This is a genomic window from Candidatus Thioglobus sp., assembly GCA_028228555.1.
Classification (GTDB): domain Bacteria; phylum Pseudomonadota; class Gammaproteobacteria; order PS1; family Pseudothioglobaceae; genus Thioglobus_A.
Map to the genome: position 1 here is coordinate 114364 of JAOJBP010000002.1, position 57671 is coordinate 172034.

Consider the following 57671-nt stretch of genomic DNA (forward strand, 5'->3'; position numbering starts at 1 on the left):
GTTGCTCACATGTATGGCAAGACAGCTACTTTTATGCCTAAACCAATTGCGGTTGATAATGGTAATGGTATGCACGTTCACCAGTCAATTGCAAAAGATGGTGTTAACTTATTTGATGGTGATGAGTATGGTAACTTAAGTCAGATGGCACTATATTACATCGGTGGTATTATTAAGCATGCTCAAGCATTAAATGCCTTTACTAATGCATCAACTAACTCTTACAAGCGCTTAGTACCAGGATATGAAGCACCAGAAATGCTAGCTTATTCTGCTAAGAACCGTTCTGCTGCGATCCGTATTCCATATGTGGGCAACCCATTAGGTCGCCGCATTGAGGTTCGTTTTCCAGATAACACGGCCAATCCATATTTAGCATTCTCAGCAATGCTGATGGCTGGCCTTGATGGTATTAAGAACAAGATTGATCCTGGTCAGCCTCAAGATGGAGACTTATATGAATTATCTAGAGCAGAAAAAGCAAAAATTCCTAAGGTTTGTAATTCTTTAGAGCAAGCGCTTGATGCACTTGACTCTGATCGTGACTTCTTGAAAGCTGGTGGTGTGTTTACCGATAACGTAATTGATTCTTTCATTGATCTTAAAATGCAAGAAGTGAATGCTATGCGTTCAGCACCTCATCCAGTTGAATTTGATATGTACTACAGTCTGTAGCACTTAATTTCAACTCTAAAAAAAGCCTGCATTTGCAGGCTTTTTTAATGTCCCAAACAAATTGATTACGTTAAAATAACCCTACTTATTTTTAAATAAATTCTCATGACACAATTAAGAAACGATTGGCAAATGGATGAAATCCAAAATCTATTTGATATGCCATTTAACGATTTACTATTTAAAGCGCACACAATTCACAGAGATAACTTCGATCCTAATTATGTGCAAGTGAGTTCTTTGCTTAATATTAAAACAGGCGCTTGTCCAGAGGATTGCTCTTATTGCTCTCAAAGTTCTAAATATGACACTGGTCTTGAACGTGAAAAGCTGATGGAAATTGAATTGGTTTTAGAGCAAGCACAAACTGCAAAAGACCAGGGCGCTACTCGTTTTTGTATGGGCGCTGCTTGGAGAAATCCAACAGATAAAAGCCTCGATAAAGTTATTCCAATGATTCAAGGCGTCAAAGCCATGGGCATGGAGACTTGTGTGACGCTAGGTATGTTGACCCAAGATCAAGCGTTTACATTAAAAGAAGCTGGGCTTGATTATTACAATCACAATCTAGATACATCAAAAGAAAACTACCCCAATGTTATTACTACACGTAGCTTCCAAGATCGCCTTAATACACTTGAGTCAGTTAAAAATGCTGATATTAATGTTTGTAGTGGTGGTATTTTAGGCTTGGGAGAGGGTCAAACAGACAGAGCCTCTATGTTGAGGTCTTTAGCTAATCTTGAGTCTCATCCTGAGAGTGTTCCTATCAATCTATTAGTGCCTATTCCTGGTACGCCTTTTGAGAAAATCGAGCCACCTACTGAAAGCGAATTTATTAGGGCAATTGCAGTAGCTCGTATTATGATGCCTAAGTCCGTAGTACGATTGTCAGCAGGGCGAACAGAAATGGGTGAGGCGATGCAAGCATTGTGTTTCTTTGCAGGCGCTAATTCTATTTTTTACGGGGAACAACTGCTTACAACAGATAATCCAGATACCGGTAGTGATAAGGCTTTATTTAAAAAGCTAGGCATAAATATGAGCCATTTAACAAACTAATAACCCATAAAATAAAAATGAAAAAACAACTTTTAATCATACTGACACTTGTCACTTTAACTTTTAATACATCGGCTGAATCTAAAAACTGTACAGTTGGATATGATAACCTTGAGCATTTAGGTAATTGTTTGGGAGGTGTGGTGGATTCTAGTATTGGTGCTTTATCAAATTTACCTAGCGATGCAAAAAAATGGTCGAATGATCAGCATTTAAAAGCCAAGCAAAAACTAGAATCAATCAAGCAAGACATTTGCAATGATAGTAACCCTATCAAAGAGGTTGTGGTTGAGAAGATAGTTTATGTTGATCGGCTTGTAAAGGTACCGGCTAAGGCTCTTGAAAGGCGCTGTGTTACTAATAAAAAATCAGATCGATTTGGCAATACTAGTGAGGTGATCACTTGTACTGAATGGAAGTAACATATTAAGCCAAGGAAAAGTAAAGCCGCTTTACTGCGGCTTTTTTATGCACTCAATAATCGCTTAGCTATATCTGCAGCTGCATTGGGCTTAGCAAGCTTGAGCGCATTGTCAGACATAAGGCTTAATTTTGAGGCATCTAAGTTGAGTAAAGCTTTTTCAAGTATCGAAAGATTTAGATCTTTTTGTTCAATTAGTATTCCAGCATTATTGTCGGCAAGAATTTTTGCGTTATAAAATTGATGATTATCAATTGCATGCGGAAGTGGAATCAAGATACTAGGCTTGGCATTCATCATTAGTTCTGAAACTGTCATTGCACCTGCTCGACATAATACAACATCAGCCCAAGCATAAGCTTTTGCCATATTATCAATAAAGGCTGTCACTTTGGCTGATTTTTTCTGATACTGAGATTGAACTTTATCGAAGTGTAATTTTCCTGTTTGATGCCAGATGTTAATAGGAATATTTAATTGTGTCACTACGTTATTAATTGGCTTTGAGCCAAGGCTACCACCAATAATTAGAAGGTTTAGTTTTTTATTTTTGACGTTAGATTTGTTAGCTTTAAAAGCAATCGGATTACCAACAGTAGTAGCTTGAATAGAAGCCCCAAAGGCACCATCAAAGGCTTGAAATGTTTGGGTGGAAAATTTAGAGAGTATTTTGTTTGTGGTACCAGGAATGGAGTTTTGCTCATGAATAAATAAAGGCACTCTAAAAATCCAAGCAATCATGCCACCAATGCCAGAAGCAAATCCGCCCATACCTAGAGCAGCATCAGGTTTCGTTTTAATAAATACTTTGATAACTTGAAAAGTAGCCAAGGCTAGCAAAAAAGGTGCTTTGATTAAGCTCGCAAGACTTTTACCTCTTAAGCCAACTGCATTTACCGTGTGTAATTGAAAATTATTTTTAGGAACGATGTCATTTTCCATACCTTTTTTAGAGCCAAGCCACTCAATTTGACAGTGGTGATTTCTGAGTTCACTGGCAATGGCTAAAGCTGGAAAAATATGCCCACCAGTTCCTCCTGCCATAATGAGAATTTTTTTATCAGACATATTTTTTTTGTTTGGAGTATTCACAGCGATTTTCCATATCTATTCTAAGTAAGATACCAAGAGCAATCAATACAAAAATCATACTAGATCCCCCATAACTAATCAAGGGTAATGGAAAGCCTTTGGGAGGGATTAAGCCTAGATTCATCGCGATATTAACACTAAACTGCAATGATAGCCAAGTGCAAATACCAAAGCCAACATAAGAGCTGTATTTACGTTTTTGTTTTAGTGCACCTTTAGCAATCTTAAAACCTTTAAGCATAATAAAACCAAAGGTAAAAATGACAAATAGCATACCGATAATGCCTGTTTCTTCACCAATAATAGAAAAAATCATATCGGTATGTGGTTCGGGTAATTTGGTATATTTTTGAATGCCATTACCCAGCCCAACACCAGTCCAATCGCCTCTGGCAATGCCGATTAAAGCTTGTTTGGTTTGATAAACTTTTTCACTATTATTAACCCATAAGTCTGTTTGCCAAAACTGTGTAAGTCGCTGCCAGCGAACACCACCATTTAAGCCGTCAACATACAGCCAAACGCCAACTATACTAAGCAAGCCACTACCAACAAAGGTTAGTTGTGCAAGATAAACACCTGCTGCAAAAAGCATGATAAATGCTGTTAAGGAAATAATGATAGCAGCGCCTAGATCCATTTCTAATAAAATTAATACATCAGCTGAAAAGATAATAATAAGAGTTTTAATTAAACCCATCCAAGGTTTTTTAACATCCTTTTCTTGCCTAACCAGAAAATCAGCCATGTATAAAATCATGGCAACTTTCATCATTTCAGAGGGTTGAAATTTAAAAAATACAAAATTAATCCAGCGAGTTGAGCCGTTAACGGTTCTGCCGATAGGTTCAGGCAAAAATACTAATGCCAAGCAAACTAAGGTAAAAACAAAAAACCATTTGGCATATTTTTTATAGAAATATAAAGGAATTTTCAAGCAAACAAAAGCCAGAATTAAGCCGAATAAAATATAGATACTTTGCTTGAAAAAGTAGCTATAGCTATCAAAATGTCCTAATGAGGCAGAAAACGACATAATCCAACCAAACGTCAATAGTACGAGAATAGCAATAGCTAAATGTTTATCGGGTAATTGTCCAGTTTTTTCAAACATTTAGTGAGTATAGGTGTTAAATTCATAGTTATTTTAACCCTCGAAAGGTGTCTTAATAACTCTAATCAATCCTATATTTATCTTAGTTTTTTATTTTGATTATGGGATAATAGTTTCTTTTCAAAAAATAGCCCTATACCTATGATTTCTACTGCCAACATCACCATGCAATTTGGTGAAAAACCACTTTTTGAAAATATTTCTGTCAAATTTCAAGGCGGAAATCGATACGGCTTGATTGGTGCAAATGGTTGTGGAAAATCAACTTTTATGAAAATTTTAACGGGTGAATTAAAGCCTAGCAACGGTACAGTGAGTATCAGCGAAGGCGAAAGACTTGGTATTTTGCGTCAGGATCAATTTGCTTATGAAGATTTTCGTGTAGTTGATACAGTCATCATGGGTCATGAAAAGCTTTGGGAAGTTAAAAAAGAAAGAGAGCGTATTTATGCCTTGCCTGAAATGAGTGAAGCTGACGGTACTAAGGTTGCACACCTTGAAATGGAATTTGCAGAAATGGACGGCTATATGGCTGAATCATCAGCCAGTGAATTATTATTAGGTCTAGATATTCCTGAAGAGCAGCATTATGGCCTAATGAGTGAAATCGCACCTGGTTGGAAAATGCGTATCTTGCTGGCTCAGGCGTTATTCTCTGATCCTGAAATTTTGTTACTAGATGAGCCAACCAACAACTTAGATATTAATTCAATTAGCTGGTTGGTCAATGTACTCAATGAGCGTAAAGCTACCATGGTTATTATCTCGCATGATAGGCACTTCTTAAATGGAGTGTGTACTCATATGTCTGATTTGGACTATGGCGCACTCAATACTTTCCCTGGAAATTACGATCAGTTTATGATGGCTTCAACTGCTATTCAGGAAAAAATGCAGTCAGATAATGCTAAAAAAGAGGCGAAAATTAAAGAGCTTAAGCATTTTGTATCACGCTTTTCTTCAAACGCTTCTAAAGCAAAGCAAGCAACATCTCGCCAAAAACAGCTTGAAAAGATTGAACTTGACGACATTAAACCATCTTCAAGAGTTAGCCCTTATATTTACTTTAATCAAGAAAATAAGCTTCATAGAAATGTTTTGGAAGTTGAGGGATTAGAAAAAAGCTTTGATGATCTTCACGTATTAAAAGATATTAGCTTTTTATTTGAAGTGGGTGAGCGTGTAGCTGTTATTGGCCAAAATGGTATCGGTAAAACTACACTATTACGGACCCTAGTTGGTGAAATCAAAGCTGAAAAGGGCAAACTTAAGTGGAGTGAAAATATCAATATTGGCTATTATGCTCAAGATAATAGTGCTGATTTTAAAGAAGATATGACTGTGCTTGATTGGATGGCCCAATTTAAACAACCAAAGCAGAATATGCAGGATATGCGTGGCGTACTTGGCAAAATGTTGTTTGGTAAAAACGATATTATTAAAAGTGTTAAATCGCTCTCGGGTGGCGAAAAAGGCAGAATGTTATTTGGCAAGCTAATGCTACAACAACCAAATGTATTGGTGATGGATGAGCCAACTAACCACTTAGATATGGAGTCCATTGAGGCACTTAACCTTGCTTTGGAGAATTATGAGGGTACACTGATCTTTGTCAGTCACGATAGGGAATTTGTATCTTCATTATCGACCAAAGTTGTAGAATTAAAAGAAGACGGTATGCATTATTATTCTGGTAATTATGAGGATTACCTAAAGTCACAAAAATAAGCCTATGATTAAAGCAGTATTAAGAAGATTTGTAAAGCGTCAAAGCTTTGATTCGGCTTCCATACTGTCATTTAGTAGCTTATTCGCCCTAGTTCCTGGATTGGCACTAGGATTAAGTGTTTTTTCATTTTCTCCGTATTTTTACGATCTACAGCAGTATCTAGAGCAATTTTTGTTTACCCAGCTTCTCCCACAAAATCATGGGGTGGCTAAAGAATATATTCAGCTATTTATCAATCAAGCGCAATCTTTAAAAGGCATTAGCTCTGGATTTCTAATTTTTGCAGTAATGCTTTTATTATTTGAGGTGGATAAACGTATTAATCTTATTTGGCATGATGTGCATCATCGTCATTGGATGAAGGGGCTTATTTCTTATTTATTTGTATTGTTCTTGGGGCCAATATTTTTAGCCGCATCATTATTTTTAAGTTCTTATGTGGTTGCATCAGATATTTTCAATCAACTACCCATGATTATTTATGCGCCCGTATTTACCCCTCTAATCTTGTCCAGTGTGGGTTTTTCAATTCTGTATTATGCTGTTCCTTTAGAAAAAGTTAGATACATTAATGCGCTTAAAGCCGGGGTTATTGCAGCTTTACTTCTGGAGTTTATTAAATATGCTATGTTTGTCTACATACAATATTTTCCAATTTATGAGCTCATTTATGGCGCTCTCTCTGCATTAGTGTTACTAATGGTTTGGGTTTATTTGGCATGGCTTATTGTTTTATTGGGTGCTAGTTTTTGCTATTGCTTTGAAAACAAGGTTTAAAGAGTCATAAACTCTTGATAAAATTTTTTATCAAGAGTTCCATATCTAACAACTAGCGTAAAATTAGTAGCCTTTAATATCGTTCACTTTACTTATGTTTACCGGCATCATTCAAGCACTTGGCAGTATTAAAACTAAAGTCGTCCATGATAAGGGCGCTGTGTTTAGTTTTACCGCAACAAATTTTGATTTTTCCAGTATTGCCATTGGTGACAGCATTGCAGTTAATGGTGTATGTTTAACAGCTGTTGAAGTGGGACCTGATTTTTTTAAAGCAGATGTGTCTCAAGAGACGCTAAATTGCTCCATTTTTTCTGAGCTGGAACTGGGTGATCATGTTAACCTTGAAAAAGCGCTTAGACTCAATCAAGGTATTGACGGGCATTTAGTCAGCGGACATGTTGATGGAACTGCACAGGTTAGTGAGCAATTTAATGAAGGCGAGTCAACACGTTTTAAGATTAGTGCGCCAGATAATTTGGTAAAATACATCGCTAGAAAAAGCTCTGTATGTATTAATGGTGTCAGTTTGACTGTCAATAGTATTGTTGGCAATATCTTTGATTTAAATATTGTTCCACATACGCTAAAAGTAACGACTTTGGGTGAATTAAAAACAGGTGATCAAGTCAACCTAGAGGTTGATATTATTGCGCGCCATTTAGAGCAATTATTAAACAATAAATAATTATGATAAAAGCAACGATTGAAGAAATTTTAGAAGATTACAAACAAGGCAAAATGATCATCCTTATGGATGACGAAGATCGTGAAAATGAAGGTGATTTGATTATCCCAGCAGCGACCTGTACCAAAGAAGACATTAACTTTATGGCTACTCATGGCCGTGGCTTGATTTGCTTAACACTAACTCAAGAGCGCTGTAAACAGCTCAATTTACCACTAATGGTAGCGCAGAACAATGATGCTAATGGTACAAACTTTACCGTTTCAATAGAAGCGGTAGAGGGTGTAACAACAGGCATTTCCGCTGCAGATAGAGCTAAAACTATCTTAGACGCTGTTGCGCCAAATGCGACTGCAGATGATATTGTTCAACCAGGCCATATCTTTCCTTTAATGGCTCAACCAGGTGGTGTATTAATTCGTGCTGGACATACTGAAGCAGGCTGTGATTTGGCTCGATTGTCTGGGTTTGAGCCCGCTTCTGTGATTGTTGAAATTCTTAACGAAGATGGTTCTATGGCGCGACGTGATGATTTGGAAATTTTTGCTGAAAAACATGATATTAAATGGGGTACGATCGAAGATTTGATTTCTTATCGCATTGAAAACGAAAAAACCATTGAGCGCATTAATGAGCGTGAATTTGAAACTGAGTATGGTACATTTAGACTCGTTTCATTCTTAGATAGTATTTATAATGAAACTCATTTAGCTTTGGTTAAGGGTGAAATTATTGATGGTAAAGAAACTTGTGTCCGTGTTCATATGGAGGATACCTTTAGAGATGTTTTACAAGAAAGTGTGAGCGGCTTTAGTGTGGACAATGCACTTAAGCATATTTCTAAATCACCAAGTGGTGTTTTTTTACTACTTAGAAAGCAAAATGATCAGTCTATTTTGCAAAGTATGGATCATAGCTCACGCGTGTGGAATGACGTTAAAACATATGGTGTTGGTGCGCAAATATTATCTGATTTAGGTGTTAAAAAAATGAGAATCCTGGGTTCACCTGTAAAACTTAATGGCCTGAAAGGATTTGGCTTGGAAGTTACTGAATACGTAGATATTAAAAAATAAGGGGTTAGATGGAATTTAAATTTGACAAAAATGCAAATAGCAATTTCTTAAAAGACAGTAAGGTTGCTATTATTGTTGGTTATTTTTACCAAGATATTGGTGATAAGCTCTTATCAGCAGCTCAAGAAACACTCGATAAATATGGTATTGATAATAGTAATGTTAATATTTTTTACGCTCCTGGTGCATTTGAAATTCCACTTTTGGCTAAACGTCTAGCCTCACAACAAGCTAATGGTGCAAATTTATATGATGGCATTGTGACACTTGGTGCTGTTATTAATGGTGAAACTCCTCACTTTGATTTTGTTTGCAATGAATGTGCACGTGGAGTAGCAGATGTTTCTTATCAATACGAAGTGCCAACTGCATTTGGTGTACTTACTACCTCTAATATGGAGCAAACCATAGGTAGAGCGGGAGGCTACAAAGGTAACAAAGGCGAGGAAGCTACTATGGCCATGATTGAAATGCTTTATTTAATGCAACAAGCAAACGCCCAACACTTTTAATTATGGCTTTTAAAACTTCAAAACAGCGCTCACGTGAGCGAGTTGTTCAAGCTTTATATCAATATCTGGTATCAGGTGGTGAAGTGTTGCAAATTGAGCAGCATTTCTTAAATCAAAAAGAGGGAAAAATTTCTAAAGCTTTTTTCTCAAATCTATTTATTAATATTCTTAAAAATAGAACTGAGTTAGACTCGCTAATTGCACCAACTATCTCCAGAGAAACTGACGAGCTTGGCTCTGTGGAGCATGCCATACTCTACTTAGGTGCATATGAGTTACAAAACTCAATTGAAGTGCCCTACAAAGTAGTAATTAATGAAGCTCTTGAAATTGCTAAACTTTATGGCGCAGAAGGTGCCTTTAAGCTGATTAATTCCTCATTAGATCAATTGGCTAAAGAACTTCGTAGTATCGAAGTTAACGCTTAACCTCTTAAAACTATTATTTTTTGACAAAAATAAACGTATAGTATGAGTGCTAAAATTGTAAAAAATCCTCTAGATAAGCTTCCAGAGATTCTTAAGAAAAGATTAAATAAAAATCTATGTGTTTGCAACGAAGTCAAAAAAATTGATATTATCAAAGCAATCGCTAAAGGTGCAAATACAATAATGAAAGTTAGAGATCAAACCTATGCAACAGGTGGTAATGGTTGCTGTACTCGTCAGGTGGAGCGATTAATTGAATGTATTCACTCAACAGAATAATTAACTTAATAAACACTTATATGGGGCAATAAAAATGAAATTAAGCGTATACCTTTCCGGTGAAATACATACTGATTGGAGGCAAAATATTATTGAAAGTTGCGCACAGAAAAATCTCAATATCTCTTTTTCATCTGCTGTGACTAATCATGAGGCGAGCGATAGTGCGGGTGATTTGTTAGGCGAGGAAGACAATCAATTTTGGAGAGACCATAAATCTGCAAAAATCAATGCAATAAGGACTAAAACTTTGATTGGAAATTGTGATGTAGCTATTATTCGTTTTGGAGAAAAATTTAAGCAATGGAATGCAGCTTTTGATGCCGGCTATTGTGCTGCTTTAGGTACGCCATACATCACACTTCATGATGAAGATATTAATCACCCTCTTAAGGAGGTAGATGCGGCAGCTTTTGGCTGCGCATCAACACCAGAGCAAATAGCCGACATTCTAAAATATGTCAGCACTAAGTAATCAGTTTCAGTGAGAGATAGACGATAAGATATTAGTCTAAATTAGGTGATAACAATCTTTCTGCATCTTCAAGTGAAACGCCTTTACGAGTGGCATAATCTTGAACTTGTTGTTGATTGATTTTTGCCACACCAAAATATCTAGCATCTTCGTTAGCAAAGTACCAGCCACTAACACTAGCTGTTGGTAGCATGGCGTAAGAGCTGGTGAGAGCCATACCGGTATTTTTTTCAACATCTAGCAAATCCCATAGCTTGACTTTTTCGCTATGCTCAGGGCATGATGGGTAGCCTGGAGCAGGGCGGATGCCGCGGTATTTCTCTTCAATTAGCTTGTCATTATTAAAGTCTTCTGCACTATAGCCCCATATTTCTGTGCGTAATTTATAGTGCATCATTTCAGTAAAAGCTTCAGCAAAACGGTCAGCCACAGCCTTGATCATAATTGAATTGTAATCGTCATGATCAGCCTCAAAAGCTGTTACTAATGGTTCAATATTGATACCAGCTGTAACTGCGAAGGCACCCATGTAATCTTGCACACCACTTTCTTTAGGAGCGATGAAATCACTCAAACAAAAGTTAGGGGTGTTGCCTTTTTTATCAAGCTGTTGACGCAGATGGTTAAGTGTCATGAAGACCTCGCCATTTTCATCGCTTAGCTCAATATCCTCATTAACACTATTTGCCGGGAAAATACCGACGACAGCATTAGCCTGTAATAATCTCTCATCGATAACTTTTTTGAACATGGCTTTAGCATCTTTAAATAAGGCGGATGCTGATTCACCCACTACTTCATCAGTGAGAATATCGGGAAATTTGCCTGCAAGCTCCCAAGTGCGGAAGAATGGCACCCAATCAATAAATTTAAAAATTTCGTTTAGATCATAATCTTTAAACACTTGAATACCGAGTTTTTTAGGCTTGGTAATGTTGTTAAATTTAATACTTGGTTTGTTTTTTCTAGCTGCTTCTAGGCTAATGAGTTTATTTTTGCCTTTATTTGCACGTCTAACTCTGACTTTTTCATATTCTTCTTTAGTGTTACTAACCAAAGCGGGCTTTAATTTTTCAGATAATAATGATGTTGCAACACCAACTGCTTTGGAGGCATCCTTAACATAAAACACACCCTTGTCATATTGTGGCTCAATCTTAACAGCTGTGTGCGCAATTGAAGTCGTAGCGCCACCAATCATTAAGGGTAACTCAAAGCCTTGACGTGTCATTTCTTTGGCAACAGAGACCATTTCGTCAAGTGAAGGGGTTATCAAGCCAGAAAGACCAATAATATCAACATTTTCTTTAATAGCAGTTGCCAGAATAGTTTCAGCTGGGACCATTACGCCTAAGTCAATAATCTCATAGTTATTACATGAGAGTACTACTCCAACAATGTTTTTACCAATGTCGTGTACATCACCCTTAACAGTTGCCATTAAAATTTTGCCACGAGCTTGAGAGCCACAATCTTGTTTTTCTGCTTCTAGGAAAGGATCTAGGTAAGCAACTGATTTTTTCATTACTCGAGCAGATTTCACCACTTGAGGTAAAAACATCTTGCCATCGCCAAACAAATCACCTACGACATTCATACCGTCCATGAGTGGACCTTCAATCACCAGAATAGGGCGGCCTAATTTGTCTAAAGCTTCTTGAGTATCTTCATCAATAAACTCAGTAATCCCTTTAACTAATGAATGTTCTAGACGCTTTTCAACTGACCAAGTACGCCATTCTAAATCTCTTTTGTTTTCTTGAACTTCACCAGTGCCTGAAAATTTTGATGCAAGCTCAACTAGTCGTTCACCTGCTGCCTCGTCGCTATTAAGTACTACATCTTCCACGGCTTTTTTTAGCTCAGGGTCAATGTCATCGTAAACCACCAATTGGCCAGCATTAACAATACCCATAGTCATGCCAGCTTTTACTGCATGGTATAAAAACACCGAGTGAATCGCCTCACGAACTGGATTGTTACCCCTGAAAGAGAAGGAAACATTAGATACACCACCCGATATTTTTGCAAATGGTAGGCTTTTGGTAATTTCACGGGTAGCTTCAACAAAATCTACACCATAGTTGTTATGCTCTTCAATACCAGTTGCTACTGCAAATATATTCGGATCAAAGATAATATCTTCAGGTGGGAAGTTTACTTCATCTACTAATATGTTGTAAGCTTCGGTACAAATTTCAATTTTTCGCTCTTGGGTGTCTGCTTGACCTTCTTCATCAAAGGCCATCACAATAATTGCTGCACCATAGCGCTTACACAAGTTGGCATATTTAACAAAATTGTCCTTGCCTTCCTTAAGAGAGATAGAGTTAACAATTGCCTTGCCTTGCGTACATTTAAGTCCGGCTTCAATAATATCCCATTTACTAGAGTCTACCATTAGTGGCACTTTAGAAATGTCAGGCTCAGAAGCAATCAAATTCATAAAACGAACCATAGCTGCCTTACCATCTAGCATGCCTTCGTCCATATTGATATCAACAACCTGTGCACCATCTTCTACTTGTGCTCGGCAAATATCAAGAGCCTCTTCGTACTCTTCGTTAAGAATGAGGCGTTTGAATTTAGCAGAGCCGGTAACATTTGCCCGTTCACCAACATTTATAAATAAAGAATCCTCACCTATATTAAAAGCCTCCAATCCTGACAGGCGACACTCTGGCTTGATATCAGGGATTTTACGTGGACTAACATCTGCAATTGAATCGGCTATGCATTTAATATGTTCAGGGGTTGAGCCACAACAACCACCTAAGATATTAACCAAACCAGAGGTTGCCCATTCGCTAACTTGCTCACTCATGGTTATGGCGCCAAGATCATACTCGCCAAATTCATTGGGTAAACCAGCATTTGGGTGTGCTGAAACATAGACATTAGCCACACGAGACATTTCAGCCACATATTGGCGCAATAAGTCAGGGCCTAGTGCACAGTTAAGGCCAATAGAAATAGGATTGGCATGACGCAATGAATTATAAAAGGCTTCAGTCATCTGCCCAGATAATGTACGACCTGAGGCATCAGTGATAGTGCCAGAAATCATAATTGGCAATTCAATATTATCCTCTTCAAATACCTGCTGTACGGCAAAAATAGCCGCTTTAGCGTTAAGCGTGTCAAAGATAGTTTCAATCAAAATAATATCTGAGCCGCCTTTGATAAGGCCGCGTGTAGATTCCATATACACTTCAACCAATTCATCAAATGTAACGTTTCTAAAGCCAGGATCGTTTACATCAGGCGAGAGTGAACATGTGCGTGAAGTGGGACCAATAACACCAGCAACGAAACGAGGTTTCTCAGCTGTTGAAAACTCGTTACAAGCTTCTTTAGCAAGTCGTGCACTTTCAACATTGATCTCATAAGCAAACTCCTCCATCTGATAATCAGACATTGAAGTTTTTGTTGCATTAAAAGTATTTGTTTCAACAATGTCAGCGCCAACTTCTAAATATGAGCGATGAATATCTTGAATGATTTTTGGCTGGGTTAATGATAAAAGATCATTATTACCTTGAACTAGAACATGCCAATCTTTAAAGCGCTCACCACGATACTGCTCTTCACTAAGTTTGTGCCTTTGAATCATGGTGCCCATGGCACCATCTAGCACTAAAATTCGCTGCTCTAAAAGGCTTTGTAATATCTGTTTTGTATTCATGATCGATATTATACCAAAAGCTTATAAGCACCCATACGCCATAAATTCAGCTTTATAATAAGATTAAAATTACATATGAGTATACAAATGAAAAAAATGTTGTTAACTGGACTGCTTATTGGTAGCTTAAATGCACATGCATTTCTAGATTTTAATAGTTATGGATCTGATTACAAAAATAATGATTGGCCAATTTGGACACCAATGTTTTGGATGGAGAAGGCCTCAGATAGTAGCATGTTTCAAAATAGTAGTAATTCTAAGTATGGTTACCCATACAACAATCGTCCTTACAATGTTGGTGCTTCGCAATTCAATATGGCCAATATGCCAACGCCTAATCAGGCATTTCAAGCTGAATCACAGCAAGCGCCAAGCCCAACTTATATGACGCCAGCAGCCATGTCATTCTCTAATTTAAATAACAGGTCCTCTTCGCCAGTTCGCAATCTACCAGGCCCATATCCATCCAATTATAATTTTTCTGAACCAAGATCTCCTTATGGTAATAGGTTTTAATATCAAATAAAACTTGCAAATCTATATTATCATGATATAATATAGATTCTTTAATTTTAGATACGGAAATAAGACAATGAAAAAACTTTTAGCAATAGCATTAATCGCAGCTTCTTTAAGCGCAAACGCTTTTTTTAACAGCAATGATATGCCGTGGAACAACAATTACAACAACAGCAATGGTTACCAAAAAGATAATGGTATGTTTGGCTACAACCCATATAACATTATGGATCCACGTTGGTACATAGAAGAAATGTCAAATATGATAGATGAGTTTGATGATGAATTCAATAATGACAACAACAGCTGGAACAATAATAATAATTTTAATGGTTACAATCCATATAACAACTTCAACAGCCCATACAATAACACAAGCGCACCCCAAGCGCCTGTTGCACCAACTAAGTAAGTTTTAGTTAGTTTGTAAGAAAGACCAGCATTAATTGCTGGTTTTTTTTCGACCATTCAAAATGAATAAGTGGTTTATAATGAGGTTTATTAATAAAAAAAGGGAGGGGTATATGAAAAAAATCATCACATTATCACTAATGGTGGTGGCGTTAAATGCATCATCAGGTTTTGGTAATGGTCCATGGGGTAATAATGGCTGGAACAATGTTAATAACGGTATTGTTGCTCATAACCCATATTCAATGATGACACCAGATTGGTTTAGTGAGGAAATGAATGACATGATGGATGAGTTTGATACTAGTAAAAATACACCTTGGAATAACAATAATTTTAATAATCGCAGCCCTTGGAATAATCAAAATTTTAATAATCGTGGCCCATTAAGTAATAACAGCCCATGGCAAAATCGTAATTGGAATCAAGGTCCTTGGGAGAATTCACAGCCTTTCAATTTCCGCAACAATTCATTTGGACCGATGAACAATGGTCCATGGAACAGTGCAACACCTATTCGCAATACACAAACAAAATAAATATAACAAAACAAGGAAAATCATGAAAAAAATAATCGCAACAACATTAATGACTGTCGCACTAAGCGCTTCTGCTTTTAGTAACAATTGGAACAGTAACGATCCTATGAACTTTGGCAATAAAACTCCTTGGAGCAATGGGGGCAATGTTGGTAATATGAATAATGGCCCATGGAGTAATAACTCTTGGGGTCAAAATATTCCAATGAACAATAGTAATTGGGGTCAAAATATGCCAATTAATGGTAGTAATTTTAATAATGGGCCTTGGTCAAATAATGGCAATTGGGGCAATAATATGCCAATGAACAATGGCAACTTTAACAACGCACCCTGGAAGGGCGGAAACAATTTTGGCCCAATGAAGATGGATTCAAATATGAGTCCGTTTAACAATGGCGCTAATGGTCAGCCATTTAATTTTGGTACCAGCACTTCGCCATTTAAAATGGATACAGGTTCAAATTCATTTGGCCCAATGAACAATGCACCATGGAACTATGGCTATAATCAAGCCATTCCTGCCACTGCTGAAACAAGTGAAACGCCAGCAGCAGAAGCAGCTAAGTAGTTTGTAGTTTTTTTTGAAGAGCCGGCTACATGCCGGCTTTTTTGCATCTAAAAGAAAAAACTACAGTAAAGCCTACAAGTAAAAGGCACCTAATTGGGGTAAAATATTTGTCCAAATTATCTATCTTTAACATAGGGCAGTAACATGAGTACAGAGTGTTTATTTTGTAAATTAAGGAACCAAGAAAGAGTTATTGGCGAGTGTGATCTGACCATTACTTTTATTGATAATTTTCCAGCTTCACCTGGCCATACTTTGGTCATCCCAAAGCGTCACTTTGCAACTTACTTTGAGGCCAGCGAGGAGGAATTGTTGGCAATTGGCATTGCCGTGCAAAAAGCAAAATTGATTCTTGATAAAGAATTCTCACCTGACGCTTACAATATTGGCATTAACAATGGAGAAATGGCTGGTCAAAGTATTAAGCATTTGCATGTACATTTAATTCCACGCTATAAAGGTGATGTTGAAAATCCAAAAGGTGGTGTTCGTTGGATCTTAAAAGATAGAGCTAATTATTGGGACAATAAAAATAATGAGTAATACGGCTAAATAATTAAAAAAATAGTTTGTATCAATTCTTGGCTCAGTGTATAGTTCAAACTAATACTATTTAATTCTTGAGGAGAATCGACATGACAAACACAAAGCGCCATATTATCAAAACTTGCTTAGGGCTAACATTAGCTATTAGTGCTTTGGCGAGTGCCAATTTTGGTAATCCGTCTTCCATGATGTCGCCTTTTGGTGGGCAGGGTGTTTCTCAATCTCAAATGCAACCTTTTGGTAACTCTATGCCGTGGGGTGCTCAAGGCTATTCTCAGCCTAGATATTCTAACTCTAGATACCCGACACCAAGACAAAGATATTCTCAGCCCACTTATAATCCTATGCCATGGTCAACAAATTCAACACCTGCTCGTCAAGCTAGTAGACCGGTACAATCTTTTGGTGGGATGAGTATGATGCCATTTAATCCAGGTATGCAGCCTCAGAGGCAATATCAGCAGCCTCAGTCTTCATTTATGATGCCAGGAATGGATCAAGGTATTCGAACAATGATGGAGCCAGGTAAGGTTATGGCTGAAGAAGCAACGCCAGGTGTTTATATGAAGCCAACTTGGCGTTAATCTTTATTTTGGTTAAACCAGCGATCTAAATGATTAGCGAAGGCCTGTCTATCTGCTTGGCTTAGTGGCGCTGGACCTCCAGTTTGCATACCACTTGAACGTATTACATCCATAAAATCACGCATACTGAGTTTTGATTTAATGTTGCCAACGTTAAACAATTCCCCTCTTGGGCTTAAAGCAAGGCCACCCTTGGTGATAACTTCATCTGCCAAAGGTATGTCGCTAGTGATCACTAAGTCACCTGGATTTAAGCGCTTAACAATCTCATTGTCAGCCACATCAAACCCAGCTCCTACTTGAATAAAGCTAAGGTAGCGAGAGGGTGGTAGATATAGTGCATGGTTAGCAACTAGAGTTGTTTTAGTTTGAGTGCGATCCGCTGCTTTAAAGAGGATATCTTTAATAACAACAGGACAAGCATCTGCATCAATCCAAATTTGTACGGGTGATTTGTCAATCATTAATTATTAATCAATAGTTTCGCTAGGGTGATTATCCCTATTGAAAAAGGTATATGTGTCTTATATATCTTTAATAAGCCTGAGATAGGGCGTTGAATCTATTGATTATTAGGTGTATAGTAAAAGTGACTCATTAGAAAAATAGGAGATAATGTGAAAATTAAGAGCATGGTAGCGGCTGTCACAGAGTCTATGTTTATAACTGGAACTTCTATGGCTGTCCAAATACTGGCCAAAGAATATACTCAATCATTAAAACCTCAAGCCAAGATAAATATTCAAACCGTACAATCTTGGCATAAAGGTTATAAGTCAGATATTAAGCCTTGGTCAAAGTTAAATACTCTTGGATTAAAAGGAATGGCTAGAATGTACAGTCACGGAATAAAAAGGGTATAAAAAAAGCCTGTAATAACAGGCTTTTTGAGAGTTTTTTATATTATTGAAATATATTAACTCTAAAAAGGAATATCGTCATCAAAGCCATTGTCAACAGGTGCAATTGGATCTTGTGTAGGTGCTTGCGCTCTAGGTGTATTTGGTGCAGATTGTTGGCCACCAGCTTGGGGTGCTCCACCCATTGCTCCGCCTTCGCGGCGATCTAGCATTTGTAATGTACCATTAAAACCTGAAACAACCACTTCGGTTGTGTAACGATCAGCGCCTGATTTATCTTGCCACTTTCGAGTTTGTAGCTTACCTTCAACATAAACCTTAGAGCCTTTGTCTAAATATTGGCCAGCAATTTCAGCTAATTTACCAAATAAACTAACGCGATGCCATTCTGTTTTCTCTTGTTTTTGGCCAGTATTTTTATCTGTCCAAGCCTCGCTGGTTGCTACCGAAATATTAGCAATTGCATTGCCATTTGATGCAAATTTAACTTCTGGCTTTTGGCCTAAGTTACCTACTAAAATTACTTTATTAATGCCTGCCATAATATTTTTTCCCGTAAATTTTTAATGTTTTTCAGTGTTCATACTTAGCGCAATTAGCCACCAAATAAATGCGATAAATGTGGTGAATAAGAATACACTATTTAGACCGAGTGTGTGATAAATCCATCCGCCAACAATACCACCTACGAATGCCCCTAAAAATTGTGAACTAGCGTAGAAACCCATTGCTAGTCCACGTTTATCGCTGGTTGCTGTTTTGGCGATTAGTGAAGGTAATAGCGCCTCTAAGGCATTAAATGCCGTAAAAAATAAAGTCAGAATAATAAAGAATGTAGCGTAATTTAAAGTAGTTTGATAAAACAGCATTTGACTTAACGCTAACAAGAATATCGCTAACAAAAAAATGGTTTTAGTCTTTTGATATTTAGTGGCAATAATGATCATTGGAACCATGCCTAAAAAGGACAAAATAATAACAGGTAAATAAATTTGCCAATTATCTTGAATGGAAAGAATATTGTTTTCAAAAAGAAAAATTGGAATGGCGATAAATGCACTAGTGAGAATTAAATGCAAAGCAAAGACGCTAAAATCGAGCCTGAGTAAAGCAGGTGTTAAAACACGCTTAAAATTTTTAATTGATAATTTATATTGCTTTTTTGGTTTGGCATGCGGCAATGTGGCTACCACTAGTAGTGCTACAATTGAAAGTGCTGCAATTGTCCAAAAAAGCCCAGAAATACCAATCTGATAAACAATAATAGGGCCTAATAATAGAGCCAACATAAAAGCTGCGCCGATTTGAACACCAACAAGTGCATTGGCTTTAGGGCGTTCATTTTCACTAATATAATCTGCTAAAAATGCCATGAGTACTGCAGAGATAGCGCCTGCACCTTGTAAAGCTCTACCAATTACTACTTGAAATATATCATCAGCAGTAGCAGCAACAATACTACCTATGAAAAAAATAATGAGACCTAGTATCAATAAAGGTTTTCGCCCATATTTATCCGATAAATAGCCAAACGGAATTTGAAAAAATGCTTGAGTTAGTCCGTAAGCACCAATAGCTGCACCAATTAATAGTGGTGTAACGCTTGTATAGTTGTTGGCATAGACAGAAAAAATAGGAAAAATCATAAATAATCCCAACATGCGTGTTGCCATAATAAGGGATATTTTTAGTGCGAAAGATCGCTCTAGTTTTGTCATGAGCGGCTAATATGGATTAGTTTTCTAGCGAATAATGTGGCGTATATAAAGGATAACTTTGTTTTAATACACGACGAGCATCTGTAGCAAGAATTGGCGTATTAATAATGTCATAGTTATGAGCCATTAAATGAAGTGCAGCAGGAACAGAAGGTGTATTTGGATATTTTTCTATAATATACTTGCTACGGTTTATGGCTGCAATGTTGGCGCCTTTTCTGGTGTAGTAAATGGCCACAAACAATTCATGACGAGATAAGATGTTTCGAAGTACTATCAAGCGAGTTTTAGCTTCTTCAGTGTATTCTGTTTTAGGAAATTTATCAATCAACGCTAAGTAATAATTAAAGGCATCCTTTACTGAATTAACATCACGTTGAGCATTGTCAGTAATGAAATCATCTAAGATTGAGCGAGATTTATCTTCTGAAATTACACCGCGCAAATAATAAGCATAAGGCGTAGAGAAGTGATTAGGGTAAAGTTTGATGTAGCTATTAAGTCGATCAATTGCTGGGTCGTAATCTTCACTCTTGTAAAGTGCATAGGCGATCTCTAATTTTGATTGCAGAGCATATTTCGAGCCTGGGTAAGCTGCCTGAAGCTGCTCAAACAGTTCAATAGCTTTATCCATAGAGCCTGCTGAAACTTGTTCTTTTGCCTGATTAAAAAAGGTTTTTGGAGACCAGCCTTTGGTAATTGATTCACGCTTTTTCTCCTCCTCCCAGAAACAGCCACCAAGAAATAATGTAAGCAAAGGTAAGATTAGAATAAGTTTTTTCATGAATTTTTGCACAAATTTATTATAAATATGCAAAGCATTATACTGATACCAAAGTATTATAATGGAAAAACTTAATTCTAGATTTACCTCAAATTACATGTCAAAAATTCATTCAAGAGTTCTAATTAGCGATCTATGTGAAATACTTGATTTATATATGCCTAAATCTCAAGTAGAGAAGGTTTATCAAGCTTATATTATTGCAGCAACAGCTCATGATGGGCAATATCGAAAATCAGGAGAGGCCTATGTATTTCACCCTCTCTCTGTGGCAATGATTTTGGCAGATTTACAGCTGGATTATTACTGTATTGTGGCTGCAATACTTCATGATTGTATTGAAGATACTAGTGTTACTTATGAGGAGATTAAACGTGATTTTGGCTCTGAAATAGCACATATTGTTGAGGGCGTTTCTAAATTAACTGGTTTAGAATTTCATACAACCGTTGATAGGCAGGCGCAAAATTTCCGAAAATTGTTCCTAGCAATGAGTGACGATATGCGAGTAATGATTATTAAACTGGCTGATCGACTGCACAACATGCGCACTTTAGACTCTATGCGCAGAGATAAGCAGCTAAGAATTGCCAAAGAGACAGTTGAAATCCATGCACCAATTGCCAGAAGATTAGGTTTGAATGGTATTAGAGTTGAATTGGATAATTTATGCTTTGCCGTTATTCACCCATTCCGTCATAAAGTTTTAGTGAGTCAAATTAAAAAGCAATGCGGTAATCAAGATAAGGTTATTAAGCATATTCAAGATCAGCTAAATACTCGTTTGGCACAAGAGGGGCTTTCAGAAGTTGAGATTAGTGGTCGCCGCAAGCAACCTTGTAGTATTTACAAAAAGATGAAAAGCAAGAATTTGAAGTTCAGTCAAGTATTAGATATGTATGCCTTTCGGTTGATTGTTGATGATGTTGCTCAGTGTTATCAGTCACTTGGTGTGATTCATAATCTATATAAGCCACTACCTGGTAAGTTTAAAGATTATGTTGCATTGCCAAAATCTAACGGTTATCAATCGCTACATACTATTTTATTTGGCCCTAATAAAATTTTTATTGAAGTGCAAATTCGATCTAAAGATATGCATTTTGTCTCCGAATATGGAATTGCAGCACATTGGCATTATAAAAGTGACTCGAGCGGCAACTCTGAATTGGCTAACAATTGGCTGGGTTCGTTGCTAGATATTCAGCAAAATTCAGGTACATCAGTTGAATTTTTGGAAGAAACCAAGAATGATTTATTTCCTTCAGAAGTTTTTGTGTTTACGCCGGGTGGCGATATCATTCAATTACCATACCGAGCAACTGTGCTAGATTTTGCCTATATGGTGCATACCAATATTGGGCATAAAGCGGTTAAAGCTAAAATTGACAAAGTGAGTGCACCTATTTCAACACAACTTCGCTCAGGGCAAACTGTTGAGATTGTTACCGATAATCAGGCAAAACCACACCCATCTTGGCTTCAAATGGTAGTTACAGCGAAAGCTAAATCTGCAATTAAGGTTTATCTAAAATCACAATCTGCCTCAGAACTTATTCAATTAGGTAAGTATTTACTATCTAATGCGCTTAATTATCTGTCGATCGATTCAGAGGCTATTAGTGATGAAAAATGGCAAACTTGTATTAATGAATTGGGGTGCGACTCTTTAGATAATTTACATTTACGAATTGGCCTGAGTGAAATTTTGATTTCAGTGGTGCTAAATAAATTACAAGATGACGATGGGCAATACGAAGTTCAAAATATTAGAATTAACTCGACTCGAGATAAGGCCATTAATTTTGCTCATTGCTGTTACCCGATTCCTGGAGACAAGGTATCTGGTATTTTAACTATATCAAAAGGAATGGTTGTACATCGATCTAATTGCCCCAATCTGATTCGTTTAAAGAGTAAGCAGGCGCAATGGCTAGCTATTGACTGGAAAAATGATGAACATGAGAGTTTTGATGTTAAGATTGCAGTTGATGTGGATAATCAGCGTGGGGCGCTTGCCTCAGTTGCGAATGAGATATCAAAGTTCAAAAGTAATATTGAGCATATTGCTGTTCAAGAAAAAGACAACTCTCTTAAATCTCTTGATTTAGTCATTAATGTAAAAGATTCTAGGCATTTATATGAAATTACAGAATCTTTAAAAACACTTAAATTTATTCAAGGTATTCGTAGAATTTAATCAATTATTGCATGCCAAAAGAGCACACCACTGCTAGCTATTTGGTTAAAATTAAGTTAATTATTTTATAGGTATTTTTATGAATTGGACAGACTCTCTAGATATTGCAATTGCTTTAGATGAAGCGCACCCTAATACAGACCCTTTAACAATAGGATTTGTAGATCTTAGAGCTATGGTTATGGCGTTAGATGAGTTTGATGATGCTGCTGAAAAAACAGGTGAAAAAATTCTTGAAGCTATTCAAATGAATTGGATTGAAGAGAGAGAATGACTAGACTTATAGTTGCATTCTTAGCGTTTTATAGTGCAACAGCTTTTGCTGTTTTAGAAGTTTTGATTCTAAAAAAAGCTGAAGATGCTTTTCCTATTGTCATTTCTCCATTCTTAGTTAAAGGCGACGCCAAACAAGGTGAGCTAATTGCAAATATTATGCGCGATAATTTTAATCGCTCTGGTGAATTTAGTGCCTCTAGCGCTGATTACATTGTCACCAGTAAGGTTGATTTTGATAAGTGGCAAGCTAAAAAAGCCGAAGCCATTGTTATTGGTAAACTTGAACAGGTTAGTAAGAAAATTTTTAATGTTGAAATTGAATTACTTGATGTGTATTCGAGAAAAACTCTCTATGCCAAAAAATTTGCCGTTCACAACAGCGGCATTAGACGAATTACTCATTATTTATCTGACCAAATATATTTTGCATTATTGGGCGAAAAAGGGTCGTTTGATACTCGCTTAGCTTATGTAACTGTTGCCAATAAAGGCCAGGGTAAACGTGAATATCGATTAGAAATATCAGACTCTGATGCGCAAAATCCTCAAACCATTCTTAGAGCAGCTAGTCCAATCTTATCACCTGCCTGGTCACCTGATCAAAATAAGATAGCCTATGTGTCTTTTAAAAATGGCCAATCTGAAGTTTTTATTCAATACCCATTTGTGCGCCGTAAGACTCAAAAGCTTCCATATTTTGATGGCATTGCTTCAGCGCCAGCTTGGCATCCTAATGGTGAAAGTATTGTTTTAACATTATCTAAAAATGGCAATAAAGATATATATTCCTACCACTTGAAAGATGATAAGCTAACTCGATTAACCAGTGATGTAAGTATTGATACAGAGGCAAGCTACTCCCCTGATGGAGAGCGTATTGCTTTTACCTCTAATCGTTCAGGACAAGTCCAGGTTTATATTAAGCATCTAAAGACTGGAAAAATTAACAGAGCTACTTTTGCAGGAAGTTATAACGCCAAAGCTGTCTTTTCGCCTGATGGTAAGAGTTTAGCGCTAGTTCATCGAGTTGATAAAGATTATCGTATTGCATTATTGGATATTGCCACTAAAGATTTAATGGTAATGACTCAAAATAAGTTAGATGAATCACCATTTTTTTCACCTAATGGTAGTATGATTATCTTTGCCACTAATAAAGATGATTCTGGTGTGTTATCAGTAGTTTCTATTTTAGGCCGTGAAACATTTGAGCTAGCCAGTAAAGCTGGCGAAGTTCGAGAGCCAAATTGGTCACATTATTCTAAATAATATAAGGAGATTCACATGTTAAAAATTACTTTATTAACTTCAGCTGTCATATTATTGTCATCTTGTACGTCTACAGTTGAGGAGCTTTATCAGAAAGTTTCACCAAGACCTGCTCTAATAACTGAACAAGAGAATATTGCTATAAATCAAGAAAGTATTATTGCAGCTGATTCTTCTAGCTTTCAGTCACAAGAATTTAAGGGTAGTCATACTCGAACAGCAGCTCAAAATAATGCTGCTAGAATGATTGTTGCTCAATTAAAGAACTCAGGTACCAAGTTCGTATTAAACTTTTCTTATGATGGTAGTGAGATTGATGAGGCCGCAACTCAAGAAGTTATTAAACATGCAAATTTCATGCGTGACAATCCAACGCTTGATTTGCGCCTAGAAGGGCATGCAGATGAGCGAGGTACCCGTGAGTATAATTTAGCATTGGGTGAAAACCGTGCTTTAGCTGTTAAAGAAATTTTAGGTTTATACGATTTATCTTCTCGCGTAAAAGTAGTGAGTTTTGGCGAAGAAAATCCAGTTGCTCAACTGCATGATGAAAGTGCCTGGCAGCAAAATCGACGCGTTGAGTTTATATATCAGTAAAGAGTTATGCAACGTTTTTTCTTAATATTTTTATTAACTGTATTTGCTTGGCAGCCAGCTTCTGCTGGCATTAATACAGAAAAAGTGATCATGGATCATAATAAAAAAATTAAGCGCCTGGTTCGGACTAATAAATCGCTGAACGGTAAAATCGAACAACTAGAGCAGCAGCAACGATACAGCAGCAAGAAAATCACCGAACTTTTTAATTTGATGGAATATAAAAAATCTAGTGCTGTGGTTGAGCAAACCATGATGCGCGTTCGTGAACACAATAAAAAAGCCAAAAAAATATACACCAATGCTCGTTCATTATTAGTAACAGATCAGTATGATCAAGCTGTTGTATTATTTAAGAAATATTTAGATATTTATCCTGATAATAATCATGCATCAGATGCGCACTATTGGTTAGCTAAAACCTATTTAGCACAAAGAAAGTACTCATTGGCTAAAAATACGTTTGTAGCATTTCAACAAAATAGCCCTCTACATCACAAATATGCCAACTCCATGTTTGAATTGGCAAAAGTATATGTTGAGCTAAAGCAAGTTGAAAAATCTAAAAATTTGCTAAATAGTATTCTGAAGAAATTTCCGTCTCATCGAGTTGCTAATCAAGCTCAGCAATTACTCGCAAAGATTTCACCCACTGAAAAGACTAATAGCAAGCCTGAACAGCTAAACTAGTATGAAAGTCTTAGAAATTCCGAATTTTGCTTTGGATACCCTGTGCCAGTTAAATATCCAGCGTTATCCATTTTTATTGGAAAGCGTTAATCATAATATCAATAATCGCTATTCTATTTTGTTTGCTCACCCACAGCAGGAACTGGTGCTAGAAAACCTAACTGATTTTAATTTTTTAGATAAGTTATCGTTACTAGCTTCTGCTAATGACACTCAGCATTCACACTTACCTTTTACAGGCGGTTGGTTTACTTATTTATCTTATGAACTAATCGGCCAAATCGAGCCTACTTTATTAAAGGGTTTACATAATAGTGCTTTGCCAGTTGCGATCGCGGTAAAAATTCCCTGCGCTGTTGTTGTTGATCATCAATTGGATAAAACTTATTTATTAGATGAAGATGATAATAAAACAAGAATAAACCAGGTACTAAGCGACATTAGGCAAGCTAAATTAAATAAAATTTTGCCTGAATTTTTGGGAGAATTAGCTTGTGAGGCGGATGCTAAATTCTTGTCTGGCGTTGCAAAGATTAAAAACTATATTAAAGCGGGCGATGTGTTTCAGGTGAATTTATCACGTGCTTGGAAATATACACTGAAGAATAAGTGTAGCGCCACACAACTTTATAATTCCTTAAAAATATCTAATCCAGCGCCATTTTCAGCTCTCGCTCAATTTCAAAATTTTAGTATTATTTCTTCTTCTCCCGAGCGTTTATTTAGTGTGGATGGCAATAAAGTTGAGACACGTCCTATTGCAGGCACCCATCCTAGAGGTGAAGGTGTTGAGGATGAAGTGCTCAAACAGTGTTTGATCAATCATCCTAAGGAGCAAGCTGAGCATATTATGCTACTTGATCTAGAACGCAATGATTTGGGTAGAGTTTGTGAGTATGGCTCAATTGAAGTAAATGAGGTGATGACTTTAGAGACTTATCCTTATGTTCATCATATTGTGTCAAATATTAAAGGCACTTTGAAGTCGTCAATCACTATTAAAAACTTAGTGGAGGCATTATTTCCAGGTGGTACTATTACGGGATGCCCTAAGATTCGTTGCATGCAGATTATTTCTGAATTAGAGCAACAGGCTCGAGAAGCTTATACAGGCTCTATGGGATACATTAGTAATAATGGAAAAATGGACTTTAATATTCTTATTAGAACTATAATCAAACAAGATAAAAACCTGAGCTTTAGAGCAGGCGCAGGTATTGTCTTTGACTCTAACCCTAAGCGTGAGCTAGAAGAAACGACACATAAAGCTCAGGGGATTTTAAAGGTGTTCTCTTAGTTTACTAAGGTTTAAATTTTGATGTCATGGGGTAGCGACGCTCTTTACCGAATGCATTTTGTGAAATTTTTGGCCCTGGTGCACTTTGCCTGCGCTTATATTCATTATTAAGCACTAATCGACTAATACGCTCCACAGTTTTTTGATTAAAGCCTTGTTGGACAATATCTTTAATCGCAAGTCTTTGCTCGATAAACAGCTCAAGAATAGTATCTAGCTCGTCATAAGGAGGCAATGAGTCTTGATCAGTTTGATTGGGTGCAAGTTCTGCTGAAGGTTCACGATCAATAACACGTCCAGGTATAACATAGGATTGTGTGTTTCGATATTTAGCCAGTCGATAAACCATGGTTTTTGATACATCTTTTAGCGGGGCAAAGCCACCTGACATATCACCATACAAGGTGGCATATCCAACTGCCATCTCTGATTTATTACCCGTTGTTAATACTATTTTTCCAAGTTTATTTGAGACAGCCATTAGCAGGGTGCCACGCACTCGAGCCTGTAAATTTTCTTCTGTGGTATCAGCTTGCAAGCCACTAAATAAATCACTAAGCTGAGAGTTAAAACTTTCAACCATTGGATGAATATTAATTTCTTGATAATCAATATTCATCGTGCTGGCTTGAGCTTTGGCGTCTTCTAAGCTCATATTAGAGGTGTAAGTGTAGGGCATCATAATGGCTTTAATATTTTCATTGCCAATTGCATCTGCAGCAATCGCCAAGGTTAATGCAGAATCGATACCACCAGATAGGCCAATAACCACACCATTAAATACACCATTTTTTTCAATATAGTCTTTGGTGGCCATGACTAAGGCATCGTAAATCATTTTTTCATTACTTATGATTTCAATAGGTTCACATGGTGTTGCCAATGAAATAGTTGTAGCTTTATAGAAGGGTAATTGATGAGTCACTTGTGCTTTAGCATTCATAGCAAAAGAGCCACCATCAAAGATAATTTCATCTTGACCACCAACTAGATTGACATAGATAAAGTCAACTTGATTTTCAAGTACGCGTTTTTTAACTTCCTCGAGTCGTATTTGGTGTTTGCCCATATGAAAAGGGGAGGCATTAATGCTAACAATGGTGCTAACACCATATCTGGCTGTTTCATTAACGATATCAGCATTCCAGATATCAGCACATACTAATAGCCCAATACGCTGACCTTTGATTGTAAAAACAAAAGGCTTATTGCCTGCGCTAAAGTAGCGTTTTTCATCAAAAACACTGTAATTAGGTAGATGTTGTTTGTGATAAGTCTGGACCTCTTGTGCTTGGATTAAATATGCAGCATTGTATAAATCACCCTGATGTTTATGAGGTGCACCAAAAACAATAGATATAGTTTCAGGAATAGAATTTTTAATTAAATCAACCTTTTCCTCAACTTGGCAAATAAATCCAGCTCGTAATAATAAGTCTTCTGGCAAATAGCCCGTTAATGATAATTCTGGAAAAACCAATAAGTCAGCACCTTGTTGGGCAGCTTCAATGCTTAAATTGATGATTTGTTGAGCATTATTGTTTAAATCGCCAACAATAGGGTTAATTTGTGCGATATCAATTTTGATAGACTCAGAGATATTTGAAAGGTTTTCTATCTGCTCCTGCCAAAATATAGTCTTCAATTTGTCGCCTTTCATTTTTGCATGCTCGAGCTTAGTATTAGCAACTACTTCAGCAGGATTGATATTCAAAATATCAGCAAATAGCCAGGCATGAGTTTCAGAAAGGGCGGATTTTCCTGATTTATATTTACTTAAATTAGACTGGTTTATACCGTACTCTTGAGAGATCTTATAGTCTGAAAAGCCAGTCTTTTTGCGCACTTTGGTTAGATAATCTTTAGTTTTATTCGCCATATTTTTAATCTATTTTTGCTTGTTATTTTTACCTATTATAGTTATTTTTTACCACCCATGTAAGTGAGTTATATTAGTTAAAAAATACAACTAGTGGTAATATCACCATAAAAACAATATAACCTATTGATTTTTAATTAAATTAATTAGTATTAATTTTTATTATAAAAGAGTCTTTACACACCATAAAAATCACGGTATATTGGGCTCAAATAAATAACTAAATGAGGAAAATATTATGAATCAAATGCATGCACATCTACTAGCAGAGTCAGAACTAAAAATTGAAACAGTTAAGATTCAGCAGCAAGCTTATTTAGGCGATGCTGAGGCTCAATACAAATTAGCTGATATTTTTCAAAAAGGACAAGATGTTGCTAGAAATACAGCGAACGCTTTTTACTGGTATCAGAGGGCTGCTAAGCAAGGTAATTTGCCAGCACAGTTTAATGTTTGGTATGCTTATTTAACTGGCGAAGGCATTCAAGCCAACGAGCAACTAGCAGAAAAATGGTACGCTAGAGCAACTCTTAAAAATTCTAGTTCATCAGAATCTATCATTACGCAATTAATCGGAACAACCATTCAGTAATTTTTATCTATTAATTTTTCCAGGGGGAAAAATGAACTTAGCATTACACACCATTATCTATTCGTCAGCCGCTATTATTATGTCATTAAGCATGGCATTAGTTCACTAGCGATGAAATTATCAAACTTTATTAAGCTAATACTGTCTATAAGCGTCTCTTTATTTACTAGCATAACATTGGCCTCAGCTTATAGTAGCTACTCGCCAATTGTTAATTCCAAGCAACTTAGTATCATTATTACAATTACCATCTTATTAGGTTTGGCATCCTTTTATCAAAAAAGAGCTTAGTTTTTTTTATTTAAACTTTACACATGATGTTTTTTTCAAGTTAAACTTCTTCTCAGTAGTATTTTTTTAAGTACTACATTTTTAATTAATCTCAATGAGGGGAAAATAATATGAATAAATTGTTAAAGCTTTCAGCTGCATCTCTATTAGTCATTACCGGCTTTAGTGCAAATGCAGATACGTTAAGTGATGTTAAAGCAAAAGGCAGCTTAAGCTGTGGTGTATCAACAGGAACACCTGGATTTTCTAATCCTGATTCAAGTGGAAACTGGTCTGGTATGGATGTTGATGTTTGTCGTGCTATTGCAGCAGCCACTTTAGGTGATGATCGAAAGGTTAAATATGTACCTTTATCAGCAAAAGAGCGCTTTATTGCATTACAGTCTGGTGAAATCGATGTATTGTCACGTAACACAACTTGGACGCACACTCGTGATACTTCATTAGGTCTTAACTTTGCTGGCGTAAATTACTATGATGGCCAAGGCTTCATGGTGAAAAAATCATTAGGCGTTAATAGTGTTAAGGGTTTAGATGGGGCTTCTTTTTGTATTCAAGCGGGAACAACAACTGAGCTTAATTTAGCTGATTATTTCCGTTCAAACAACATGAAGTTTAAAGCTGTTACTTATGATACTTCTGCACAAACCAAAGGTGGCTTTGAAGCGGGTCGTTGTGATGCATTAACTTCTGACGTTTCTCAACTAGCTGGCCTTAGATCAACACTTAAAGATCCTAGTTCTGCTGTAGTTTTGGGTGATGTTATTTCTAAAGAGCCTTTAGGTCCTGTAGTTCGTCAAGGTGATGATAACTGGTTTAATATTGTTAAGTGGTCGCTTAATGCGATGATTGAAGCAGAAGAGCTAGGTATTACTTCTCGTACTATCGACAGAACTTCTACTAGTCCTGGTGTGCAAAGATTACAAGGTAAAACTGGTAAGCTTAATGAGCACTTAGGTCTTAACAAGGATTGGGCTCGTAATATCATTGCACAGGTAGGTAACTATGGTGAAAGTTTCGAGAGAAACATCGGCATGTCAACACCTATTGCGCTTCCACGTGGTGTAAACCAGTTGTGGATTAAAGGTGGTATCTTGTACTCTCCAGCGTTTAGATAAACTCTAAATAAAACATATAAAATGGCTAACTGATACAGTTGGTCATTTTTTTTATAAAGGTTTTTTATGTTTATAAAACTAAAATCACTGCTATACAACAACGAAGTTAGGGCGATTGCATTTCAGGTTCTAGCGGTTGTTTTTATTGCTTATTTTGTTTATCAAGCTTTTGATAACATGATGCTTAACATTGAGCAAAGCGGTATTAGAAGTGGTTTTGGTTTTCTAAATGATGAAGCTGGTTTTGCTGTCAATGATAATTTCTTTTTGACGTATTCGCCAACTTCAACTAATTTACAGGCATTTTATGTCGGTATTATTAATACTTTAATTGTCGCAATAACAGGTATATTTTTTGCTTCAGTTATTGGTCTTATTATTGGTATTGCTCGTTTATCTAGCAATTATCTGATTAGAAAAATGGCTACTGTGTATATTGAGATTTTTAGAAATATACCAATATTGCTACAAATTCTATTTTGGTATTCAACAGCGCTTAGCGTTCTCCCATCTACTAGAAATAGTATGAATTTTTTGGATAGTGTTTTCCTCAATTCAAGAGGATTATTCTTGCCTAAATTTATTATAGGAACTGAGTTTTATCTCGTACTTGCAAGTTTTATTATTGGTATTGTTACTTATGTTTTTATTAAAAAACGTAGCACCAAAAAACATGATGAAACGGGAATTGCAACCAATACTATCCCTCACTTTTTAGGACTTGTAGTTCTACTCCCAATTGCGGCCTTTTTTGTTTTTGGTGCGCAATTAGAATATCCAGCTTTAAAGGGTTTTAATTTTCAAGGCGGCACAGACTTGTCTATTGAGTTCTTCTCTTTGGCTTTTGCTTTAAGTATTTACACAGCCACCTATATTGCTGAAGCTATTCGCTCAGGTATTGATTCGGTGGATAAAGGGCAAAAAGAAGCAGCAGCAGCGTTAGGGTTAAGACAAGGCCAAGCAATGCGTTTAGTGGTATTACCACAAGCACTAAGAGTCGCAATACCGCCAATTATTAACCAATACTTAAACCTTACTAAAAACTCCTCTTTAGCAACAGCAGTTGGTTATTCAGAATTAGTTACTATATTTTCAGGTACGGTTTTGAATGTAGTAGGCCAAGCGATTGAAATTATTGCATTGACAATGTTGGTTTATTTGACAATCTCACTCTTTATCTCATTAGTCCTAAATATTTTTAACAAGAAAATGGAAATCAAGGGTAAATAACTATTATGGCAGTCTATCCGTTAAAAGAAACAAAAAAAGCGCCACAATCGCAAACAAAGGTCATTCTATGGCTGAAAGAAAACTTACTTTCATCTACATCTAATGTTTTACTTACTCTTGTAGCGCTTTACCTTATTTATCTAATCTTGCCACCTATTTTAAACTGGACAATTTTTGATGCCAATTTTGATTTAAATGCGGATAACGACTCTTGTGGTCGAGAGGGCGCTTGCTGGGCTTTCATTTATGATAATTTCAAGATGTTTATTTATGGATTTTATCCTGAAGAAGAGTTATGGCGTATTGACACTATGTTTGGCCTTATTGTAGTCATGATCATGTTTGGATCTTGGATTAAAAAATCACAATATAGAATGCATTATATTATCGGTGCTTTCTTAGTATATCCGGTTGCTGCCTTTTTCTTGCTTCATGGAGGGTTAGGTTTAGAAGTTGTTGGAACTGATAAATGGGGCGGGCTTACCTTAACCATTGTAGTGGCCGCCGTTGGTATTGTCGCTTCTTTTCCATTAGGTATTTTATTTGCTTTAGGGCGGCAGTCTAAAATGCGCATCGTACGATTTATTTCAGTTGTGTTTATTGAATTTGTAAGAGGCGTGCCACTGATCACTATTTTATTTATGGCGTCAGTTATATTACCTCTATTCTTTTCAGTAGGCATGGACTTTGATAAATTACTTAGAGCTCTAATTGGCATAACTCTTTTTCAAACAGCCTATATTGCAGAGGTTATAAGAGGTGGACTGCAAGCTATTCCTAAAGGTCAATATGAGGCAGCGGACGCTTCAGGTTTAAATTTTGTACAAAAAACCACCCTTGTTATTCTGCCACAAGCTTTAAAAATATCAATCCCTAATATTGTAGGATCATTTATTGCGTTATTCAAAGATACGACGTTGATTTTAATTATTGGACTGTACGATATGTTAGCGATAGTAGGCGCAGCCACAAGTAATTCTAGTTGGCTAGGCAGAAACTCAGAGGGCTATGTTTTTGTTGCTATAGTCATGTGGGTCATACTATATTCTATGAGCCGCTACTCAAAAAAACTTGAAGTAAGATTTAGCACAGAACATAAAAATTAAAAAAGGAAAGAAGTTTATGAGCAATCCAACAGATGACAGACTTTGCTGCGATATTATTGAAATTAAAGGGCTGAATAAGTGGTATGGAGAGTTCCATGCATTAAAAAATATCGATTTAACAGTTAAAGAAGGTGAAATCATTGTTGTTTGTGGGCCATCAGGCAGTGGAAAATCTACTTTAATTCGCTGTATAAATTTTCTTGAGAAGTTTCAAGAGGGCTCTATCATAGTTGATGGGACTGAGTTAACAGACGATGTTAAAAAAATCAGACAAGTGCGTTCTGAAGTGTCAATGGTATTCCAGCATTTCAACTTATTTCCTCATTTGAGTATCATTGATAATCTAACACTAGCACCAATCTGGGTACACAATGAAACTAAGCAACAAGCAAGAGAAAAAGCATTAACTTTACTGGACAGGGTTGGTATCAAGGACCAAGCTGAAAAGTATCCAAATCAGCTGTCTGGTGGCCAGCAACAGCGTGTTGCAATTGCTAGGGCGCTATGCACTTCACCTAAAATAATGTTATTTGATGAGCCGACATCAGCGCTTGATCCAGAAATGATTTCAGAAGTATTAGATGTTATGATCGAACTCGCTAAAGAGGGCATTACTATGCTCTGTGTGACTCATGAGATGGGTTTTGCTAAGAAGGTTGCCGATCGTGTTATCTTCATGGATGAGGGTCAGGTTATTGAGCAAAATACACCTGATAAGTTCTTTGAAAATCCAGAATCAGAGCGTTTGCAGCTGTTTCTAGATCAGATATTAACCAATTAAACCTAATTTAAAGAATGCTTTAGGGTGTTTTGAGTGTTATTTACCTAAATTATAGGTTTAGTTTTGATAAACTAGGTTTATTAATCTTAAACAAATCTTTATTATGCCCTGGTTTGGAAAAAACAAAAAACAAGAGTTGGATCAAAAACTTGATGATAAGCAAGGCTGGAATAAAGACTTAAAGCTTAATAATTCAATTTCAAATTCAGCCAAACAGCAAGGTTTTATTTTTGAAGAAAACATTGATGCAAAAGTAGTTATAGATACATCAAGTACTAAGAAAGGACTAAGTTGTAATATAGAAGAAATAAGCTCGGAGCAAGTTCAAGTATTAAGAAATTGCCAACTAGAAAGTAGTGCTGAGGAGTTGATGAAAATTCTAAAACGCACACATAAACATCGATTTAAGAATGATATTTTAAATCCCTTGTTGGATTGTCATTTTTTTGAACGCACCATTCCGGAAAAACCAAAAAGCCCAAAACAAAAATACAGATTAACAAGTAAGTTTTCTCGTTCTAAAATAATTTAGTATGGCAAAACGACAAATAACAGCTTAATAGTCAAAATTCTGCTATTTTTTCTTCATTTCTTTCAAATTTTAGATTTAAGAGGTTTTTTCATAAAATCGATGAAAGTATTTGGATTGATGTAGAATCGTTAAAAATTGGACGTTTTTAATTATAATATATAAGTCATTGATTTTTAACTAATTTATTTATATATTCCCTTATTTTTCGGTTTTTTCGTGTTTTTCACCTTATAATATGATTAATTTTTAGCTATGTATTTATTTTAGATATGAGTAGATTTTTCTTCTTCATTATTTCATTGTTATTGAGCGTTAGTTCATTGGCTAGTTCCACTGTTTTTGCAATTAATGATGATAGCGCTATTCGATCAGAAAGAACTAATCTTAATAATGAGAATGTCATCAAGATTATTGGTAAAAATCAACCTTTACAGCGTTTAACAATGCATTATTCTGGATGGTCTTTAGTTAGCATTGATGATCTTAATGGTTGGATTTTGTCTGAAAAATTGACCTCTATACCCCCTATTTCAGATTTAAAAAATATTAACAAAGCATCTGATACCCTCGTAACCCAAGAGAAATTATTGGCGCAACTTAAAGATAAAATGCAGACTCTCACCCAGAAAAACTTTTTATTGGAGAGTGAAAATAATCGTTTAAACACGTATATTGTTAAGCTTAATGCTGATTTGAAGACTTCGAATTCAACTTTCGAACACTTAGAAAAAGACCAAAACCCACCTAAATTAGAAAACTCTGACGATTTAGTTCCACTCACCAATGATAATTCTTTCTTCTCTTTTATGGGTATTTTAAATATTAATTGGATTTATTTAAGTGTCACTATTTTGATTGTATTATTGACTGCTATTTTCTTTATTTATAGTAAGAATAAGCGTCAACATTTCGATCTTAATACCATTAAACGTCATTAATTATGCCTGCTTTAGAGGTTAATATTGACAATTTTGAGGCGCTTGTACTAGAGGAGTCTCACCATCGATTAGTGGTTTTAGATATTTCAGCTGAGTGGTGTGGGCCATGTAATGTTTTAGAGCCAATCATTAATTCTGTAGCATCAGAGTATGATGAAAAAGAGTTTTTACTGGCCAAAATTGAAGCGGAAGATGAAAATATGAAAATTGCTGGGCGCTATGGTGTGCGTGGATTTCCAACTGTTATTGCTTTTATTAACGGTGAAGAAGTTGATCGTTTCCATTCTGCTCAAACTCCAGACTTTGTAAGTAATTTTATCGATATTAATCTTAGTAAAATTTAGTCTTTAATTGATTTTTATTACTGATAATAAGTTCGTATAATTTATATTATGTTAAATAAGTTATATTTTTATGTCTAATCCTTTTTGTATCCTATCCCCTGCTAATATAATCTCATCTTTTTAGCTATTTTTAAATACTTAGCAATTCAGACCAATTAGTTGTAAATCTATTTGATTTAAAATCACTTCTTGGTAGCCAACGATCATTACCAAGTTCGCTTGCATAGCGTAATAATTTACCATATGGATGTTTTTGTAATGATTGAGTTGTATTATTAGCCATAAACATGTCTTGCTGGCTCTTATCCGGCGTTAGGCTTCCTAGCATAACACCGCCCTTATAAAACTTATAGCCTGGTTCGTAAATTTGCTTAAGTATTTTTGCACATAATGGTATCAATAATCTTTCATCGCTAACAGGTGTACTCATACCAATCGTTTTTGATAGATTGATGCGTGAAATATTTTTTTTAAAAGGGTTTGTGTAAATATAAATACTCATAGAGGTGGCTGCCAAAGACTTCTGATTAAGCCTATTGACAGCCTTTCTGGTTAAACTTGTCAATGCTTGGTTGATCTCGTCAAAATCGCTTAAATCGAGTCCAAAAGAGCGTGAAGATACAATTTGCTTCCTAGCTGGTTCAATTTCTTCTATTGCCAGACAAGAATAGCCATATAGCTCTCTATATATACGCTTGCCATTAACGCCTAATAAGGTTTCAATAATTCCAATATCAGCCTTGTAAAAATCATAAGCACTGTTAATTCCAATCTGCTGTAACTTTTGGGCTGATTTATTTCCAATACCCCAGATATCAATCACCTCAAAAGAATCTAATAGCTTTTCAAAGCGTTCAATTGGTAAGGTATCGATGTCAAATACTCCATTAAACCTTGAGTAAATTTTAGCAATACGATTGGCTAGTTTTGCTCGTACCTTTGTGCTGCCAATACCTACGCAAACCGGAATACCCGTCCATGATTTAACCTGGTTTTTTAGTGTTTGCATGTATGTATTCAGGTTTATTGTAAAGCCTGATAAATCTAGGAAACTCTCATCAATTGAATACACCTCTTGTATAGGTGAATATTGGCTAATAACTTTCATCACTCGAGATGACATGTCACCATATAAAGGATAATTAGATGACTTAACTACGACTGATTTACTAATCATTAAATCTTTCATTCGGTAATATGGCACACCCATCTTAATTCCGAGTGATTTAGCTTCATTAGAACGCGCAATAACACAGCCATCGTTGTTACTGAGGACCACAATAGGTTCTCGCTCTAATTTAGGCTCAAACACTCGCTCACAGGATGCATAAAAATTATTACAATCAATCAGTGCAAATTTTTGCTGGCTGAATTTAGGCATATTGATGAATAGTTGACGTAACAACACCCCAAATAATAAGCTCATTGCCTTCACTAATCTCAATATCTTTAAATTCTGGATTTTCAGCTTTTAAGCTAATTTTTCCTTTGTATTTATGTAGTCGCTTAACAGTAAATTCACCATCTACTACGGCGATTACTATTTTTCCACTTTTAGCAGTTAGAGACTTATCCACGACCAGGATATCACCTGGATGAATTCCAGCATTTAGCATTGACTCACCTTGTGCACGTACAAAAAAAGTAGATTCCTGATGGTGGATCAGATGCTTATTTAAGTCAAGACGATCCTCTAAGTGATCATCTGCAGGAGATGGAAATCCAGCCTGCACACGTGAGGAAAAAATAGGGATAAACACATTGGGCGCATTAAAGTCTGGTTCAAGCACTTCTACATCAGACTTTAATTGAGATTTATATACATTTAAAGTCGATTTAACGGTGTTTACTAGACTAACTGGCACACGCATTACCTTGGTGTCTTCTTTAAATTTACCCGAATTTTTCTTACGGCCTGCGCCTATTCTAGCGCCACCATGAGTTTGTATTTTTTGATTCATTTGAATATTGTAACATTAATCAAATAAATCAGTTGGTTTTATTACAAACATTGTAAAAAGCATAATGATAATTTTTGTAACGGTAATGGCATTATCGACCTACCTGGTGGCTATTATTAAACGAGCAGGGATATAAAGTAATTGTATAATTTGTTTAACCATCACCCTACTCAAACAAATGAATCATTCGGATCTTTATCAAGTTAAACTTCAAGGCCAGGAAAAATTATTTGAATGCGCTCATTCAGACTCTATTCTTGATGGTGGCCTGCGCCATGGCTTGTCGATGCGCTATGAGTGTAGTAATGGTACTTGCGGCGTTTGCAAAGCCAAACTTGTTAAGGGTGATATTGAAAAGATCAAACATCATGATTATGCCCTCACTGCTGAGGAGATAGATAATCAAGAGTTCTTAATGTGTTGTCATGCACCCAGCTCAAATCTTGAGATTGAGCTCGATTTGATTGGAGATGTTCGCTTAATTCCTCTTCAAAAAATTCAGACTAAAATCAAAAGCATCCGTTTTGTTAATGAAAACATGGCGATTGTCAGTCTAAGAACGCCACGCTCTAAAAATTTACAATTTATGGCGGGACAAGATGTTGAGTTAAACTTTAAAGGGTTGGTGTCTCGCTACCCTATCGCCTCATGCCCGTGTCACGGCATGGAGCTTGAGTTTCATATTCGAAATCTTGATATTGATGAATTTTCACAATTAATTTTTTCTCATAAAATCAAGGATAAAGATAAAGTTGATCTAACAGGTCCTAAAGGTGTATTTGTCCTTAAAGAAATGTCAGACAAGCCTATGGTTTTTATCGCATGGGATGGCGGATTTGCACCAATTAGAAGTTTGATCGAACATGCTTTTTCATTGGAAATGCCTAATTCTGTTTATTTTTACTGGGCTTATCCAAGTGTTGAGCCTCGCCCTTATTTTGATAACCATGCGCAATCTTGGAATGCTGTGATGGATGATTATTACTATCAGTCAATTGCTTGTGAATTTGATCGAAATAGTCATAATGATTGCCACAAGGTTGCAAGGCAAATTTATGATTCTTTGAATCATGAGATTGTTAATCAATCAGAAGTCTATATTTCTGCACCAGCAGAAGTGTTGATTTATTTAGGTGAATTTTTATTAGAAAATGGCCTAAATGATGCTCAATTGATCGCTTCACCGATTTAGTTATTTTTTAGATAAAAATCTCACTTTTTTAGTGTGTTTTTCGCCTCTAATTTTTTTTATTCTTTCTCCATCTAGCTTTGCGCTTTTTATTATAAAAAAGTAATATTATTACATTATAAATTGATAATATTTTTAAGCTAAAAGCTCTAAATATTATTTTAATTTTTTTTATTCTCTCAATCCCTTTTGCACCAATGTATTTGTTAAATTAAGCTATCTTTTGACATTTTTACCACTTGCAAAAAACATCAAAATACACTATATTTAGTTGCAGTTATCTTTTATGAACACTATATGTAGTGTTTTGAACTCAGGGGAGTAAATGAATCAAAATATTAAAGTCACCAAGCGTAATGGCCAGCAAGAGCCGATCGACATGGAGAAGATTCATCGTGTTGTGCATTGGGCTTCGCAAGACCTAAAAGGGGTTAGTGTTAGTCAGGTTGAAATCAATGCACAATTAGCATTTTTTAATGGAATTAAGACCGAAGACATCCATGAAACAATCATTAAGTCGGCTGCTGATTTAATCTCAAAAGAGGTGCCTGATTACCAATATTTGGCGGCTAGATTGGCTATTTTTCATTTGCGTAAAAAAGCTTTTAAATCTTTTACACCCTCTGCCCTTTTTGAGCATGTGAAAAAATTTACTGATTTAGGTATTTATGACAAAGATATCTTAGATAAATACACCCAAGCTGAAATTGAAGAACTGGATGAGTATATTGATCATTGGCGTGATATGAAATTTTCATATGCGGCTGTCAAACAGCTTGAAGGTAAGTATTTGGTACAAAATCGTGTAACTGGTGATATTTATGAATCACCACAGCAGCTGTACATGTTGGTAGGCATGTGCCTATTTCAAGAATATGAAAATGAAGCTCGCATGTCAATTGTTAAGCGTTTTTATGATGGTGTATCTAACTTTAAGATCTCACTACCAACACCGATTATGGCAGGTGTGCGCACACCAACGCGCCAATTTTCATCCTGTGTTTTAATCGAAGCAGACGATGACCTTGATTCGATCAGTGCAGCATCAGGCGCTATTGTTAAATATGTTTCCCAAAGGGCTGGTATTGGTATTAATGCCGGTAGAATTAGAGCGATCGGCAGCCCTATTCGTAATGGTGAAGCGACACACACAGGCTGCATTCCTTTTTATAAGCATTTTCATACAGCAGTTAAGTCTTGCTCTCAAGGCGGAGTTCGTGGCGGTGCAGCTACCCTTTTCTATCCTTTATGGCATCTTGAAGTTGAAAGTTTACTGGTATTGAAAAATAACACAGGTACGGATGAAAATAGAATTCGTCATCTTGATTATGGCGTTCAATTTAATGGATTGATGTACCAACGTTTTTTAGCTGATGGTGACATCACTTTATTCTCTCCACATGATGTGCCTGGCTTGTACGATTCTTTTTTTGAAGATCAAGATCAGTTTAAGCAATTATATGAAAAATACGAGCAGGACAGCTCAATTCGTAAAGAGACGATTAAAGCCAGAGATTTGTTTGCTAAATTTATGCAAGAGCGTGCCAACACTGGACGTATTTATCTGCAAAATGTTGATCATTGCAATACTCACGGTGCTTTTGATCCAAAAGTAGCGCCAGTGCGCCAATCAAACCTTTGTATGGAGATTACTCTACCGACTAAGCCCTTACATTCAGTTCAAGATGAAAATGGTGAAGTGGCGTTGTGTACACTATCAGCCGTTAACCTAGGCGCATTAGATTCTATTGATGAGTTAGAGGATGTTACAGATATTATTGTACGTGCGCTAGATTCACTACTAGATTATCAAGATTACCCTCTTAAAGCGGCAGAAATTGCAAGTATGAATCGTCGAACTTTAGGCATTGGTGTTACCAACCTTGCTTACTATTTGGCAAAAAATGACGTTAAATATTCTGATGGCTCCGGCAATGAATTGGTTCACACTACCTTTGAAGCGCTTCAGTATTACGCTCTTAAAGCCTCCAATATTCTGGCAGTTGAAAAAGGTGCTTGTCCTTTATTTAATGAGACCCATTATGCACAAGGTATTATGCCAATTGATACTTACAAGAAAAATGTCGATGATTTTTGTGGTTCTGAACTTAAACTAGATTGGGATAAATTACGAGCTGATATCATGACAACCGGTTTAAGAAATTCAACACTGACCGCGTTAATGCCTTGTGAAAGTTCTTCGCAAATTTCTAACTCCACTAATGGCATTGAGCCACCACGTGGTTTTGTATCTATCAAGCAATCTAAAGACGGCATCTTGAAGCAAATTGTGCCAGATTATGAAGCGCTTAAAGATAAATACGAATTACTTTGGGATATCAAGGGAAATGAAGGTTATTTACAGCTTTGCGCTATTATGCAAAAATTTGTTGATCAGTCCATTAGTACAAACACACATTATGATCCTTCTCAATTTAAAAATAATCGAGTGCCGATGAAACTATTCTTGATGGATCTTTTAACGGCTTATAAGTACGGTGTCAAGACTCTTTATTATCATACGACACGTGATGGTGGCGGTGACGATATGCTTGAAAAGGAAGATGATAATGCTTGCGCTGATGGCGTTTGTAAACTTTAGGAATTAAATATGTCATACTCGATTTTTAATAAAAAAATTACGAATACACTGACTCAGCCTATGTTTTTTGGCGATACGGTTAACGTTGCACGCTTTGATAAGCAAAAATTTGAAATGTTTGAAAAACTGACTGAAAAGCAGTTGTCATTTTTTTGGCGTCCAGAAGAAATTGACGTTTCCAAAGATAAAATGGATTTTGCTAAGTTGTTGCCCAATGAAAAACATATTTTTCTTTCTAATCTTCAGTATCAAATTCTTCTAGATTCCGTGCAGGGGCGTAGTCCTAATATTGCATTTTTGCCTATTGTATCTTTACCGGAGTTGGAAAATTGGATTGAAACTTGGAGCTTCTCTGAGACTATTCACTCGCGATCATATACCCATATCATTCGTGCTATTGTCAATGAGCCAGGCGCTGTGTTTGATGATATTATGAAAACAGAGCAAATCATTGAGCGTGCTGAAAGTGTTTCTAAGCATTACGATGAATTAATTAAATGTTCACAAGCTTATCTTTTACATGGTGAGGGAGTGCATAATCTAAATGGTGAGCAAACTACCATTGATTTACGATGTTTAAAACGTAAGCTATATCTGACTATTATGTCTGTTAACATTTTAGAAGCGGTGCGTTTTTATGTGTCGTTTGCTTGCTCTTTTGCCTTTGCAGAGCGTAAGGTAATGGAGGGTAATGCTAAAATTATTAAGATGATTGCGCGTGATGAAGCGCTACATTTAACTGGTACTCAGCATATCATTAACATTATTCGCGAAGGCAAGGACGACCCTGAAATGACTGTTATTGCAGCGGAATGCGAAAAAGAAGTTATTCAAATGTTTAAAGAAGCCTGTGATCAAGAGAAAAATTGGGCTGAATATTTGTTTAGAGATGGTTCAATGATCGGTTTAAACGCTGAAATTTTAAAGCAATATTTAGAATATATTACCAATATACGCATGAAGGCCATTGGTCTTAAGCCTTTATTTGAAGATCGTAGCAACCCACTACCCTGGATCAATCATTGGCTTGATTCTGATAATGTTCAAGTTGCTCCTCAAGAGACAGAAATCACTTCTTATTTGGTGAGTGCTATTGACAATACACTCGATGAAAATGATTCAGATTTTGGTGATTTCAAGCTCTAATTAGCCAATATGTTTAGAATCGATGTTGAGAACATCAACGGCAAAACTGAATCACTTTATGTCTATGGAGAACACTCGATTCTAACGGAGCTTGAAGAGCACAATGTAGTGATTAATCATTCTTGTCGCCAAGGGCATTGCGGCTCTTGTGTGTTATTACTGTTAAAAGGGGATGTTAGGCATCAAGATTGTTTGGTGCCTTTATCCCAAGGTGAAATTTTAGCGTGTCAAGCAAAGCCTATTACCGATATTAAGATTGGCTCAAGAAATTGACAAACTGCGCAAATAATCAAGAATCTCTGAGCTACTGCCTTTAAATATAACACGGTCTAATTTTTTTTGGATTTGATAGTTATACATAGGGTCGTAATAATCAACCAAGAGTGATTCAACAATAGGCAAAAAATCATCAAAAGTATTGCTATTTTGATAGCTTGTTAGTGCAGACTCTACTTGTAATTTCATCACTTTATAGTGCTCAAGCCCTAGTCTTTTTTGAATTTTTTCAAGGCTTGTGAGCCAATATTTAGCAAAATTATCAAAACCATTAGCTTGATCTTGGATTAAGAAGTTTTGATACATATTAATTACATAGGCGTCCATACTAACTTGAATACGCTCATCGGTTGTTGCATCAAGTAATATTAAATCTGCTTGAGATGTTTTGTTTTTTACGCAATCAGGAATATGCACGGTTCCTACATTAGCACCTTCATCTTCAAATACTAAGTGTGAATAATTTTGCTGCTTAATAAGTTTAATGGCCAGCTCATTTTCAAAAGAAATTTGAGTCGGTTGGGCTGTAGTTGTATTGCCGAATGCAGACCCTCTGTGGTTAGCCAGACCTTCTAGATCAACCATTTGTTGAATATGCTCAAGTAGCAAAGTTTTCCCACAGCCAGTTTGTCCACCAATAATGATCGGCGTAACTTGATTCATGACTCGCTCAGTTTCATCAATCAAGTATCGACGTAGCGCCTTGTAACCCCCTTTTAACCGTGGATAATCAATGCCTGACTCTTCATAAATCCATTGTTGAGTAATTTGACTACGTAAGCCACCACGAAAGCAATATAGGGCGCCATTAGGATTTTTCTGGATAAACTCCAGCCAGGCTATAACTTTAGCCTGTTTGTCTTCGCCCTGAACTAATTCATGTCCTAGTTCAATAGCTTTTTCTTGGCCCTTATTCTTATAACAAGTACCAACAAGCTCCCGCTCTTGGTCACTCATGAGTGGCAAGCTTTGCGTATGTGGAAAAGCACCCTGTGTAAATTCAATAGGTGCACGAGTATCAAACATGGGGGTGTTGTTGACTACCAGAGAGTGAAAATCTTCAATCTGAGTCAGCGAATTAGGCATTAATTCTTACAGTCGTTTGGGTGTGTGCAATAATTTCACCAATCGCTTCAAGCTTAAACCCAGCTGCATTCATGGTATTTTGAAATTCCTCTTGCGCTTCGTCATTAACCATAACAAGTAGCCCGCCACTAGTTTGTGGATCACAAATTATTGATTGAACCTGATCACTCATTTGACTTAAATGATGTCCATAGCTGTCGAAGTTTCGCTGAGCGCCACCTGGAGAGCAGCCATTGGCTAAATAATGTTGAATATTTGGTAAAGTTGGTACTTTTTGATAATCGATAATAGCAGATACCTTAGAGCCTTGACAAACTTCAACCAAATGCCCACCTAGGCCAAATCCAGTTACATCAGTAATCGCATTAATACCGTTGATTTTGGATAGTTTGGCGCCGATATCGTTAAGTTCACACATGGTGTCAATGGCTCTAGATTCATCCTCTTTGGTAATTTTCTTTTGTTTTTGCGCCGTGGTTAAAATACCAATACCCAAAGGTTTAGTTAGATAGATTTTGTCACCTACTTGAGCTTTTGAATTTTCCTTAAGGTGTTTGATAGCAACCCTTCCAGTAACAGCCAAGCCAAAAATAGGTTCTGGTGCGTCAATACTATGTCCACCTGCTAAAGAAATACCTGCATCAGCGCAAACACTGCGCCCGCCTTCGATTACTTGACGACCTATTTCAGGTGTAAGCTTGTCGATAGGCCAGCCGAAAATAGCAATGGCCATCAAAGGGGTGCCGCCCATGGCGTAAATATCGCTAATGGCATTGGTTGCAGCGATTCTTCCAAAAGTAAATGGATCATCTACAATTGGCATAAAGAAATCAGTGGTACTAATAATCCCTTCTCCATTGCCTAAATCATAAACAGCTGCATCATCGCGAGAAGCATTACCAACTAAAAGTTTTGGATCATTAAACTCAGTTAATGATGATTCTAAAATTACGTCTAAAACTTTTGGCGATATTTTACAACCACAACCTTGGCCATGACTATATTCAGTAAGCTTTACATTGTTTATATTTGAATCAGACATATTTGTGAATTAAAGTTGAGAGTAAGCTTCTTCTAGTTGTGTGTAGAGTTGTTCTGGTGTTAGCTCAGGGCTTTGTTCCATAATATTAAAAGCAACAACATTATCCTCAACTGCGCCCCACATCTTCACGTAAGAGCCATCCTTATATCCATGATCTTGTCTAAAAGTATTCAACTGATTTTTAACCAAATAGCGTTTATATAATTCTGGCACGTCCATGGCCATATTGCCCAACGCTTGGAAAAACAAAGCAAACAATTGGTATAAAGAATTTTGAGATTTATCAACGTTAGCACTGGCTGATATGGCTACGATTTTTTCAAATATCTCCACCATCTTTTCTGGATCTATGTCGCGCTCAGGCACCATATCATTGTATATTTCAGCAAAACCAGCATCACCATAATGAATTGCTTCGGACATTAAAAAGTGCCAAATATCAACCAATTCAACTTTAGCATTATCAATATCATTTTTTGAGTCAATATCTTTCCAATGCTTCCAATTAAAAGAATCAATTGCTTCAGCAGCTTCCATATAAATACAACGTAACCATGAGATTTGACGCCCTTCTTTAGTAGCGCCTTCAGTCCAAATTTCGCCGTTAGTGGCGTCATTGAGCTTCATCTGTAGTTCGAACATTTGTTTAATGTGGTTCATAGAATTAGTTGAGTTAAATTACAATTTAAATGATTTTACCTAAGCTTAAACCATTTTGTATTTTTGATTAAAATTATAGCCGCTCTAGTTATGATGGCAACGACACCATCAATAAGAGCAAATTCTACCAATATAGCTAATTAATACTGCCATATCTACTTGGCTTATTTTCTTATATATAAGAATGATTTTATCTAAATTAAAACGGTTTAATCTTGAGAATAGAGAGTTTTGATTGCTTTATAATTTGCATCTATGTTGATGATTAATTGCGACTTAGGAGAGTGTTTAACTCCCAACCCTGATACCGATATTATGCCGCTAATTAACATGGCAAATGTTGCTTGTGGCGGTCATGCGGGTGATAACAACAGCATGATAAAAACCATTCAACTTGCCAAAAAATTTGGCGTCAAGATTGGCGCACATCCGAGTTATGCAGATATGACTAACTTTGGTCGGGTGAGTCAAACACTCAGTAGCTCCAGCTTGTTTGATTTAATTTACCAGCAAATTACCACTTTTCAAACGCTGTGCACTGAACATGGTGCTCTTCTTAAATATATCAAGCCACATGGTGCTTTGTATCACGATATAACTCACAACCCTTTGGTTTTAGAAGTGATGTGTGATGTAATTCATAAAATTGATCAAAATCTATCCTTGGTGGTTCTGGCCGGTCATGAGGATTATTTTAAAAATTTCGGAAATAATAAGAATGGCTTATTTTTGCATGAAGTTTATGCCGATCGAGGCTATCAAGGGTTGCAAATGATTCCTAGAGGCAGTAATGGTGCAGTTTTAACCGATCCAAAATCTATTATTGATCAATATTATCAATTTTTAGAGGAAAAATCTTTCAAAATTGATACCATTTGCTTTCATAGTGACAATAAAGCCTCTGTAGATGCCCTAAAACTGCTTAAAAATGCATAAAATCATTCTAGCAGGTGAGAGCTCGATATTAATCTATTTTGACAATAAGATCAATCCTGACCTTCCTAAAAATATCGCAAATTTTGCAAATCAGCTTAAAAAGCAGTTTTCTGAGTCAATCATCAATCTAACCCCCTCTTATACTTCGCTTTTGGTGAATTACGATCTTAACAAAGTAAATTATCAGCAATTTAAAGCTCAAATTAGCGAATTGCTAGATCAATTTAGCATTGAAAAGACTGAGCAAATCTCTAAGGTGATACATATCCCTGTTTATTATGGATTTGAAGTAGCTCTTGATTTAGAAAAATTACTGGCTGAAAAAGAGCTAGCAATAGATGAATTTATCAATATTCATACTTCGCAAACTTACCAAGTTTATGCCATTGGATTTAGTCCAGTATTTGCTTTTTTAGGCCAGGTTGATGAGCAAATTCAAGCACCTCGCCTTGCCACACCAAGAATCATAATTCCAGCAGGTAGCGTGGGCATCGCTGATAGACAAACAGCGGTTTACCCTGTTGATTCATCAGGTGGTTGGAATATTGTTGGTAGATCAATAATTGACTTGTCACTTAACAATCCTAAAAATATAGATAAATTTAAGATAGGTGATGAGGTCAAATTCTATTCAATTAGTCGTGATGAATTTATACGCTATGGTGGACAAGTGTGAGCTTTAAAGTTATCAAGCCAGGGTTTTTAACGACGGTTCAAGATTATGGTCGTTTAAATCATAGCCAACAGGGTTTGGCTCAATCTGGAGTGATGGATGAGCATGCCTATGCTTGGGCAAACTATTTATTGGGTAATCATTATTTTGATGCCGCTTTGGAAATCACCTTTGGCAGCGTTGAATTACAAGCGCTGGATAATATGCTTATTTGCGTTTGTGGTGCTGATCTTGATTTTAAAATTAACCATCAAGCGGTGGATATTTGGAAAAGTATTCAAATCCAACAAGGTGATAGACTTAGCTGGCATCTACCCAAGCATGGAATACGCGCTTATTTAGCAGTTCAAGGTGGGTTTGAAACTCAAAAACTATTTAACTCCAGATCGGTTAATTTACGTGAGCATATTGGTTCGAAAATAACACAAGATGAAGTGCTTGTATGCCAAGCATCAATTGACCTGTTAGATCGTTTTATTGCGCCAAAATATATTCCTAATTATCATCAAGAAGTTGTATTAAGGCTGTTGCCAAGTTATCAATATTCAGAATTTAGTGATGATCAAAAAACGTTATTTTTTAGTCAAACTTATACTATTAGTCATGCAAATGATCGTACCGGATGTAGGCTAAAAGGTGCGCCCATAGCCATCAAAAAAGACAAGATGATCTCTGAAGGTATGAGCTACGGAAGTATAGAAATCGCTAGTGATGGATTGCCAATTATTTTATTGAAAGATGCGCCAACCATTGGCGGATACTTAAAAATTGGCAGCGTGTTTTCATTGGATTTAGCTTTGTTGGCACAACAACAACCAGGCGCAAAAGTAAGATTTGAATTAATGAACATCCATCAAGCACAAAAAAAGCGCTTGGCGTTTAATCAGTTTTTTGGTGTCGGGGAAAATTCAAAATCGTTAAAGATCTGACAAAATAGCTCAGCGGTTTTAACGGTATCATACAAGGCAGAATGCGCTTGAGCATTGTCAAATTCAATACCGGCTTTCGCGATTGCTTTGGCCAGTACGGTTTCTCCAAAAGCAAGTGCTGATAAGCTAACTGTATCAATAGTAGAGAATTTATGAAAGGGATTTTTAAGCTTTGACCTTTCACTTGAAGCATACAAAAAACCTAAATCAAAAAATGCATTGTGCCCTACTAATATCGAACGCGAACAGTCTTGATCTTTCATCTCGGTGCATATCGTTTGAAACATATCACTTAGTGCTAGTTTTTCATCAATAGCACCTCGCAGTGGGTTGCCAACATCAATGCCATTAAATTTCAAAGCTGCTGGCTCAAGATTAGCTCCTTTAAAAGGATGCGTGTGAAAATGATGAGGCTCCTTTGGATATAACTTTCCACTGTCATCAATGCCAATGATCACAGCACAAATTTCCAGCATAGCATCTGTTTGATGATTAAATCCTGCGGTTTCAATATCAATGACAACCGGTAAATACCCGCGAATACGTTCTTTGATTTGCATTAGGCAATATCCTTAAAAAATATAGAAGAGTTACGATCATGGTTGAAATATTTTTGACGCTTCTTAGGTAGATTTGAAATTTTCATTTGGGTAAATTGATGCTTTAAAAACCAATTAGCTTCATACTTTGTTAGAGCGAAAACTTTGTTAAATTTTCGTCTTTTAGCTTCTATTAATATCTTATCTAAGAGTTGCATAGAAAGCCCTAAATTTTGAGAATTTTTAGCAACTGCTAAAGAATAAATTTCACCCATAGAGCCTTCTTGGCAATCTTTTAAACCTGCGCAAGCAACCAGTTGATTATTGTCAAATAGCAAGATGAAATCATTGATATTTTTTTCAATTTCTTCCTTGCTTCTAAGTAGAATTTTCTCTTGATCTACAAAAGGCTTGATTAAAGTCAAAATTTGTTCGGATTTATCCAAAGTACTGTATTAAATCGTTAATAGAAGTGCACTATTTTAATCTAAAATATAATGCTTTATATCAATACAAAGCAATTATGTCTAACTCAAGAAAATATTCCTCTCAAGTTGTTGATGGTTATGAAAGAGCAGCCTCTCGTGCAATGCTTTATCCAGTAGGCTTTAAAAAAGAAGATTTTAGTAAGCCTCAAGTAGGTATTGCCTCAACTTGGTCAATGGTAACCCCTTGTAATATGCATATTAATAAATTAGCAGATGAAGCTGAAAAAGGTATTAATTCTGCTGGTGGTAAAGGTGTTATTTTTAACACGATTACTATTTCTGACGGCATCTCTATGGGTTCAGAAGGTATGAAATACTCTTTAGTATCTCGAGAGGTTATTGCTGATTCAATTGAAACAGTAGTGGGTTGTCAGGGTTTTGATGGCGTGGTTGCAATTGGCGGTTGTGATAAAAATATGCCAGGTTGTATTATTGGTTTAGCTAGGCTTAACCGTCCTGGTATTTTTGTTTATGGCGGTACGATTCAGCCAGGTAAAAATCATACAGATGTGGTGAGTGTTTTTGAGGCGGTTGGCCAATTTGCTAGTAATACAATCAATGCAATTGAACTTGAGAATATTGAAAAAACAGCCATTCCAGGTCCAGGTTCTTGTGGTGGCATGTATACAGCTAATACCATGGCATCTGCTATTGAAGCGCTAGGTATGAGCTTACCAAACTCATCGGCTCAAGATGCCATTTCAGCGGATAAGAATAATGATTGTGTTCGCGCTGGTGAAGCGGTATTAAACTTACTTGAAAAAGACATTAAGCCAAATGATATTATGACTATGAAAGCATTTGAAAACGCAATCACCGTTCTTATTGCTCTGGGTGGATCCACTAATGCTGTACTACATATGATTGCCATGGCTGACGCAGCAGGCGTTAAAGAGCTTAATATTGATGACTTTACTCGTATTGGTAAAAATGTACCGGTATTGGCTGATTTAAAGCCATCAGGTAAATATATGATGAGCGAGCTGATTGAAATTGGCGGCACTCTACCACTAATGAAGATGCTTTTAGATGCTGGATTATTACATGGCGACTGCTTAACAGTAACTGGAAAAACTATGGCTGAAAATCTTAAAGATGTTAAGCCATATGTCGACTCCCAAGATATTATTAGATCACTTGATAATCCGATTAAAAAGGATTCACATCTTCGTATTTTGCGAGGTAATTTGGCCGTAGATGGCGCTGTTGCAAAAATTACAGGTAAAGAAGGATTGCGTTTTAAAGGTGTAGCTAAATGTTATGGTCGAGAAGAAGAAGCGCTTACAGCTATATTAAATGATGAAATTATAGCAGGCGATGTGATTGTTATTCGTTATGAAGGACCTGCAGGTGGTCCTGGTATGCGTGAGATGCTTGCTCCTACTTCTGCCGTTATGGGTAAAGGTTTAGGTGGTAAAGTAGCACTTATTACCGATGGTCGCTTCTCGGGCGGAACTCATGGCTTTGTGGTTGGTCATATCGCCCCAGAAGCCTTTAAAGGTGGAGTATTAGCTGTTGTTGAAGATGGTGATGAAATCTTGATTGATGCTGAAAATAATGTATTAGAGTTACTGGTTGATCAGTCAATTATTGACAAGCGTTTAACTCATTGGGTACAACCTAAACCGAATTATACTAAAGGTGTTTTAGCTAAATTTGCTAAATTAGCTAAATCTGCTTCTGAAGGTGCAGTGACTGACTAATCAGTCAAGAAAAATAAGTATTAAAAAAGGAGGCGCTTGCCTCCTTTTTTTTTGTTGTATTTATACTGGCTTTTTAGCTATGTATTTAAGCCATAAAAATCCAGACAAACCTGCCAATAAAGAAGCAGTTAATATACCAACTTTAGCTTGAAAGATGAACTCAGGTGATCCTAAAAAAGCAAGCTCTGCTATAAAGATAGACATGGTAAAGCCAATACCACCTAAGAGTGCAATGCCAAAAATTTGACTCATGCTACTTTGGTCTGGTAGTTTTGCAATTTTTAGTTTAATGACCAGCCAAGAAACTCCAAATATTCCAAGTATCTTTCCTAGGATAAGACCAAAAATAATTCCCATTGATATGGGCTCAATAATTACATCGCCAATAGAGTTAAAGTCTATTGCAATACCAGCATTGGCTAATGCAAATAAAGGGATAACAATTAACGCAACAGGAAGATGTAGTTTTTGCTCCAGTCTTGTAGCTGGGGAGCGTACCGAATCAATCCTGTGTTGTATATTATCTAGAATGGCTTTTTGATCTTCATTTAGTGTGTGATTTTTACTAACAGGATGTTTGTCATAGTCATCTAATAATTTTTTAGTATCTTTAGATAAATCTAAAGATGTTCGTTTAGGTTTTGAAGGTACCGCTATGGCAGCAATAACACCGGCAATAGTGGCATGTACGCCTGACTCTAGAACAAAAACCCACAAGAAAAGTCCAACAATAAAATAAGGTAATATTGCATGAATACCAAAACGATTTAATATAATTAACATTAAAAAAGTTATGCCAGATAAGCCGAGAGGCAGCATATTAATTTGATCAGTATAGAATATTGCAATCACCAGTACAGCACCTAGATCATCTACAATAGCAAGTGCCACTAAAAAAGTTACTAACGCAGAAGAAACCCTTTTTCCCAAAAGTACTAAAACACTAATCGCAAAAGCAATATCTGTCGCCATAGGTACACCCCATCCGACAGCACTAAGCTCATTTGCATTAATACCTACATAGATCAATGCAGGAAAAACCATGCCGCCAATAGCTGCTAGAATGGGCAAAATCGCAACTTTTACATTTGAAAGCTCTCCGACTAAAATTTCTCTTTTTATCTCTAATCCGATAATAAAGAAGAATACAGCCATTAGTCCATCATTTATCCAATGATGAAGACTATGGGACAACTTCCAAGAGCCAATACTGAAATCAATTTTTGTATGAAAAAAATGTTCATAGTTTTCTGTTAGCGGCGTATTTGCTAGAATTAATGCAAGAACCGTCATAAACATTAAAATTTTGCCCGTAGTGGTTTGGGCATGAATGAAGTGCTCAAAAGGCGTTGATACCTTTTTAAAGGCTTTTTCCCAGGGTGCGTATATTTTCATTTTTATTCTATCTGTTTAAACTTAAAAAAATTTAATCTTCAGCTGGAGCAAATACCATTTGTCTATCGTCTAAGTTAACTGAAACAATTTGGATTTTAATCTTATCACCTAATTGGAACACTTTACCAGTTCGCTCACCTTTTAATTGATGGTGAACATCATCAAAATTGTAATAATCATCTTTCATGTCTCGCATTGCGATCATGCCTTCAACAAAGACATCTGTGAGCTCGATAAAGATACCAAAGCCTGCTACACCTGAAATAACACCATTAAAGGTATCGCCGACTTTATCACGCATATACTCACATTTTAGCCACTGCTCAACATCGCGAGAAGCTTCATCAGCACGTCTTTCTGTAACTGATAAATTTACACCCAGCTCAATCATTTTCTTAGAAGGTTCTTTCTTTTTATTGCCCAGTACTTTGCCAACTACGCGATTCATCAATGATGGCTTTTTCTTTTTAAGAACGCGATTGATAGCGCGATGCACTAGTAAGTCAGGATATCTTCTAATTGGCGATGTAAAGTGAGTGTAATCATCAAATGCCAAACCAAAATGTCCTTCGTTAGCAGGAGTATATACAGCTTGCTTCATGGTTCTTAGTACGACGGTTTTAATAATGTTTTCATCATCTCTACCTTTGGCGTCTTCCAGAACTTTCGCAAAATGTTTAGAATCTGGCTGATCACCACCTTCTAATGTAAGGCCAATAGCAGTTAAGAATTGACGAGTCACCTCTACTTTTTCTGCCGTTGGTTTTGGATGAATTCGGTACAAGAAGTCCTCTTCATTTTCACCTAAGAATTTAGCGGTAGCTTGGTTGGCCATCAACATACATTCTTCAATAAGCTTGTGTGCATCATTTCTTGAGCGGGCAATAATATTGTCAATTTTCCCAGCATCATTAAATAGGATTTGTGATTCTATACGGTCAAAATCCATTACACCACGTTTAGTTCTAGCAGCCTTTAACACTTTATATAAGTCATAAAGATCATTTAAATTTTCTAATACTGGCTCGAATTCTGTTTTTAAAGCTTGATCATCTTCCTCTAAAATTTTACTCACCTTTGTATAGGTTAGTCGTGCATGAGAGAACATGGTTGCAGGGTAGAATTTATAATCAAGTAAATTTCCTGCTTTATCGATGTTCATCTCACAAGTCATACAAAGACGCTCTACACCTGGATTAATTGAACATAGGCCGTTCGATAGAGCCTCAGGTAGCATTGGTACCACGCGACGTGGGAAATAAACTGAATTACCTCTTTCGATTGCATCATCATCTAGTGCTGTGCCTTCTTCTACGTAATGAGAAACATCAGCAATGGCAACAACCAGCCTCCAGCCATTGTTTGTTGATTCTGCAAATACTGCATCATCAAAATCTTTAGAATCTTCACCATCAATAGTAACAAGCTTCATATCGGTAATATCAATACGACCTTTTTTATCTTGCTTAGTTACTTCAGTTGGAATTTTTGCAGTTTGTGCTAATGCTTCTTTTGAGAAATCAACAGGAATACCATTACGGTAAAGCGCTGCATCTGTCTCAACACCTTCATCCATATATGAGCCCAAAATTTGAATAATTCTGCCTTCTGCTAGGGCTTTAAATGTAGGTGACTTAGTGATTTCAACAATAACAATTTGTTCGTTCGTGTTGTCGTCACTGATTTTAGGGATGTTAATATTGTTACGGATACGCTTATCATCAACGACAGCGTGAGCATTACCTTCTTCATCGATATGAAGGCGCGCAACTACAGTTTTAACACTCTCTAGAACTTCAACAATCTTGGCATCGCCACGTTTACTGATTAAGCGGGCTTTAACCTTGTCTCCGTGAAAAACTAGCTGCATTTGTCTTGAATTAAGTCGTAAATCTCTACCGCCCTCTTCAAGCTTTAAAAAGCCAAAGCCTTTAGGATTTGCAACCACTGTACCAATTTTAATACCTTCAGCTGGATCGAAAATTGTAAAATTGCCGTCATTATCACAATTTAGTTGCTCATCACGAACCATGGCCTTAAGGCGATGAGTTAGTGGTTTTTTTTGATCAGAATCGACCTTTAATAAATCAAATAAATCATATTTTGAGATAGGCTTCTTTTTAATAAATTCAAGAATATATTCTCTAGATGGAATGGGGTTATCGTACTTTTCTGATTCTCTTTTTTGATGCGGGTCGCTCATATAATTACTCGTTGAATGGATTATTAAGGATCAGGGTTTCATCGCGATCTGGTCCGGTTGATAAGATATCTACTGGTAAATTGGATAACTCTTCGATCTTGCGAATGTAGTTTTGAGCCTCGATTGGTAGGGAGTCAAATGAATCTGTGCCAATGGTTGAAGTTTTCCAGCCTGGCATTTCAATGTAAGTTGGCTTAGCATCTGCATAGCCTTGTGCATCATAAGGTGGCGTAGTTATTTGTTTGCCATTTAAATCATAGCTAATACAAATTTTAATACTATCTAGTGAATCAAGTACATCTAGTTTAGTTAAGCAAATTCCAGTGACAGCATTAAGCTTAAATGAACGATTTAGGGTAACCATATCTAGCCAACCACAACGACGCTGACGCCCTGTTGTTGCGCCAAATTCATGCCCTATGGTGCCTAAAACTTTACCAATTTCATCACCTTTGTCTGTTGATACATCATAGATTAGCTCTGTTGGGAATGGGCCGCCACCAACACGTGTTGTGTAGGCTTTAACAATACCGCATACGTAATCAATATCTGTTACACCAACACCTGAGCCTGTTACTGCACCACCAGAAGTGGTGTTTGATGAGGTTACAAATGGGTAAGTGCCTTGGTCAATATCTAGAAGTGCACCTTGGGCACCTTCAAATAAGATATTTTCGTTATTTTTAATATGTTGATGAATTTGCTCAGTGACATCAGTAATCATAGGAATCACTACCTTAGCCTGTTCTAGAGCTTCTGCCAAAACTGTATCAAAATCTAATGTTGGTACGTTGTAGTAGTTACTTAAAGCGAAGTTGTGATATTCCATTACCTCTCTAAGTTTATCTGCAAATGCCTCAAGATCTAACAGATCGCCAACTCTCAGTCCACGACGAGCAACCTTATCCTCGTAAGCCGGACCAATGCCGTTACCTGTTGTGCCAATGGCGGCTTTACCGCGTTTAGCTTCACGGGCATTATCAAGAGCAACATGGTAAGGCATAATCAGTGGACAACCTGGTGCAATCTTTAAGCGAGATTTTGCATTAACACCTGCCTCGTCTAATTCACCAAGTTCCTTAATAAGTGCAGACATTGACAAGACGACACCATGAGCAATTAAACATTCAACATGATCACGTAAGATGCCAGAAGGGATTAAATGTAGTACTGTTTTTTTACCATCAATCACTAAAGTATGCCCTGCATTGTGTCCACCTTGGAAGCGAACAACACTAGAGACCTTATCAGTGATCAAGTCTACAATCTTACCTTTACCTTCATCACCCCATTGAGTGCCGATGATTACTACATTTTTTGACATACTAATTCCTAACTGGTTAATTTATTGTTAATAAAACTTAATTTGATTGAGATAAAAACTTCAAGTCAAATGAAAATCCTGTGGCCGCTCTTGACTGCCCAAACGACTCACCAATTCCGTTATAACGCCCGCCTTGTGCTAAAGCCTTAGAGTAGTTTTGGTTATAAGCTGAAAATACAATGCCTGTATGGTACTCATAAGTTTGTAGTTCAGCTAAATCATAACTTGCTTGAATATTTTTACCTTTAAGTGCTCGATCAATTGCCTGTAAATCTTTGATGGCACTGATCGCATTTGGAAAATTGACAAACAAATCCAAGGCTTGATTCAATGCACTATTATCACCCTCTAACTTGATAAGTGCATTAAATAAAGGCGCATTAACAAGAGGATGCTTATTGATAAAAACAGATAGATCTGGTGATGAGCGATGCGCAAAGATGTGACGTAGTTCAGCTGCCTGATCCAAGTCTAGCGATTCATCCGCCATTAAGGCATCGAAAATAGCCACATTTCCTAAGCTAATAACAACCGGATTGATCGATAAAATCTTCAAACTTTCAAGCATTAATTCAATCACTTCAACATCTGCTGAAATTTCGTTAGAGCCATATAATTCTGCACCCGCCTGAATGGGAGAGCGTGAATCATAAAAGTCATCAGCACTGGTTTGTAGGATTGCATTAATGTAACAATATTTTTCAATATTGTTACTGGCACGTCTCGCATCAATACGTGCAATTTGCGGCGTAATATCAGCATGAACACCTAGCATTTTCCCACTAGCTGGATCTAAAAACTTAAATGTTTTTTCATTAACCGAGTCGCTGGTTAAAAGTAACGAATCAATATGCTCCACCATTGGCGGGACCACTAAACCAAAACCTTTTTCAGTATATAGATCTATTAATTGACGACGTAGCATTTCAAAAGTAAGCGCCTGATTACCGCTTAATTCATCAATACCCTCAGGTAACTGCCAAGATTTCATATAAGTGCTTATTTAGCCTTCGGGTTAAAGTGACGGAAGAACTCAGTATTTGGGTTTAACACCAAAATGTCATTCTGACCAGAAAACGATTTCTTATAAGATTCTAATGAACGATAGAATGAATAAAAATCAGCATTCTGGCTGTATGCTTGAGCATAGTTTGATGCCGAGATTGCATCGCCTTCACCGCGTATGATTTCTGAATCACGATAAGCGTCAGCTAAAATAATGGTTCTCTTTTTGTCAGCTGCCGCCTGAATAATTTCCGCTTCTTCAGCACCTTTAGATCTAAATTCTTTCGCAACACGATTTCGCTCTGCTTGCATTCGACGATAAACTGAATTGGAAACCTCTTGAGATAAATCAATACGCTTAATACGAACATCAATAATTTCAATACCAAAATCGCCAATATCTTTCTTAGCAAGCTTTGCAATGCTAGTCATGATTTCGCTACGTTCGCCTGAAACAACATCAGCAATAGTACGTTTTGAGAATTCACTTTTAAGGCCGGTTTTGATAATTTGCGCTAAACGATTATTAGTTCGCGCTAAGTTGCCACCTGTCGACTTATAGAACTTCTCAGCGTCGATAATACGCCATTTAACATATGAATCAACGATAACGTTTTTCTTTTCACCTGTTAAGAAGCGCTCAGATGGCGCATCAAGTGTTTGGACGCGATTATCAAATTTGACTACATTATTGACAAACGGTGTTTTAAACTTAAGCCCTGGCTCTTTTTCAACACTAACAATTTCACCTAAACGAAGCTTGATGGCAGTTTCAGTTTCACTAACCGTATATACTGCTGTACTCAGTATAAAAAATACTGCAGCA

60 protein-coding genes (2 of these 60 only partly in view) are annotated in these 57671 nt (G+C 36.6%); 40 read left to right on the forward strand and 20 right to left on the reverse strand.

Translation table 11 applies throughout. The features are described 5' to 3' along the window. The 3 genes from glnA to N9Y32_02280 all read left to right on the forward strand — a co-directional run. Positions 1-675: the 3' end of a type I glutamate--ammonia ligase gene (gene glnA, locus N9Y32_02270; GenBank protein MDB2589835.1), read on the forward strand. The gene continues 741 nt to the left of window position 1, outside the view; the window shows 675 of its 1416 coding nt (coding positions 742-1416); its start codon lies beyond the left edge, outside the window; its stop codon occupies positions 673-675. Positions 676-780: 105 nt separating this feature from the next. Continuing rightward, on the forward strand, positions 781-1737 hold the full coding sequence (gene bioB / locus N9Y32_02275) for a biotin synthase BioB (GenBank protein ID MDB2589836.1): 957 nt from the start codon (positions 781-783) through the stop codon (positions 1735-1737). Positions 1738-1754: 17 nt separating this feature from the next. Further along, positions 1755-2159: a hypothetical protein gene (locus N9Y32_02280; GenBank protein MDB2589837.1), complete on the forward strand. Its 405-nt coding sequence runs from the start codon at positions 1755-1757 to the stop codon at positions 2157-2159. 44 nt (positions 2160-2203) lie between these two features. Here N9Y32_02280 and murG read toward each other — a convergent pair whose 3' ends face one another. Next, positions 2204-3226, reverse strand: a complete 1023-nt coding sequence (murG, locus tag N9Y32_02285) for an undecaprenyldiphospho-muramoylpentapeptide beta-N-acetylglucosaminyltransferase (GenBank protein MDB2589838.1) — start codon at positions 3224-3226, stop codon at positions 2204-2206. Continuing rightward, entirely contained in the window at positions 3219-4364 is a 1146-nt protein-coding gene (gene ftsW / locus N9Y32_02290) for a putative lipid II flippase FtsW (GenBank protein MDB2589839.1), read from the reverse strand. The genes murG and ftsW overlap by 8 nt, the downstream gene beginning before the upstream one ends. Positions 4365-4505: 141 nt before the next feature. Here ftsW and N9Y32_02295 point away from each other — a divergent pair, with 141 nt between their 5' ends. The 8 genes from N9Y32_02295 (at position 4506) to N9Y32_02330 (ending at position 10328) form a co-directional block, all read left to right on the forward strand. Continuing rightward, positions 4506-6092, forward strand: coding sequence for an ABC-F family ATPase (locus N9Y32_02295; protein ID MDB2589840.1), 1587 nt, complete (start codon positions 4506-4508; stop codon positions 6090-6092). A gap of 4 nt (positions 6093-6096) precedes the next feature. Further along, on the forward strand, positions 6097-6870 hold the full coding sequence (locus tag N9Y32_02300) for a YihY family inner membrane protein (GenBank protein ID MDB2589841.1): 774 nt from the start codon (positions 6097-6099) through the stop codon (positions 6868-6870). Between the two features lie 94 nt (positions 6871-6964). Beyond that, complete coding sequence (locus N9Y32_02305) at positions 6965-7558, forward strand: riboflavin synthase (GenBank protein MDB2589842.1); 594 nt, start codon at positions 6965-6967, stop codon at positions 7556-7558. A gap of 5 nt (positions 7559-7563) precedes the next feature. Beyond that, complete coding sequence (ribBA, locus tag N9Y32_02310; GenBank protein ID MDB2589843.1) at positions 7564-8634, forward strand: bifunctional 3,4-dihydroxy-2-butanone-4-phosphate synthase/GTP cyclohydrolase II; 1071 nt, start codon at positions 7564-7566, stop codon at positions 8632-8634. An 8-nt stretch (positions 8635-8642) separates the two neighbouring features. Next, positions 8643-9146, forward strand: coding sequence for a 6,7-dimethyl-8-ribityllumazine synthase (gene ribH, locus N9Y32_02315; GenBank protein ID MDB2589844.1), 504 nt, complete (start codon positions 8643-8645; stop codon positions 9144-9146). A gap of 2 nt (positions 9147-9148) precedes the next feature. After that, the gene (gene nusB, locus N9Y32_02320) at positions 9149-9574 is read left to right on the forward strand and encodes a transcription antitermination factor NusB (protein ID MDB2589845.1); all 426 of its coding nucleotides are present in this window, start codon (positions 9149-9151) and stop codon (positions 9572-9574) included. Between the two features lie 42 nt (positions 9575-9616). Next, a complete protein-coding gene (locus N9Y32_02325; GenBank protein ID MDB2589846.1) occupies positions 9617-9853 on the forward strand; it encodes a (2Fe-2S)-binding protein in 237 nt (78 codons plus the stop codon). A gap of 34 nt (positions 9854-9887) precedes the next feature. Beyond that, entirely contained in the window at positions 9888-10328 is a 441-nt protein-coding gene (locus N9Y32_02330) for a YtoQ family protein (protein MDB2589847.1), read from the forward strand. 31 nt (positions 10329-10359) lie between these two features. On the opposite strand, the gene metH is transcribed toward N9Y32_02330, so the two are convergent. Next, positions 10360-14013, reverse strand: coding sequence for a methionine synthase (metH, locus tag N9Y32_02335; protein ID MDB2589848.1), 3654 nt, complete (start codon positions 14011-14013; stop codon positions 10360-10362). Between the two features lie 87 nt (positions 14014-14100). Between metH and N9Y32_02340 the strand changes: the two genes are divergently transcribed. The 6 genes from N9Y32_02340 to N9Y32_02365 all read left to right on the forward strand — a co-directional run bounded on the left by N9Y32_02340 (position 14101) and on the right by N9Y32_02365 (position 17186). Further along, on the forward strand, positions 14101-14532 hold the full coding sequence (locus N9Y32_02340) for a hypothetical protein (GenBank protein ID MDB2589849.1): 432 nt from the start codon (positions 14101-14103) through the stop codon (positions 14530-14532). A gap of 148 nt (positions 14533-14680) precedes the next feature. Then, on the forward strand, positions 14681-14947 hold the full coding sequence (locus N9Y32_02345; GenBank protein MDB2589850.1) for a hypothetical protein: 267 nt from the start codon (positions 14681-14683) through the stop codon (positions 14945-14947). Between the two features lie 112 nt (positions 14948-15059). Then, a complete protein-coding gene (locus tag N9Y32_02350; protein MDB2589851.1) occupies positions 15060-15485 on the forward strand; it encodes a hypothetical protein in 426 nt (141 codons plus the stop codon). A gap of 22 nt (positions 15486-15507) precedes the next feature. After that, positions 15508-16056, forward strand: coding sequence for a hypothetical protein (locus N9Y32_02355; protein MDB2589852.1), 549 nt, complete (start codon positions 15508-15510; stop codon positions 16054-16056). 144 nt (positions 16057-16200) lie between these two features. Next, positions 16201-16599 carry an HIT family protein gene (locus tag N9Y32_02360; GenBank protein MDB2589853.1) on the forward strand — a complete coding sequence of 133 codons (399 nt, stop codon included), beginning with the start codon at positions 16201-16203 and terminating at the stop codon, positions 16597-16599. 92 nt (positions 16600-16691) lie between these two features. Beyond that, positions 16692-17186 (forward strand): hypothetical protein, encoded by a 495-nt coding sequence (locus N9Y32_02365; GenBank protein MDB2589854.1) that lies wholly within the window; start codon positions 16692-16694, stop codon positions 17184-17186. On the opposite strand, the gene N9Y32_02370 is transcribed toward N9Y32_02365, so the two are convergent. Beyond that, complete coding sequence (locus tag N9Y32_02370; GenBank protein MDB2589855.1) at positions 17183-17650, reverse strand: YaiI/YqxD family protein; 468 nt, start codon at positions 17648-17650, stop codon at positions 17183-17185. The two genes, N9Y32_02365 and N9Y32_02370, sit on opposite strands and share 4 nt — an antisense overlap. A 153-nt stretch (positions 17651-17803) precedes the next feature. Here N9Y32_02370 and N9Y32_02375 point away from each other — a divergent pair, with 153 nt between their 5' ends. Continuing rightward, the gene (locus tag N9Y32_02375) at positions 17804-18049 is read left to right on the forward strand and encodes a hypothetical protein (GenBank protein MDB2589856.1); all 246 of its coding nucleotides are present in this window, start codon (positions 17804-17806) and stop codon (positions 18047-18049) included. Positions 18050-18108: 59 nt separating this feature from the next. Here N9Y32_02375 and ssb read toward each other — a convergent pair whose 3' ends face one another. From ssb to N9Y32_02390, 3 genes are read right to left on the reverse strand one after another with little or no spacing between them, the layout of a single operon-like run. Beyond that, positions 18109-18588: a single-stranded DNA-binding protein gene (gene ssb / locus N9Y32_02380; protein ID MDB2589857.1), complete on the reverse strand. Its 480-nt coding sequence runs from the start codon at positions 18586-18588 to the stop codon at positions 18109-18111. Positions 18589-18609: 21 nt separating this feature from the next. After that, the gene (locus N9Y32_02385; protein ID MDB2589858.1) at positions 18610-19764 is read right to left on the reverse strand and encodes an MFS transporter; all 1155 of its coding nucleotides are present in this window, start codon (positions 19762-19764) and stop codon (positions 18610-18612) included. Positions 19765-19780: 16 nt separating this feature from the next. Continuing rightward, positions 19781-20548, reverse strand: a complete 768-nt coding sequence (locus N9Y32_02390) for an outer membrane protein assembly factor BamD (protein ID MDB2589859.1) — start codon at positions 20546-20548, stop codon at positions 19781-19783. 97 nt (positions 20549-20645) lie between these two features. Between N9Y32_02390 and N9Y32_02395 the strand changes: the two genes are divergently transcribed. The 6 genes from N9Y32_02395 to N9Y32_02420 all read left to right on the forward strand — a co-directional run bounded on the left by N9Y32_02395 (position 20646) and on the right by N9Y32_02420 (position 26877). Continuing rightward, positions 20646-22748, forward strand: coding sequence for a bifunctional (p)ppGpp synthetase/guanosine-3',5'-bis(diphosphate) 3'-pyrophosphohydrolase (locus N9Y32_02395; protein ID MDB2589860.1), 2103 nt, complete (start codon positions 20646-20648; stop codon positions 22746-22748). A gap of 79 nt (positions 22749-22827) precedes the next feature. Next, complete coding sequence (gene iscX / locus N9Y32_02400; GenBank protein ID MDB2589861.1) at positions 22828-23022, forward strand: Fe-S cluster assembly protein IscX; 195 nt, start codon at positions 22828-22830, stop codon at positions 23020-23022. Then, the gene (gene tolB / locus N9Y32_02405; protein MDB2589862.1) at positions 23019-24293 is read left to right on the forward strand and encodes a Tol-Pal system beta propeller repeat protein TolB; all 1275 of its coding nucleotides are present in this window, start codon (positions 23019-23021) and stop codon (positions 24291-24293) included. Before iscX ends, tolB begins: the two co-directional genes overlap by 4 nt. Before the next feature lie 15 nt (positions 24294-24308). After that, positions 24309-24890 (forward strand): OmpA family protein, encoded by a 582-nt coding sequence (locus tag N9Y32_02410; GenBank protein ID MDB2589863.1) that lies wholly within the window; start codon positions 24309-24311, stop codon positions 24888-24890. A 6-nt stretch (positions 24891-24896) separates the two neighbouring features. Beyond that, positions 24897-25580, forward strand: a complete 684-nt coding sequence (locus tag N9Y32_02415; protein ID MDB2589864.1) for a tetratricopeptide repeat protein — start codon at positions 24897-24899, stop codon at positions 25578-25580. 1 nt (position 25581) lies between these two features. Next, positions 25582-26877, forward strand: coding sequence for an aminodeoxychorismate synthase component I (locus tag N9Y32_02420; GenBank protein MDB2589865.1), 1296 nt, complete (start codon positions 25582-25584; stop codon positions 26875-26877). 4 nt (positions 26878-26881) lie between these two features. Here N9Y32_02420 and N9Y32_02425 read toward each other — a convergent pair whose 3' ends face one another. Next, on the reverse strand, positions 26882-28756 hold the full coding sequence (locus N9Y32_02425) for an NAD+ synthase (protein ID MDB2589866.1): 1875 nt from the start codon (positions 28754-28756) through the stop codon (positions 26882-26884). A 238-nt stretch (positions 28757-28994) separates the two neighbouring features. Between N9Y32_02425 and N9Y32_02430 the strand changes: the two genes are divergently transcribed. The 8 genes from N9Y32_02430 (at position 28995) to N9Y32_02465 (ending at position 35688) form a co-directional block, all read left to right on the forward strand. Then, entirely contained in the window at positions 28995-29348 is a 354-nt protein-coding gene (locus tag N9Y32_02430; GenBank protein ID MDB2589867.1) for a sel1 repeat family protein, read from the forward strand. Positions 29349-29749: 401 nt separating this feature from the next. Further along, positions 29750-30757 carry an amino acid ABC transporter substrate-binding protein gene (locus tag N9Y32_02435; protein MDB2589868.1) on the forward strand — a complete coding sequence of 336 codons (1008 nt, stop codon included), beginning with the start codon at positions 29750-29752 and terminating at the stop codon, positions 30755-30757. A 66-nt stretch (positions 30758-30823) separates the two neighbouring features. After that, the gene (locus N9Y32_02440; protein MDB2589869.1) at positions 30824-31987 is read left to right on the forward strand and encodes an ABC transporter permease subunit; all 1164 of its coding nucleotides are present in this window, start codon (positions 30824-30826) and stop codon (positions 31985-31987) included. A 5-nt stretch (positions 31988-31992) separates the two neighbouring features. After that, positions 31993-33093, forward strand: coding sequence for an amino acid ABC transporter permease (locus tag N9Y32_02445; protein MDB2589870.1), 1101 nt, complete (start codon positions 31993-31995; stop codon positions 33091-33093). Between the two features lie 52 nt (positions 33094-33145). Next, positions 33146-33874 (forward strand): amino acid ABC transporter ATP-binding protein, encoded by a 729-nt coding sequence (locus tag N9Y32_02450; GenBank protein MDB2589871.1) that lies wholly within the window; start codon positions 33146-33148, stop codon positions 33872-33874. A 103-nt stretch (positions 33875-33977) separates the two neighbouring features. Further along, a complete protein-coding gene (locus tag N9Y32_02455) occupies positions 33978-34406 on the forward strand; it encodes a hypothetical protein (protein MDB2589872.1) in 429 nt (142 codons plus the stop codon). A gap of 269 nt (positions 34407-34675) precedes the next feature. Then, complete coding sequence (locus N9Y32_02460; GenBank protein ID MDB2589873.1) at positions 34676-35344, forward strand: hypothetical protein; 669 nt, start codon at positions 34676-34678, stop codon at positions 35342-35344. Positions 35345-35346: 2 nt separating this feature from the next. Further along, positions 35347-35688, forward strand: coding sequence for a thioredoxin domain-containing protein (locus N9Y32_02465; GenBank protein ID MDB2589874.1), 342 nt, complete (start codon positions 35347-35349; stop codon positions 35686-35688). Between the two features lie 130 nt (positions 35689-35818). Here the strand turns inward: N9Y32_02465 and N9Y32_02470 are convergent, their stop codons facing one another. Together N9Y32_02470 and umuD are read right to left on the reverse strand one after the other, a co-directional pair. Continuing rightward, positions 35819-37114: a Y-family DNA polymerase gene (locus N9Y32_02470; GenBank protein MDB2589875.1), complete on the reverse strand. Its 1296-nt coding sequence runs from the start codon at positions 37112-37114 to the stop codon at positions 35819-35821. Beyond that, the gene (gene umuD, locus N9Y32_02475) at positions 37062-37649 is read right to left on the reverse strand and encodes a translesion error-prone DNA polymerase V autoproteolytic subunit (GenBank protein MDB2589876.1); all 588 of its coding nucleotides are present in this window, start codon (positions 37647-37649) and stop codon (positions 37062-37064) included. Before umuD ends, N9Y32_02470 begins: the two co-directional genes overlap by 53 nt. A 178-nt stretch (positions 37650-37827) precedes the next feature. Here umuD and N9Y32_02480 point away from each other — a divergent pair, with 178 nt between their 5' ends. The 4 genes from N9Y32_02480 (at position 37828) to N9Y32_02495 (ending at position 42859) form a co-directional block, all read left to right on the forward strand. Then, positions 37828-38841: a 2Fe-2S iron-sulfur cluster-binding protein gene (locus N9Y32_02480; GenBank protein ID MDB2589877.1), complete on the forward strand. Its 1014-nt coding sequence runs from the start codon at positions 37828-37830 to the stop codon at positions 38839-38841. 322 nt (positions 38842-39163) lie between these two features. Next, positions 39164-41440: a ribonucleoside-diphosphate reductase subunit alpha gene (gene nrdA, locus N9Y32_02485; protein ID MDB2589878.1), complete on the forward strand. Its 2277-nt coding sequence runs from the start codon at positions 39164-39166 to the stop codon at positions 41438-41440. Positions 41441-41449: 9 nt separating this feature from the next. Then, positions 41450-42586, forward strand: a complete 1137-nt coding sequence (gene nrdB, locus N9Y32_02490; protein ID MDB2589879.1) for a ribonucleotide-diphosphate reductase subunit beta — start codon at positions 41450-41452, stop codon at positions 42584-42586. Between the two features lie 9 nt (positions 42587-42595). Beyond that, positions 42596-42859 carry a 2Fe-2S iron-sulfur cluster-binding protein gene (locus N9Y32_02495; GenBank protein ID MDB2589880.1) on the forward strand — a complete coding sequence of 88 codons (264 nt, stop codon included), beginning with the start codon at positions 42596-42598 and terminating at the stop codon, positions 42857-42859. Here the strand turns inward: N9Y32_02495 and mnmH are convergent. From mnmH to N9Y32_02510, 3 genes are read right to left on the reverse strand one after another with little or no spacing between them, the layout of a single operon-like run. Beyond that, complete coding sequence (mnmH, locus tag N9Y32_02500; protein ID MDB2589881.1) at positions 42848-43948, reverse strand: tRNA 2-selenouridine(34) synthase MnmH; 1101 nt, start codon at positions 43946-43948, stop codon at positions 42848-42850. The genes N9Y32_02495 and mnmH overlap by 12 nt on opposite strands. Further along, positions 43941-44990 (reverse strand): selenide, water dikinase SelD, encoded by a 1050-nt coding sequence (selD, locus tag N9Y32_02505; GenBank protein MDB2589882.1) that lies wholly within the window; start codon positions 44988-44990, stop codon positions 43941-43943. The genes mnmH and selD overlap by 8 nt, the downstream gene beginning before the upstream one ends. A 9-nt stretch (positions 44991-44999) precedes the next feature. Continuing rightward, positions 45000-45650 carry a dUTP diphosphatase gene (locus tag N9Y32_02510; GenBank protein MDB2589883.1) on the reverse strand — a complete coding sequence of 217 codons (651 nt, stop codon included), beginning with the start codon at positions 45648-45650 and terminating at the stop codon, positions 45000-45002. Between the two features lie 261 nt (positions 45651-45911). Between N9Y32_02510 and N9Y32_02515 the strand changes: the two genes are divergently transcribed. The 3 genes from N9Y32_02515 to N9Y32_02525 are packed head-to-tail and all read left to right on the forward strand — an operon-like array spanning position 45912 to position 48188. Further along, a complete protein-coding gene (locus tag N9Y32_02515) occupies positions 45912-46586 on the forward strand; it encodes a LamB/YcsF family protein (protein ID MDB2589884.1) in 675 nt (224 codons plus the stop codon). Further along, a complete protein-coding gene (pxpB, locus tag N9Y32_02520) occupies positions 46579-47262 on the forward strand; it encodes a 5-oxoprolinase subunit PxpB (GenBank protein ID MDB2589885.1) in 684 nt (227 codons plus the stop codon). The genes N9Y32_02515 and pxpB overlap by 8 nt, the downstream gene beginning before the upstream one ends. Then, on the forward strand, positions 47259-48188 hold the full coding sequence (locus N9Y32_02525; protein ID MDB2589886.1) for a biotin-dependent carboxyltransferase family protein: 930 nt from the start codon (positions 47259-47261) through the stop codon (positions 48186-48188). Before pxpB ends, N9Y32_02525 begins: the two co-directional genes overlap by 4 nt. On the opposite strand, the gene rnt is transcribed toward N9Y32_02525, so the two are convergent. Both rnt and N9Y32_02535 read right to left on the reverse strand, forming a co-directional pair. Then, complete coding sequence (rnt, locus tag N9Y32_02530; protein ID MDB2589887.1) at positions 48143-48748, reverse strand: ribonuclease T; 606 nt, start codon at positions 48746-48748, stop codon at positions 48143-48145. The genes N9Y32_02525 and rnt overlap by 46 nt on opposite strands. Then, positions 48748-49173 carry a GNAT family N-acetyltransferase gene (locus tag N9Y32_02535; GenBank protein MDB2589888.1) on the reverse strand — a complete coding sequence of 142 codons (426 nt, stop codon included), beginning with the start codon at positions 49171-49173 and terminating at the stop codon, positions 48748-48750. Before N9Y32_02535 ends, rnt begins: the two co-directional genes overlap by 1 nt. Positions 49174-49250: 77 nt before the next feature. Between N9Y32_02535 and ilvD the strand changes: the two genes are divergently transcribed. After that, a complete protein-coding gene (gene ilvD / locus N9Y32_02540; GenBank protein MDB2589889.1) occupies positions 49251-50918 on the forward strand; it encodes a dihydroxy-acid dehydratase in 1668 nt (555 codons plus the stop codon). Positions 50919-50978: 60 nt separating this feature from the next. On the opposite strand, the gene nhaA is transcribed toward ilvD, so the two are convergent. The 5 genes in view from nhaA to hflC are tightly spaced (at most 37 nt apart) and all read right to left on the reverse strand, a layout consistent with a single transcriptional unit that may run on beyond the window. Continuing rightward, positions 50979-52313 carry a Na+/H+ antiporter NhaA gene (gene nhaA / locus N9Y32_02545; protein MDB2589890.1) on the reverse strand — a complete coding sequence of 445 codons (1335 nt, stop codon included), beginning with the start codon at positions 52311-52313 and terminating at the stop codon, positions 50979-50981. 31 nt (positions 52314-52344) lie between these two features. Next, positions 52345-54516, reverse strand: a complete 2172-nt coding sequence (rnr, locus tag N9Y32_02550; protein ID MDB2589891.1) for a ribonuclease R — start codon at positions 54514-54516, stop codon at positions 52345-52347. Between the two features lie 4 nt (positions 54517-54520). Continuing rightward, positions 54521-55840, reverse strand: a complete 1320-nt coding sequence (locus N9Y32_02555; GenBank protein MDB2589892.1) for an adenylosuccinate synthase — start codon at positions 55838-55840, stop codon at positions 54521-54523. Positions 55841-55877: 37 nt separating this feature from the next. Then, on the reverse strand, positions 55878-56831 hold the full coding sequence (locus tag N9Y32_02560; protein MDB2589893.1) for an ATP phosphoribosyltransferase regulatory subunit: 954 nt from the start codon (positions 56829-56831) through the stop codon (positions 55878-55880). 8 nt (positions 56832-56839) lie between these two features. Beyond that, positions 56840-57671: the 3' portion of a protease modulator HflC gene (gene hflC / locus N9Y32_02565; GenBank protein MDB2589894.1), read on the reverse strand. The gene runs 26 nt beyond the window's last position; 832 of the gene's 858 nt are visible here — the last part of the coding sequence; its start codon lies off the right edge, out of view — the gene reads right to left on this strand; it ends in the stop codon at positions 56840-56842.

Excerpts from the sequence above, each read along its gene's own strand:
- N9Y32_02385 (MDB2589858.1), bottom strand. The coding sequence starts at position 19,764 with ATGACAAAACTAGAGCGATCTTTCGCACTAAAAATATCCCTTATTATG.
- N9Y32_02465 (MDB2589874.1), top strand. The coding sequence starts at position 35,347 with ATGCCTGCTTTAGAGGTTAATATTGACAATTTTGAGGCGCTTGTACTA.
- N9Y32_02510 (MDB2589883.1), bottom strand. The coding sequence starts at position 45,650 with ATGAACCACATTAAACAAATGTTCGAACTACAGATGAAGCTCAATGAC.
- rnt (MDB2589887.1), bottom strand. The coding sequence starts at position 48,748 with ATGCAAATCAAAGAACGTATTCGCGGGTATTTACCGGTTGTCATTGAT.
- tolB (MDB2589862.1), top strand. The coding sequence starts at position 23,019 with ATGACTAGACTTATAGTTGCATTCTTAGCGTTTTATAGTGCAACAGCT.
- pxpB (MDB2589885.1), top strand. The coding sequence starts at position 46,579 with ATGCATAAAATCATTCTAGCAGGTGAGAGCTCGATATTAATCTATTTT.
- N9Y32_02350 (MDB2589851.1), top strand. The coding sequence starts at position 15,060 with ATGAAAAAAATCATCACATTATCACTAATGGTGGTGGCGTTAAATGCA.
- N9Y32_02330 (MDB2589847.1), top strand. The coding sequence starts at position 9,888 with ATGAAATTAAGCGTATACCTTTCCGGTGAAATACATACTGATTGGAGG.
- ribH (MDB2589844.1), top strand. The coding sequence starts at position 8,643 with ATGGAATTTAAATTTGACAAAAATGCAAATAGCAATTTCTTAAAAGAC.
- N9Y32_02355 (MDB2589852.1), top strand. The coding sequence starts at position 15,508 with ATGAAAAAAATAATCGCAACAACATTAATGACTGTCGCACTAAGCGCT.
- umuD (MDB2589876.1), bottom strand. The coding sequence starts at position 37,649 with ATGAATCAAAAAATACAAACTCATGGTGGCGCTAGAATAGGCGCAGGC.
- N9Y32_02460 (MDB2589873.1), top strand. The coding sequence starts at position 34,676 with ATGAGTAGATTTTTCTTCTTCATTATTTCATTGTTATTGAGCGTTAGT.
- N9Y32_02425 (MDB2589866.1), bottom strand. The coding sequence starts at position 28,756 with ATGGCGAATAAAACTAAAGATTATCTAACCAAAGTGCGCAAAAAGACT.
- N9Y32_02495 (MDB2589880.1), top strand. The coding sequence starts at position 42,596 with ATGTTTAGAATCGATGTTGAGAACATCAACGGCAAAACTGAATCACTT.
- N9Y32_02445 (MDB2589870.1), top strand. The coding sequence starts at position 31,993 with ATGGCAGTCTATCCGTTAAAAGAAACAAAAAAAGCGCCACAATCGCAA.
- N9Y32_02480 (MDB2589877.1), top strand. The coding sequence starts at position 37,828 with ATGAATCATTCGGATCTTTATCAAGTTAAACTTCAAGGCCAGGAAAAA.
- N9Y32_02280 (MDB2589837.1), top strand. The coding sequence starts at position 1,755 with ATGAAAAAACAACTTTTAATCATACTGACACTTGTCACTTTAACTTTT.
- N9Y32_02390 (MDB2589859.1), bottom strand. The coding sequence starts at position 20,548 with ATGAAAAAACTTATTCTAATCTTACCTTTGCTTACATTATTTCTTGGT.
- N9Y32_02295 (MDB2589840.1), top strand. The coding sequence starts at position 4,506 with ATGATTTCTACTGCCAACATCACCATGCAATTTGGTGAAAAACCACTT.
- nrdA (MDB2589878.1), top strand. The coding sequence starts at position 39,164 with ATGAATCAAAATATTAAAGTCACCAAGCGTAATGGCCAGCAAGAGCCG.
- N9Y32_02365 (MDB2589854.1), top strand. The coding sequence starts at position 16,692 with ATGACAAACACAAAGCGCCATATTATCAAAACTTGCTTAGGGCTAACA.
- N9Y32_02360 (MDB2589853.1), top strand. The coding sequence starts at position 16,201 with ATGAGTACAGAGTGTTTATTTTGTAAATTAAGGAACCAAGAAAGAGTT.
- iscX (MDB2589861.1), top strand. The coding sequence starts at position 22,828 with ATGAATTGGACAGACTCTCTAGATATTGCAATTGCTTTAGATGAAGCG.
- N9Y32_02555 (MDB2589892.1), bottom strand. The coding sequence starts at position 55,840 with ATGTCAAAAAATGTAGTAATCATCGGCACTCAATGGGGTGATGAAGGT.
- mnmH (MDB2589881.1), bottom strand. The coding sequence starts at position 43,948 with ATGCCTAATTCGCTGACTCAGATTGAAGATTTTCACTCTCTGGTAGTC.
- N9Y32_02345 (MDB2589850.1), top strand. The coding sequence starts at position 14,681 with ATGCCGTGGAACAACAATTACAACAACAGCAATGGTTACCAAAAAGAT.
- bioB (MDB2589836.1), top strand. The coding sequence starts at position 781 with ATGACACAATTAAGAAACGATTGGCAAATGGATGAAATCCAAAATCTA.
- N9Y32_02440 (MDB2589869.1), top strand. The coding sequence starts at position 30,824 with ATGTTTATAAAACTAAAATCACTGCTATACAACAACGAAGTTAGGGCG.
- N9Y32_02470 (MDB2589875.1), bottom strand. The coding sequence starts at position 37,114 with ATGAGCTTATTATTTGGGGTGTTGTTACGTCAACTATTCATCAATATG.
- N9Y32_02415 (MDB2589864.1), top strand. The coding sequence starts at position 24,897 with ATGCAACGTTTTTTCTTAATATTTTTATTAACTGTATTTGCTTGGCAG.
- N9Y32_02435 (MDB2589868.1), top strand. The coding sequence starts at position 29,750 with ATGAATAAATTGTTAAAGCTTTCAGCTGCATCTCTATTAGTCATTACC.
- ftsW (MDB2589839.1), bottom strand. The coding sequence starts at position 4,364 with ATGTTTGAAAAAACTGGACAATTACCCGATAAACATTTAGCTATTGCT.
- rnr (MDB2589891.1), bottom strand. The coding sequence starts at position 54,516 with ATGAGCGACCCGCATCAAAAAAGAGAATCAGAAAAGTACGATAACCCC.
- N9Y32_02515 (MDB2589884.1), top strand. The coding sequence starts at position 45,912 with ATGATTAATTGCGACTTAGGAGAGTGTTTAACTCCCAACCCTGATACC.
- N9Y32_02305 (MDB2589842.1), top strand. The coding sequence starts at position 6,965 with ATGTTTACCGGCATCATTCAAGCACTTGGCAGTATTAAAACTAAAGTC.
- N9Y32_02430 (MDB2589867.1), top strand. The coding sequence starts at position 28,995 with ATGAATCAAATGCATGCACATCTACTAGCAGAGTCAGAACTAAAAATT.
- nusB (MDB2589845.1), top strand. The coding sequence starts at position 9,149 with ATGGCTTTTAAAACTTCAAAACAGCGCTCACGTGAGCGAGTTGTTCAA.
- murG (MDB2589838.1), bottom strand. The coding sequence starts at position 3,226 with ATGTCTGATAAAAAAATTCTCATTATGGCAGGAGGAACTGGTGGGCAT.
- N9Y32_02340 (MDB2589849.1), top strand. The coding sequence starts at position 14,101 with ATGAAAAAAATGTTGTTAACTGGACTGCTTATTGGTAGCTTAAATGCA.
- ssb (MDB2589857.1), bottom strand. The coding sequence starts at position 18,588 with ATGGCAGGCATTAATAAAGTAATTTTAGTAGGTAACTTAGGCCAAAAG.
- N9Y32_02300 (MDB2589841.1), top strand. The coding sequence starts at position 6,097 with ATGATTAAAGCAGTATTAAGAAGATTTGTAAAGCGTCAAAGCTTTGAT.
- ilvD (MDB2589889.1), top strand. The coding sequence starts at position 49,251 with ATGTCTAACTCAAGAAAATATTCCTCTCAAGTTGTTGATGGTTATGAA.
- N9Y32_02560 (MDB2589893.1), bottom strand. The coding sequence starts at position 56,831 with ATGAAATCTTGGCAGTTACCTGAGGGTATTGATGAATTAAGCGGTAAT.
- nhaA (MDB2589890.1), bottom strand. The coding sequence starts at position 52,313 with ATGAAAATATACGCACCCTGGGAAAAAGCCTTTAAAAAGGTATCAACG.
- nrdB (MDB2589879.1), top strand. The coding sequence starts at position 41,450 with ATGTCATACTCGATTTTTAATAAAAAAATTACGAATACACTGACTCAG.
- selD (MDB2589882.1), bottom strand. The coding sequence starts at position 44,990 with ATGTCTGATTCAAATATAAACAATGTAAAGCTTACTGAATATAGTCAT.
- N9Y32_02455 (MDB2589872.1), top strand. The coding sequence starts at position 33,978 with ATGCCCTGGTTTGGAAAAAACAAAAAACAAGAGTTGGATCAAAAACTT.
- N9Y32_02410 (MDB2589863.1), top strand. The coding sequence starts at position 24,309 with ATGTTAAAAATTACTTTATTAACTTCAGCTGTCATATTATTGTCATCT.
- N9Y32_02420 (MDB2589865.1), top strand. The coding sequence starts at position 25,582 with ATGAAAGTCTTAGAAATTCCGAATTTTGCTTTGGATACCCTGTGCCAG.
- N9Y32_02325 (MDB2589846.1), top strand. The coding sequence starts at position 9,617 with ATGAGTGCTAAAATTGTAAAAAATCCTCTAGATAAGCTTCCAGAGATT.
- metH (MDB2589848.1), bottom strand. The coding sequence starts at position 14,013 with ATGAATACAAAACAGATATTACAAAGCCTTTTAGAGCAGCGAATTTTA.
- N9Y32_02395 (MDB2589860.1), top strand. The coding sequence starts at position 20,646 with ATGTCAAAAATTCATTCAAGAGTTCTAATTAGCGATCTATGTGAAATA.
- N9Y32_02370 (MDB2589855.1), bottom strand. The coding sequence starts at position 17,650 with ATGATTGACAAATCACCCGTACAAATTTGGATTGATGCAGATGCTTGT.